The sequence below is a fragment of the Alishewanella tabrizica genome (assembly GCF_014652375.1).
In the GTDB taxonomy this organism is placed as follows: Bacteria; Pseudomonadota; Gammaproteobacteria; order Enterobacterales; family Alteromonadaceae; genus Alishewanella; species Alishewanella tabrizica.
In genome coordinates, this window is sequence record NZ_BMYR01000013.1 from 57672 (window position 1) to 102195 (window position 44524).

The 44524-nt window shown below is 46.3% G+C and carries 39 protein-coding genes, 1 pseudogene and 1 riboswitch (1 of these 41 running past the window's edge); of the genes and pseudogenes, 19 read left to right on the forward strand and 21 right to left on the reverse strand.

Annotation, left to right across the window (positions count from 1 at the left end; genetic code table 11):
- Together IE070_RS14635 and IE070_RS14640 are read left to right on the forward strand one after the other, a co-directional pair.
- Nucleotides 1-220: the end of an L-lactate permease gene (locus IE070_RS14635; RefSeq protein ID WP_189483942.1), read on the forward strand. The gene continues 1403 nt to the left of window position 1, outside the view; 220 of the gene's 1623 nt are visible here — the last part of the coding sequence; its start codon lies beyond the left edge, outside the window; its stop codon occupies nucleotides 218-220.
- A 25-nt stretch (nucleotides 221-245) separates the two neighbouring features.
- Nucleotides 246-506 (forward strand): putative signal transducing protein, encoded by a 261-nt coding sequence (locus IE070_RS14640; RefSeq protein WP_189483943.1) that lies wholly within the window; start codon nucleotides 246-248, stop codon nucleotides 504-506.
- A gap of 114 nt (nucleotides 507-620) precedes the next feature.
- Here the strand turns inward: IE070_RS14640 and IE070_RS14645 are convergent, their stop codons facing one another.
- The 3 genes from IE070_RS14645 to pabB form a co-directional block, all read right to left on the reverse strand.
- Nucleotides 621-2000, reverse strand: a complete 1380-nt coding sequence (locus IE070_RS14645) for an L-serine ammonia-lyase (protein ID WP_189483983.1) — start codon at nucleotides 1998-2000, stop codon at nucleotides 621-623.
- A 260-nt stretch (nucleotides 2001-2260) separates the two neighbouring features.
- Nucleotides 2261-2830, reverse strand: coding sequence for a CoA pyrophosphatase (locus IE070_RS14650; protein WP_189483944.1), 570 nt, complete (start codon nucleotides 2828-2830; stop codon nucleotides 2261-2263).
- Between the two features lie 151 nt (nucleotides 2831-2981).
- Nucleotides 2982-4358 (reverse strand): aminodeoxychorismate synthase component I, encoded by a 1377-nt coding sequence (gene pabB, locus IE070_RS14655; protein WP_189483945.1) that lies wholly within the window; start codon nucleotides 4356-4358, stop codon nucleotides 2982-2984.
- 99 nt (nucleotides 4359-4457) lie between these two features.
- Here pabB and IE070_RS14660 point away from each other — a divergent pair, with 99 nt between their 5' ends.
- Nucleotides 4458-5990 carry a fumarate hydratase gene (locus tag IE070_RS14660; protein WP_189483946.1) on the forward strand — a complete coding sequence of 511 codons (1533 nt, stop codon included), beginning with the start codon at nucleotides 4458-4460 and terminating at the stop codon, nucleotides 5988-5990.
- 58 nt (nucleotides 5991-6048) lie between these two features.
- Nucleotides 6049-8067, forward strand: a complete 2019-nt coding sequence (locus tag IE070_RS14665) for a S9 family peptidase (RefSeq protein ID WP_189483947.1) — start codon at nucleotides 6049-6051, stop codon at nucleotides 8065-8067.
- A gap of 271 nt (nucleotides 8068-8338) precedes the next feature.
- Here IE070_RS14665 and IE070_RS14670 read toward each other — a convergent pair whose 3' ends face one another.
- Nucleotides 8339-9136, reverse strand: coding sequence for a transporter substrate-binding domain-containing protein (locus IE070_RS14670; protein ID WP_189483948.1), 798 nt, complete (start codon nucleotides 9134-9136; stop codon nucleotides 8339-8341).
- Nucleotides 9137-9484: 348 nt separating this feature from the next.
- Nucleotides 9485-9683: riboswitch (cobalamin riboswitch) on the forward strand.
- Nucleotides 9684-9838: 155 nt separating this feature from the next.
- Between IE070_RS14670 and IE070_RS14675 the strand changes: the two genes are divergently transcribed.
- The 4 genes from IE070_RS14675 to btuF are packed head-to-tail and all read left to right on the forward strand — an operon-like array spanning nucleotide 9839 to nucleotide 13200.
- Nucleotides 9839-10666, forward strand: a complete 828-nt coding sequence (locus IE070_RS14675; RefSeq protein ID WP_229797083.1) for an ABC transporter ATP-binding protein — start codon at nucleotides 9839-9841, stop codon at nucleotides 10664-10666.
- Nucleotides 10663-11661: a FecCD family ABC transporter permease gene (locus IE070_RS14680; RefSeq protein ID WP_189483950.1), complete on the forward strand. Its 999-nt coding sequence runs from the start codon at nucleotides 10663-10665 to the stop codon at nucleotides 11659-11661. Before IE070_RS14675 ends, IE070_RS14680 begins: the two co-directional genes overlap by 4 nt.
- 20 nt (nucleotides 11662-11681) lie before the next feature.
- The gene (gene cobO / locus IE070_RS14685; RefSeq protein ID WP_229797084.1) at nucleotides 11682-12287 is read left to right on the forward strand and encodes a cob(I)yrinic acid a,c-diamide adenosyltransferase; all 606 of its coding nucleotides are present in this window, start codon (nucleotides 11682-11684) and stop codon (nucleotides 12285-12287) included.
- Entirely contained in the window at nucleotides 12241-13200 is a 960-nt protein-coding gene (gene btuF / locus IE070_RS14690) for a vitamin B12 ABC transporter substrate-binding protein BtuF (protein ID WP_229797085.1), read from the forward strand. The genes cobO and btuF overlap by 47 nt, the downstream gene beginning before the upstream one ends.
- Before the next feature lie 52 nt (nucleotides 13201-13252).
- On the opposite strand, the gene IE070_RS14695 is transcribed toward btuF, so the two are convergent.
- Entirely contained in the window at nucleotides 13253-14293 is a 1041-nt protein-coding gene (locus tag IE070_RS14695; RefSeq protein WP_189483952.1) for a patatin-like phospholipase family protein, read from the reverse strand.
- 23 nt (nucleotides 14294-14316) lie between these two features.
- Nucleotides 14317-15600 (reverse strand): anti-phage deoxyguanosine triphosphatase, encoded by a 1284-nt coding sequence (locus IE070_RS14700; protein WP_373297004.1) that lies wholly within the window; start codon nucleotides 15598-15600, stop codon nucleotides 14317-14319.
- Nucleotides 15601-15790: 190 nt separating this feature from the next.
- Between IE070_RS14700 and IE070_RS16685 the strand changes: the two are divergent.
- Nucleotides 15791-16078, forward strand: a pseudogene (locus IE070_RS16685) (YebG family protein); the annotation flags it as partial.
- Nucleotides 16079-16258: 180 nt separating this feature from the next.
- Here IE070_RS16685 and IE070_RS14710 read toward each other — a convergent pair.
- Together IE070_RS14710 and IE070_RS14715 are read right to left on the reverse strand one after the other, a co-directional pair.
- Nucleotides 16259-17662, reverse strand: coding sequence for an alanine/glycine:cation symporter family protein (locus IE070_RS14710; protein WP_189483955.1), 1404 nt, complete (start codon nucleotides 17660-17662; stop codon nucleotides 16259-16261).
- A 104-nt stretch (nucleotides 17663-17766) separates the two neighbouring features.
- Nucleotides 17767-18981 (reverse strand): pyridoxal phosphate-dependent aminotransferase, encoded by a 1215-nt coding sequence (locus IE070_RS14715; protein ID WP_189483956.1) that lies wholly within the window; start codon nucleotides 18979-18981, stop codon nucleotides 17767-17769.
- A 219-nt stretch (nucleotides 18982-19200) separates the two neighbouring features.
- On the opposite strand from IE070_RS14715, the gene IE070_RS14720 reads away from it, so the two are divergent.
- Nucleotides 19201-20070, forward strand: coding sequence for a glucosaminidase domain-containing protein (locus tag IE070_RS14720; protein ID WP_189483957.1), 870 nt, complete (start codon nucleotides 19201-19203; stop codon nucleotides 20068-20070).
- Between the two features lie 258 nt (nucleotides 20071-20328).
- Here IE070_RS14720 and ttcA read toward each other — a convergent pair whose 3' ends face one another.
- The 11 genes from ttcA to ccoN all read right to left on the reverse strand — a co-directional run bounded on the left by ttcA (nucleotide 20329) and on the right by ccoN (nucleotide 30122).
- A complete protein-coding gene (gene ttcA, locus IE070_RS14725) occupies nucleotides 20329-21246 on the reverse strand; it encodes a tRNA 2-thiocytidine(32) synthetase TtcA (RefSeq protein ID WP_189483958.1) in 918 nt (305 codons plus the stop codon).
- Between the two features lie 68 nt (nucleotides 21247-21314).
- A complete protein-coding gene (gene uspE, locus IE070_RS14730; RefSeq protein ID WP_189483959.1) occupies nucleotides 21315-22247 on the reverse strand; it encodes a universal stress protein UspE in 933 nt (310 codons plus the stop codon).
- Nucleotides 22248-22347: 100 nt separating this feature from the next.
- Entirely contained in the window at nucleotides 22348-23052 is a 705-nt protein-coding gene (gene fnr, locus IE070_RS14735; protein WP_189483960.1) for a fumarate/nitrate reduction transcriptional regulator Fnr, read from the reverse strand.
- A gap of 53 nt (nucleotides 23053-23105) precedes the next feature.
- On the reverse strand, nucleotides 23106-23780 hold the full coding sequence (locus IE070_RS14740; protein ID WP_189483961.1) for a sulfite exporter TauE/SafE family protein: 675 nt from the start codon (nucleotides 23778-23780) through the stop codon (nucleotides 23106-23108).
- Nucleotides 23770-23964, reverse strand: coding sequence for a cbb3-type cytochrome oxidase assembly protein CcoS (gene ccoS, locus IE070_RS14745; RefSeq protein WP_189483962.1), 195 nt, complete (start codon nucleotides 23962-23964; stop codon nucleotides 23770-23772). Before ccoS ends, IE070_RS14740 begins: the two co-directional genes overlap by 11 nt.
- The gene (locus IE070_RS14750) at nucleotides 23961-26342 is read right to left on the reverse strand and encodes a heavy metal translocating P-type ATPase (protein WP_189483963.1); all 2382 of its coding nucleotides are present in this window, start codon (nucleotides 26340-26342) and stop codon (nucleotides 23961-23963) included. The genes ccoS and IE070_RS14750 overlap by 4 nt, the downstream gene beginning before the upstream one ends.
- Before the next feature lie 10 nt (nucleotides 26343-26352).
- On the reverse strand, nucleotides 26353-26838 hold the full coding sequence (locus IE070_RS14755; protein ID WP_189483964.1) for a FixH family protein: 486 nt from the start codon (nucleotides 26836-26838) through the stop codon (nucleotides 26353-26355).
- An 81-nt stretch (nucleotides 26839-26919) separates the two neighbouring features.
- Complete coding sequence (ccoP, locus tag IE070_RS14760; protein WP_189483965.1) at nucleotides 26920-27894, reverse strand: cytochrome-c oxidase, cbb3-type subunit III; 975 nt, start codon at nucleotides 27892-27894, stop codon at nucleotides 26920-26922.
- Complete coding sequence (locus tag IE070_RS14765) at nucleotides 27887-28069, reverse strand: cbb3-type cytochrome oxidase subunit 3 (protein WP_189483966.1); 183 nt, start codon at nucleotides 28067-28069, stop codon at nucleotides 27887-27889. The genes ccoP and IE070_RS14765 overlap by 8 nt, the downstream gene beginning before the upstream one ends.
- 5 nt (nucleotides 28070-28074) lie before the next feature.
- A complete protein-coding gene (gene ccoO, locus IE070_RS14770; RefSeq protein WP_189483967.1) occupies nucleotides 28075-28683 on the reverse strand; it encodes a cytochrome-c oxidase, cbb3-type subunit II in 609 nt (202 codons plus the stop codon).
- Between the two features lie 11 nt (nucleotides 28684-28694).
- Complete coding sequence (gene ccoN, locus IE070_RS14775; protein ID WP_189483968.1) at nucleotides 28695-30122, reverse strand: cytochrome-c oxidase, cbb3-type subunit I; 1428 nt, start codon at nucleotides 30120-30122, stop codon at nucleotides 28695-28697.
- Between the two features lie 297 nt (nucleotides 30123-30419).
- Here ccoN and IE070_RS14780 point away from each other — a divergent pair, with 297 nt between their 5' ends.
- Entirely contained in the window at nucleotides 30420-30851 is a 432-nt protein-coding gene (locus IE070_RS14780) for a hypothetical protein (RefSeq protein ID WP_189483969.1), read from the forward strand.
- Here the strand turns inward: IE070_RS14780 and IE070_RS14785 are convergent.
- Together IE070_RS14785 and gap are read right to left on the reverse strand one after the other, a co-directional pair.
- Nucleotides 30848-31738, reverse strand: a complete 891-nt coding sequence (locus IE070_RS14785) for a D-hexose-6-phosphate mutarotase (protein ID WP_189483970.1) — start codon at nucleotides 31736-31738, stop codon at nucleotides 30848-30850. The two genes, IE070_RS14780 and IE070_RS14785, sit on opposite strands and share 4 nt — an antisense overlap.
- A gap of 68 nt (nucleotides 31739-31806) precedes the next feature.
- Nucleotides 31807-32814: a type I glyceraldehyde-3-phosphate dehydrogenase gene (gap, locus tag IE070_RS14790; RefSeq protein WP_189483971.1), complete on the reverse strand. Its 1008-nt coding sequence runs from the start codon at nucleotides 32812-32814 to the stop codon at nucleotides 31807-31809.
- A gap of 246 nt (nucleotides 32815-33060) precedes the next feature.
- Here gap and malQ point away from each other — a divergent pair, with 246 nt between their 5' ends.
- From malQ to IE070_RS14830, 8 genes are all read left to right on the forward strand, one after another.
- Nucleotides 33061-35247 (forward strand): 4-alpha-glucanotransferase, encoded by a 2187-nt coding sequence (malQ, locus tag IE070_RS14795; RefSeq protein WP_189483972.1) that lies wholly within the window; start codon nucleotides 33061-33063, stop codon nucleotides 35245-35247.
- 86 nt (nucleotides 35248-35333) lie between these two features.
- On the forward strand, nucleotides 35334-37523 hold the full coding sequence (glgB, locus tag IE070_RS14800; RefSeq protein WP_189483973.1) for a 1,4-alpha-glucan branching protein GlgB: 2190 nt from the start codon (nucleotides 35334-35336) through the stop codon (nucleotides 37521-37523).
- Nucleotides 37524-37532: 9 nt separating this feature from the next.
- Nucleotides 37533-39581: a glycogen debranching protein GlgX gene (glgX, locus tag IE070_RS14805; protein WP_189483974.1), complete on the forward strand. Its 2049-nt coding sequence runs from the start codon at nucleotides 37533-37535 to the stop codon at nucleotides 39579-39581.
- 185 nt (nucleotides 39582-39766) lie between these two features.
- Nucleotides 39767-41296 (forward strand): NADP-dependent phosphogluconate dehydrogenase, encoded by a 1530-nt coding sequence (gnd, locus tag IE070_RS14810; protein ID WP_189483975.1) that lies wholly within the window; start codon nucleotides 39767-39769, stop codon nucleotides 41294-41296.
- On the forward strand, nucleotides 41293-42480 hold the full coding sequence (purT, locus tag IE070_RS14815) for a formate-dependent phosphoribosylglycinamide formyltransferase (RefSeq protein ID WP_189483976.1): 1188 nt from the start codon (nucleotides 41293-41295) through the stop codon (nucleotides 42478-42480). The genes gnd and purT overlap by 4 nt, the downstream gene beginning before the upstream one ends.
- Nucleotides 42481-42835: 355 nt before the next feature.
- Entirely contained in the window at nucleotides 42836-43120 is a 285-nt protein-coding gene (locus tag IE070_RS14820; RefSeq protein ID WP_189483977.1) for a hypothetical protein, read from the forward strand.
- 104 nt (nucleotides 43121-43224) lie between these two features.
- Nucleotides 43225-43581 carry a hypothetical protein gene (locus tag IE070_RS14825; RefSeq protein ID WP_189483978.1) on the forward strand — a complete coding sequence of 119 codons (357 nt, stop codon included), beginning with the start codon at nucleotides 43225-43227 and terminating at the stop codon, nucleotides 43579-43581.
- Between the two features lie 105 nt (nucleotides 43582-43686).
- A complete protein-coding gene (locus IE070_RS14830) occupies nucleotides 43687-44037 on the forward strand; it encodes a hypothetical protein (protein WP_229797086.1) in 351 nt (116 codons plus the stop codon).
- Nucleotides 44038-44524 lie beyond the last annotated feature (487 nt).

The window sequence follows — 44524 nt, forward strand, 5'->3', positions numbered from 1 at the left end:
AGCCATGGCACTGCAAGCAGAATTGCCACAAACCTTAGTGCTGGCGCTCCAAATGCTGGGGGCAAATGCGGGAAATATGATTTGTGTGGTGAACGTGGTAGCCGCAGCCAGTGTTGTAAACCTAAATGGTCGTGAAGGTGAGATTATTCGCTATACGCTTTGGCCAATGTTATTTTATTGCAGTGGCGCGGCGCTGGTGGCTTTTTGGTTTTTCAGCTAAGCTTTGAAAAAACAGTGAGTTCACTATGAAAATTATTTTTCGCGCTAATGATATTCTTGAAGCCCACATTGTTGCTGGTATGTTGAACAGCCAAGGCGTAGAAACCTATGTGGGCGGGCATTACTTGCAAGGGGCCGTGGGCGATTTATCTGCCATGGGATTTGCCAATGTGTTTGTTGCGGATGAGTTTGGTGCGTTAGCTGAGCAATTGTTAGAGGCGTATCAGCAAGCGGAATTTATTGATTTTCCACTTGCTGATGAGGAAGGACTTGCTCCTGCTGGCTAAGGCAGTGCAATGGAATGCAATGGCATAGTAGCGTTTTCTGCGAGTGCGGTTACGCTAAGACCGCAGGATAGGTTTTAGCGTAACACTCGGTGTTAGCCTAATACTAAAAGAGCATTAACACTCAATAATATTGACCGCCAAACCACCGCGTGACGTTTCCTTATACTTTGTTTGCATATCCTTGCCCGTATCCCACATGGTTTTGATGACTTTATCTAAAGACACCTTTTGATCACCGCTGCCACGCAGCGCTAATCGGGAAGCATTAATGGCTTTAATTGAACCCATTGCATTGCGTTCAATACAGGGCACTTGCACCAAGCCACCAACAGGATCACAGGTTAAACCTAAGTTGTGTTCCATGCCAATTTCAGCGGCATTTTCGACATGTTGCGGGCTGCCGCCTAAAATTTCAGTTAAGGCCGCTGCGGCCATAGAACACGCCACACCCACTTCACCTTGGCAGCCTACTTCTGCACCAGAAATAGACGCATTTTTTTTGTATAAAATACCGATGGCAGCGCCGGCTAATAAATACCGTGCGGCAATTTCAGGTGTAACAGGTTGGATAAATTTGTCGTAATACATTAATACGGCAGGAATAATACCCGCAGCGCCATTGGTCGGTGCTGTAACCACACGTCCACCAGCGGCATTTTCTTCATTAACCGCTAAGGCAAACAAATTAACCCAATCCATCACCTGGAGTGGATCTGAACTTTTTTCAGAAATGAGTTTTTTATACAGGGCAGGCGCGCGGCGACGCACTTTTAAGCCGCCGGGTAAAATACCTTCGGTGCGAATACCACGCTCAATGCAGGCACGCATCGTTAACCAAATATTATTGAGCTCGCTTTCAATTTGTGTGCTGCTACGTAACACTTTCTCATTTTCCAGCATCAGCCCAGAGATGGATAAACCATGCTCTTTACACAATGCGAGCAATTGCGCACCGGATTCAAAAGGAAACGGCGGAGGGTTATTCGCCGCAAATTGGCTGGCTGCCTCTTTTTCTTTGGCAAAGTCTTCGGCTTTTACAATAAAGCCGCCGCCAATGGAAAAGTAAACCTCGCTCAGTAACACATTTTTCTCAGCATCAAAGGCAATCAGTTCCATGCCATTGGAATGCTCTTTTAAGGTTTTACGGCGATGAAAGACGATAGCGCCGTCTCGTGCAAAACTGACGGCTTGTTGCTGCGCTAATTGCAGGCGTTGGCTTTCATGAACTTGTTTTAAAATGCCGTCAACGGCATCAGGATCAATGGTTTCAGGTAAGTACCCCGACAGCCCCAGAATGACGGCTTTTCCGGTACCATGGCCAACACCGGTTTGCCCTAAGGAGCCAAAGAGTTCTACTTTTACGCTGGCTACATTTGCCAATACGTTGTTGTGTTGTAATTGTTCAGTAAATTTTTTGGCCGCCCGCATGGGGCCGACGGTATGCGAGCTGGAAGGCCCGATGCCAATACTAAACATGTCAAATGCACTGATAATCATAATAATGTGGCTTCTGTATTGTTATTGTATCGCTGTTGTTTTGAGTGGCTTTGCGCGTTTTGCCGTTTAGGGACATATCCTTTACCAGACTATGCTAAGCCTTTGTTATTTTGTAGGGTGTTAATGGCCGATATTGTAGCGTATGGCAAGATTTACTGTAAGCAGGCTAGAAAGCCAATTGCCATGAAGGGCAAGACATTACCTTGTTTTTTTAGTGGTTGTGTTAACAAAAGTTTACGGAAGGTCTTTTTGAATAATCAGGCAATTTGGCACATTAATTGGTCGATAATGGCAGCAGTCGCCCCCCAAATCATTTTATCTTGATAGGGCATAAAGTGCAGTTGGCGTGGCATGCCTTTCCAAGGTAACGATAATTGATGGCGATTGTCGGGAGATAAAAAAAACGTGAGAGGTACCGTAAACACGGCGCTAACTTCTTGGGGATCAATAATAATTGTAGCAGATGCGGGCAGTAAGCCAACCCATGGACTGATAGTAAAACCGGTAAGGGTGTTGTATGCGTGCAATTGACCAAGCAGTTCAACCGTGTTTGCATTCACCCCAATTTCCTCTTCCGTTTCCCGTAACGCGGCGGCGGCCGGGGTTTCATTACCCTCAATTTTGCCGCCCGGAAAGCTAATTTGCCCAGGATGATGCTGTAAATGTAATGCGCGCTGGGTAAATAGTACGCGAAGGTGATCACCATAATCGACAATAGGCACTAACACGGCACTTTGCCGTGGCCTCATACCAGGCGGTAAATGGATAACGGTCGCCGGCGTAATAGGCTGTAATAAAAAACGGCTTTTAAACTGGCTGGCTTGCATCGCGCTTTGTGTACTCTATGTTGAAGTAAATACCATTGATAAATATAACAGTGATGTAAATACCAGCTACCTAAATACCAGTTACTAAAATACTCGTTAATTAAATAATATTAAAGTAAACATCAGTTAGGCAAACAATCTGTTGTCCTTTTTACGTTGCTGACAGAACCGGTAAAATTTTTGCGACTTTATCCAGGGTTTCTTGATACTCACTGCGCGCATCCGAATCAGCAACGACACCGCCGCCAGCCCAACAATATATATGTTGTTCTTCGCAGACTAAGGTACGAATGGTGATATTCGTATCCATATCGCCTTTACTATTAATATACCCGATAGCACCACAATATACATGGCGCCGATGCGGCTCAAGCTGCTCAATGATCTGCATGGCGCTGATTTTGGGCGCCCCCGTAATAGAGCCACCAGGGAAAGCGCCACGCAGTAAATCACAGGCGCGATAAGGTGCCGCCAAGGTTCCCGTGATCGTGCTGACCAAATGATGCACCGCTGGAAAGCTTTCTATGGCAAATAATGCCGGTACTTTTACCGAACCGGGTTCACTCACTTTACCAATGTCGTTGCGGAGTAAGTCAACAATCATGACATTTTCGGCACGATCTTTATCCGACAACTGTAAAGCATCCGCTTCGGCTTGATCGGTAGCCGGGCACGTGCCTCGGGGTTTAGTACCTTTGATTGGTTTAGTTTCAATGGCGCCCGCGTGTAACTGTAAAAAACGTTCTGGCGAAATGCTGATCACCGCTGCGTGTGGCAGGCGGATAAACGCCGAAAAAGGTGCCGTATTTTTTTCTCGAAGAAGCCGATAAGCATGCCATTCATCACCTGCATACTTTGCATGAAAACGCTGTGCTAAATTAATTTGATAGCAATTACCGCTTTTAAGCTCAGCTTGTACCCGATCAAATTTTTCATGGTATTCTGCTTGGCTCATATTCGCTTGCCACGCAGAGGTGAGGGTAAATGGCTGCATGCTGGGCGCATTAGGGCTTAAACGCTGTTGCAACTTGTACCAGTTTTGCTCAGCGTGACCACTATAATCACTAAACCAAAGCTGTTTTGTGTGCTGATCAAAAATCAGTGCCCATTGGTATAAACCAACCGCCATATCAGGCAGTTTTAATTCGGCTTTGGCAATAGAAGGCATTTTTTCAATATAACGCCCCAAATCATACCCAAAATAACCTAAGGCCCCGCCACAAAACGGTAAAAAACTTTCACTGACCTTGGGGAAATAGCGCTTTAGCGCACAGTCTAATACCTTAAAGGGATCAAGTGTGTAATGATGACTACCGTGTTCATCCGTGAGAGTGGTCGTGCCATGTTGGCTAACTAAGGTTACCGCAGGTTCTGCCACCATAATTTGATAGCGACTGTTAGGATGATTGGCCTCGGCTGAGTCAAGCAACATGGACCACGGCTGAGCTGCAAATTGCTCAAACAGCTCCAGTAAAGAGAAAGCCTGCTCAGGTTGGTTTTTTGCGTCGTAAATTAGGTACTGCTGCATGATTTGGGCTAGCCGCTGTTTTCGATGCGCGCTATCATACCAGTACCTACACTAATAGTTAAATGTCTCGCCAGTATAGGCGACCGAGGAAGGGCCAGCATGACCGTTATTCGCCAGCAAGATTTTATTGATAGTATTGAAGATGCTTTACAGTACATTTCGTATTATCACCCCTTGGATTTTATTCAAGCATTAGAAGTGGCTTACCACAAAGAGCAGAACCAAGCGGCTAAAGATGCCATTGCCCAAATTCTAATAAATTCTAGGATGTCTGCGGAAGGGCATCGGCCGATTTGTCAGGACACCGGTATTGTGACCTGTTTTGTGAAGATTGGTATGGACGTAAAATGGGATAAAACCGATTTAACCGTGCAGCAAATGGTAGATGAAGGTACCCGTCGTGCCTATTTAAATCCTGATAATCCATTACGTGCGTCTATTGTGGCTGATCCGGCAGGTTTACGTAAAAACACCAAAGACAATACCCCCGCCGTCGTGCATATTGATCTAGTGCCTGGCCATCATGTTGAAGTGATGATTGCTGCGAAAGGCGGTGGTTCAGAGAATAAAACCAAGATGGCCATGCTTAATCCGTCAGACTCTATTGTCGATTGGGTATTAGAAACTATACCGAAAATGGGGGCGGGTTGGTGTCCTCCAGGCATGTTAGGCATTGGTATTGGCGGTACAGCAGAAAAAGCGGCGGTATTGGCGAAAGAATCCTTGATGGACCCGGTTGATATTCAAGAATTATTGGATCGCGGTGCTGAAAATGCAGAAGAAAAACTGCGTTTGGAGCTGTATGAAAAAGTGAACAAACTGGGCATCGGTGCTCAGGGCTTAGGTGGTTTAACCACGGTTGTCGATGTAAAAATTAAATCGGTCCCTACGCATGCGGCATCATTGCCCGTGGTGATGATCCCTAACTGTGCCGCGACGCGCCATGTGCATTTTCACTTAGATGGATCAGGTCCCGCGGATATTACACCGCCTAAACTGGAAGATTGGCCACAAGTGACGTGGGAGCTGGGGGCTAATGTTCGCCGTGTAAACTTAAATACGGTGACACCAGCAGAAGTGCAAGAGTGGAAAGCCGGCGAAACCGTGCTGTTAAGTGGCAAAATGCTTACTGGCCGTGATGCCGCACATAAGCGTATTGCCGATATGCTGAACAAAGGTGAAGGTTTACCGGCTGGGGTAGACTTTAAAAACAAATTTATTTATTACGTAGGGCCGGTTGATGCGGTTGGCGATGAAGTGGTCGGCCCAGCAGGCCCAACCACCGCAACCCGTATGGATAAATTCACCGATATGATGCTAACGCAAACCGGTTTATTGGGCATGATTGGTAAGTCAGAGCGCGGTGATAAAACGGTTGCTAGCATTAAAGAACATAAAGCGGTCTATTTAATGGCCGTAGGTGGTGCAGCCTATTTAGTGTCTAAAGCCATTAAAAAAGCCCGTGTTGTGGCTTTCGCCGATTTAGGGATGGAAGCCATTTACGAGTTTGATGTCGAAGATATGCCGGTCACGGTTGCTGTCGATAGCCATGGCAATAATGTGCATAAACAAGGGCCGATATTGTGGAAAGCCAATATCGCCGAACTGGACGCTAAACTAAGCCAAGCATAACGAAAATAAAAATAGGCCGCAGCACTGACTGCGGCCTTTTGCTAACCAAGGGGAACTGATGAAAAAACTCACCTTACTTGCTGCCAGCCTCTTTAGCTGCGCTGCGCTGGCCAAAGGCCCACTCACAGTCGAACACTTAAATCAGCATAATAAAATAGGTAATGTGGCGGTATCACCCGATGGCCGCTCGGTGGTGTATAGCCAAACCAATGGCGGTTTTGCGCCAACCGACAAGTCGCATGATTTGTATTTAATGACATTGGGCGAAAATCGAAGCACCAAACGCTTAACCCATCATACAAGTCGGGAGAGTGCGGTTCAGTGGCATCCCGATGGTCGCAGTATTTTCTTTATCGCCAATCGCAGCGGCAGCAATCAAATTTGGCAATTATCGTTAGAGGGCGGTGAGGCCAGACAAGTGACCCAGTTACCGCTGCCGGTAAATGGGTTTTTGCTGGCTGCCGATGGCAAAACGTTGGCGCTGGCGTTAACGGTTAAGCCGGGCTGTCAAACATTGCAATGCACGTTGGATGCGCAGGCTAAAGATGCCGATAAAAAAGATAGCGCCTTAGCTTATGATCAGCTTATGGTGCGGCATTGGGATCATTGGTTAGATCAATACCGTGAGCATTTACATGTTGCGGTGATAACTGATAAACCGATCACAGATGCCAAGAATCTGATGGCCGATTGGAATACTAATATTGCGGGTATGAGCGATGTTGCTTTTACACCAGATAGCCAGCAAGTGGTATTTAGCGCAAAAATTCCAGCGGCTGATCAAGCATGGCACACTAACTTTGATATTTTTCAGGTGCCGTTAACCGGTGGTGAAAAAGTCAATTTGACGGCAGATAATCCAGCCTGGGATGCCAAGCCAACGTTTTCTAATGATGGCCGTTTTATGGCCTATCTGGCTATGAAAAAGCCCGGTGCTGAGGCTGATCGGTTTGGCTTAATGTTACTCGATTTAGTCACCGGCGAGAAAAAAGAGCTCGCGGCCAATTGGGATCGTTCGATTTCAAATTATCAATTCGGCTCAGACAATCGGACGGTTTACGTGACAACCCAAGATGTGGGTCAGTATAGTATTTATGCCATCAATACCAGTTTTGGTGATGTGGTGAAAGTGTATGGAGATGGTTACGCTGGGAACCTGCATGTGGCCAGTGATAAGCTGATTTTTACCAATCACCGACTAAATATGCCGGCCGAAATTTTTCAAGCTGGATTGGATGGCTCACAAGTGCAGCAATTAACCGATGCCAATGGCGAGTGGCGTGCGGCAGTGCAATTTGGTGAGTTTGAGCAATTTAGTTTCAAAGGTGCCGAAGACGCAACCGTGTATGGCTATTTGGTTAAACCTTGGAACTTTGATGCCAGCAAAAAATATCCGATGGCCTTTTTAGTCCATGGCGGTCCGCAAGGTAGTTTCGGCAATATGTTTAATGAACGTTGGAATGCGCAAATGTATGCCGCTAAAGGGTATGCGGTGGTGATGATCGATTTTCATGGTTCAACGGGATATGGCCAAGCGTTTACCGATTCAATTAGCCGTGATTGGGGCGGGAAACCGTTAGTGGATTTACAAAAAGGCTTCGCCCATATCCTGCAAACACAACCTTGGATTGACGGTGATCGCGCCTGTGCCTTAGGGGCATCTTATGGCGGCTTTATGATGAATTGGATTGCTGGGAATTGGCCAGACGCCTTTAAATGTTTGGTAAATCATGCGGGTTTGTATGATATGCCTAGCTTTTATGGCAGCACTGAAGAATTGTGGTTCCCAGAGTTTGACTTAGGCGGGCCGGTATGGAATCCAACGTCTGATTACCAAAAATTTAACCCCGCAGCCCATGCCGATAAGTGGCAAACACCGATGCTGGTGATTCATGGTTTAAAGGATTATCGCGTTCCTTATGCACAAGGATTAGGCGCCTTTACCAATTTACAACGTAAAGGGATCGATTCGCGTTTGGTGATTTTTCCAGATGAAAACCATTGGATCCTAAACCCAGATAATCGGGTACGGTGGTATAACGAAGTTTTTCAGTGGTTAGATAAATATACTCAATAAGTTCACCACGTAAGTATTGGTAACAAGTACACCCAATAACGGCCAAGAGTGTTGTTAACACCACGGACTTACGCCGTATTTTTAACATGACAAGTGTGTAGCGAAAGCCCTGTAATGTGGATGCCTTACAGGGCTTTTTTAATGTGTCTTAATATAATAAACATGGCGAACTAACGTGACGTATCGATTGTCGCTGCAGCGCGCGTTGAACCCACGCCCCCTGATACCCTATGCTTAATCTCGGCGAAGCCACCCAATAATACGTGTTGTGTTAGTACTGCGCGAAAGGGGATTCACCCTGCTGTAGTTGACGTCGCGGTGCCGCAACGCCATATTGCTGCCTTAAGCGGGCAGAAAAGCCTTCTTGTTCTAATTGAAAGAGCATAGTGGCTAAAGGGGATACTACTTGTTGATGTTGCCGATGTAATAAATGGTAATCCGGCAAGCTCATAATATGCTGTTCATCAATGGTAAAACTGGCGTTATCTTGCAAGCGATATGCTGCAAAAATGACGGCGTCTACTTTTCCACTTAAAAATAAGGCTTTCGCACTTTCAATTGTTCCCGAACTAATCACGGGTTTAGAGGCGGGTAGTTTTTTTAACAGCTCTTCTACAATAATTGAACCGCGGACATAGGTAATACTTGGGACTTGGGCTAGCGTGCAATTACGGCAACGCCCGGAGTTGATATACAAATACACTTGGGTATCAAAAAGCACATAAGGTACGGCAAGTAAATTGGGATACTGCGAAGTAACGCGCAATACGCGAGCGATTTCGCCATCTAAAGTGCCTTTGTTTGACTCTACTAAGCTGCGGCCAAAAGGTACATCAACAAAACGTGTTTCGATACCCAGGCGTCGGTAAGCTTCGCTAAGTAACGCTTGGCTGTACTGCGCGGCAGGGGAGCGTATCGCTTGGCGAAATTGCAATGATGCAGGTAATGGCTGCAAGTCTACTGTAGTAGGCGCAGCAGTGTTTGCGTGGTTTAGCCATGGCCAGAGCACGGTTAGCGTTAACACAAAAAGGGTTAACATTGAGTGTAAAGTAGGGGTTCGTGTGTTCACTTAAAATCCATTTATAATGCACTTAGCCTGTTGAGGCGTTCACGTCATCCACGGTGATGGTTTCTTAGTGTAATAGTATAACGCGCCCTACGCAATTTCTTTACATTCGTGTTCTTTGCCTAAATTGCCACGTTAGATAAAACAATATAACGATAAGTATGATTTGTAACGGCACAGGTAAGCGTTTTAACCAAGCCATCGTTTTAGATTGTTTGGGCAATGTCGGAATTTTTTGCATAGCTTACTCCCTGCTCTTTTTCGGCTCGTTAAGTTTTGCGTGAGCTGTTAAATTTCGCTAAACTAGCCGAAATTTCAGTAATGCTTTGTAGACTATAGCATTATACTAATACCAATTATTTCTGCATTGGTGTGTTTTTATGCCGAGTAAACACTTAAGCATAAAAGCCAATAATAGGGAATCAGGTGTAAAACCTGAACTGTACCCGCAACTGTAAACAGCGCAACGTTTCAATACCACTGGAAACGGGAAGGTGAAACCGAGGTTATCGCTGTGAGTCAGGAAACCTGCCAATGTAAGTTTTTCGTCGAATCGCGGTGTTATGGAACTGTTTTCCCATACATCCTCGTTTGCGTAGAGACGATTTTTTATGCCCCCGTGCGGGACTACACGGTAGTGGTTAGCTTCCTGTGATGAGCTCATGGGCCGTTTGCTGCTACCTGTTATTAATACAGGACGCCCTATTGTCAGCCGCAATTTACCATTTGGAGCAGCTATCACTATCTTATGCGGCTTCGGCAAGCAGGCCGTTGCACGCGGCGTTGGCGGAGATCTCGCTAACGTTAGCAGCAAATGATTTTGTTGGCATTATCGGCCCTAATGGCGCGGGGAAAAGCTCGCTATTACATCTCCTTAGTGGCCAAGTGATGCCGACTGTCGGTCATGTGTTATTAGCTGGCCGGCCACTTCATCGGTTTAGTGCTACGCAATTAGCACAACGTATTGCCAGTGTGGCGCAAATCAATGTGCCTGCGCTAGGACTAACCTGTTGGCAGGTTGCTGCGATGGGGTTGTTACCACATAAAAAGTGGTTTGAACACGAAACCGATAGAGATCGTCAGCAGATTGCCATGGCACTAGAGCATGTTGGCTTGTTTGATAAACAACAGGCGACCACCGATACCTTATCAGGGGGGGAATTACAACGCTTGTATATTGCCCGTGCGTTAGTGCAACAGGCCAGTATTTTATTGCTAGATGAGCCCACGAATCATTTAGATGTTCAATATCAACACCAAGTGCTGCAATTACTGCAACAGTTGGGTAAAACCGTTATTTGCAGCATGCATGATTTAAATTTAGCAGCGCGTTACTGCAATAAGTTGTTGTTATTGCATGAAGGGCGGGTTCAAGCTTTTGGTACACCAGAGCAGGTGTTACAACCGGATTTACTGCAGCAAGTGTTTGCTTTACCTTGTGAAGTCACGGTTCATCCTACTTTTCATTGGCGCCAGGTGACCTTTTTAGCCAAAGATATGTTTTATACCAAAGCGAAACAGGCGGTGCTATGAAGACGGCACACGTCATCCATCTGCCGGTAAAACTGATGTTACTGGTCTTTCTGCTCGTAATAAGTGTCCTATTAAGCCTCACTATAGGCAGTGTGGACGTCAGTATTACACAGGTGTTTCAGGTGCTTAGCGGCCAAGTTAGTGAGCCGTTAATCGATACCATTATTTGGCAAATACGCTTGCCTCGGCTTATCACCGCGATATTCGTTGGCGCGGGATTGTCTCTTGCCGGAGCGGTACTGCAAAACGTCAGTCGTAACCCACTTGCCGATCCTTATTTATTTGGTTTAATGGCAGGCGCTGGTTTGGGTGCCACCTTAGTCAGTATTGTCTTTCCTGATCATGTGATTAGTTTAGCCTTAGCCGCCTTTTTAGGGGCATTACTGGCTGTAGCGTTAGTGTTTATGGCTTGTGTTGGGAGTGGCTTTAGAAAAATGGAGATGACATTGTTAGCCGGTGTGGCCGTGTCATTTATGCTAAGTGCCATAAGCAGTTTTATTTTATATTTTGCCGAACCTTTTGCCGCAAATCGCGTTATTTTTTGGTTGATGGGCAGCTTAAGCCGAACCGATTGGACCAGTGTAGGATTGATTGCCCCCGCGGTATTTGTACTGCTGTTGGTGGCCTTAGCGGTGCGCCGACAATTAGATGCCATTTTATTATCAGATGAGAGTGCGCGTAGCCTTGGTGTGAATGTGCAACGTTTACGCTTGGTTTTGTTGCTTCTTACCGCCTTGGTAACCGCGTGTATTGTGGCGCAGTGTGGCGGTATTGCCTTTGTTGGGCTAATGGTGCCTCATATGGTGCGCTATTTTATGGGCGTGACTGCAGTCCCTTTATTACTCGGTTCAGCGTTATTTGGTGCCATTTTTATGCTCTGGGTTGATAATCTGGCGCGTAGTGTATTAAGTATGCAAGAGGTGCCGCTGGGGGTTATCACCTCGGTTATCGGCAGTATATTCTTTTTACTCATGTTGCGGCGGCAACTGCGCTAGCACGATTACTTGGAAATAAGATGATCACAGAACACGAAAAACAGCAACGTCATCAAGCACGACAGCAACGTTTAAAAGCGCAAGTTGACGCTGCAGTGGCCAGAGCCAGTATCGAAAAAGGCTTATTATTAGTCATTACCGGCAATGGTAAGGGAAAATCCACCGCGGGGTTTGGTACAGTCGCCCGGGCGGTAGGTCATGGTTTAACGGCGGCGGTAGTGCAGTTTATTAAAGGTGGATGGGAGTGCGGTGAGCGCAACCTTCTGCAACAGCATGGTGTAGAGTTTTCGGTGATGGCAACCGGTTTTACCTGGGACACCCAAGATAAAGCAGCCGATATTGCGGCAGCAGAGCGAGTATGGCAAGACGCAGAACGCTTTTTAGCCGACGATTCTATCGATGTGGTACTGCTAGATGAGCTAACCTATATGCTCAGTTACCATTATTTACCCCTTGAACGGATAGAACAGGCCTTAGTCAATCGACCTGCCAAGCAGCATGTAGTCATTACTGGACGTGCCTGCCATCGACGTATTCTGGAACTTGCCGATACCGTAAGTGAAATTGCCGCAGTAAAGCATGCGTTTGATCAGGGTGTTAAAGCTCAGCGAGGCCTCGATTGGTAATGTCTATCCAGCGCAGAGGCAGAAAATAATGGCGGCACTGCGTTATTTTGCGCATCTTCGTTGCCTCTTCAGCTTGCTTTATACGGGCTCGCTTTATTCGGGCGCGATACTTATATGCGGTCTGCTGCTGGGGCAGGTTTACGCCGCCGAAGCCGCACCGCAGCGGGTGATTAGTTTAGCGCCGCACATTACTGAGCTGGTATATGCCGTGGGGGCGGGCGATAAGCTTATCGCGGTCAGCGATTACAGTGATTATCCAGAAGCGGCTCAACGTTTACCGCGGGTAAATAGCTTTGCTGCGTTAAATATTGAGGCTATTCTGGCGTTAAAACCCGATTTGGTCTTGGCGTGGCGAAGTGGCAATCCACCCCATGATTTAGCCCGTTTACGCGATTTTGGGATCAGAGTGGAATATTCTGATCCCAAGACATTGGATGATATTGCCGATGAGCTTACACAAATTGGTCAGTGGCTTGGCCACGCTACGCAGGGGGCAGACGCTGCCATGCGCACACAGCAACATTTACAGGCACTGCGCGCTAACTATCAGCAACAAAAATCGGTTAAGGTGTTTTATGCGATGAGCACGGAGCCGCTTAGCACCGTGGCGAACCAGGCCTGGCCAGCGCAATTACTGCGCGGCTGTGGCGCAGAGAATATCTTTGCCGATGCACAAAATGATTATCCACAGCCGCAAGTCGAGCAAATTTTAGTGCGCCAACCAGACGTCATTGTTCATGCCAGTAAACGCGGGTCGGCAGATCCTATGCTGTTTTGGCAACGTTACCCCAGTATACCTGCGGTGCGTAAGCAGGCGTTTATTACGCTCGAACCAGATTGGGTGTATCGGCCAACACCGCGGATGATTGCGGCAATGCAGCAATTGTGTGAGCAACTAGCGCTATATCGTTAATGCTAATGTTGTTGCCAAGGGTAAAAAAGATCTGTTGGCCGTTAAGCCAAGTTTATAGCGGTTCTATTTCATACTGCCCCGACGCCAAGGCGTTAGCCAATTCATGTGAACGTTGTAATACCGTTTGCCAATAGCGAATGCGCTCATGATCGTTCAGTTTAAAGTCTTTTCGGTCGGGGATCTTGCCATAAGGCAAACTGGCTACCCACGCATCTGACGGACACAACACGATCACATTATGCAAAAAGGCTTTGTTGGCTCGGCGCCAGCGTAGGCTTTTATCAAACCAGCCCGGGATCAATTCAGGGGTGAAATGCGGATACAGCACCAGGCCTTCTTCCGTAAACGGCTGATTAAAATGATAGTCAGTGATACCACCATCAACATATCGGCCACGGCCAGCACCAGCAATATCGATTACCGGCTCCAATACCATTGGAATAGACCCACTGGCAATAACGGCAGCTTTGAGATTTTGATGTGTTAATGCCACATGCTGGGTAGGCAGATCCGCGCTGTGTTTAAACGGTGCCGCCTCACCTGCAACATAAAAATGGATCCGCTGATAAAAGTATTTGAGTAAGCGACGATTGAGTAAGTTTGCGCCCGCTGTTAAAAATAACCCCGAGCCTTGCACCCATTTGCTGGCGCTATTATTAATACCACGCGCACGGTCGACAATTAAATTGAGTTTCATCACAGGATGGGTTAACACCTGATCGATACATGCCGGTGCGATAAAAATATCATCAATAATGGCTTGTGAAATGTGGGTAATACGTTTTATGTCGGCGTTTTTAGGAAAAGTGATTTCAGAATACGCTTTGGCAAAGCGCGCGGATGTGCCAGCGCCATCTTGCTGCGCATAACACGCAAAGCGCCACGCCCCAGCGGAGCTGCCTAGAAGATGCAGCGGTAAGGTGCGATCTTTAAAAAAATGCTGCAATAAATATTGATCAATCCCATACAGACAAAACCATTTGGGCCCGCCACTGGCACCTACCAGCACATTAATGTCGTTTGCACGTAAGCCATGTTGCCGAATATGGGCCAGTGCAGTACTCCCTGCTAACACACGAAGAGGTGAAGACAAAACAGCTCCTTTAATTACCAAACTTAATTACCAAACAACGTTAAATACATGCGCTCGGCATAATCATCGGTCATCCCTGAAATATAATCGCAAATAACCCGCTGCTGTGCCGTTTCATCGGCGGCCTGTTGCCAGCGCTGTTGGGTATTTAAGGGTAATAAGCGCTGCGGATCTGATGCGAAGGCATCAAAAAGTTTTAACAACATATTTTGACTTCGAAACCGCGATTGCTGAATACTTGGCTGCTGAATAACACAGCGATACACCAATTGCTTCAGTGTATGTAAAATATGCTGCTCAGTTTGGGCTAACTGCGCGTTATAACGAATTAAGGCAGTGGGACAATCTGGAAGGCTCTCATACAGGCTAACAGAGGTAATTAATTGATTAACCAATGAGCCTATTGCATCTTTGCGTAAGTGATGTGCTTTGGCGAACAGTTTATCGGCCACTACTGCCAAGCGTTGTTGATCGGCCGTCGGCAGCTCGGCAAAAGGCGCTGCAGTAAAGGCGTGCCACTGCGCGGCAGTAATATTGCCAAGCACGATGGCGTCTTCTAAATCATGTACGCCGTACGCAATATCATCAGCGAGTTCCATAATGGAGGCATCTAATGATTTGTGCTGTGACTTTATCCAAGGAGACTTTGCCAGTTCAGTGGTCTGCTGGAAGGCCTGCCGCTCTTCAGCGGATAATGGCGCTAAGATCCAACTTAAAATAGCTGCATCGGCTGCAAAAATCGCTTTGGCAGGATGCCAAGGGGCTAAGCTTAATGGGTTTTCAGAGAGGGTAGGGACGGATAGCGCGGGCTGTAAAACCGGATATTTTAATAAGCCTAGTAAGGTACGGCGTGTTAAGTCCATGCCATGGTATTCGGTGTAAGGTTCCAGTTTTGATACAATGCGTAACGTTTGGCCATTGCCTTCGAAACCACCATACGCCAGCATTTTAAAGTTTAAGGCCGTTTCGCCACCATGACCAAAAGGCGGATGACCCAAATCGTGGGCCAAACAGAGCGCTTCCATTAAACTGTCATCCGGTAACATGGCGTGTAATGCCGCAGGCACTTTTAAGCGTAATTGACTTAATAAGCCCGTACCAATTTGCGCCGCTTCGAGCGAATGGGTTAAGCGGGTACGATAAAAATCGTTTTGCCCAATCCCTAAAATTTGTGTCTTAGATTGCAGGCGGCGAAATGCGGCAGAGTGTAGTACCCTAGCACGATCTCGCTGCCAAGGCGTACGATGATCCTGAGGGCGCTCGCCTGGCGAGCTTGAACGTCGTTCTGACCAGATATTCGCCATAATCACTCCTGTAACCTGTCTGATTTCAAGTGTTTATACTAAAGCAATTACTTAGAAGATGCGATAGATCATCGATGTCAATCGGCGGGTACAGGCTGATTACAGTAGGCGCGGCCAAAAGCCGAAAAGACATGCTAGACGCGGCACATTTTATACTGTATAAATAAACAGTTTTTTAGCAGAGGATAACACCATGGCTGTAATTACCCGATATGTTGTAGAGCGAAATGGAGTAGAAAAAATGACGTTTACCTCTAAAGCAGAGGCAGATGCCTATGACAAAATGCTTGATATGGCAGATGCGTTACAAACCTTATTGCAAGCAAGTACCTTAATGGCCACTGAGCAGCAAGCGGAAAGTTTGGCATTGTACTTAGCTCAGCAAAAAGATGAATTACTGGTCGCGCTGGGTGCTAAAAAAGCCCCAACTAAGGGCGCACAGAAAGGGTCTGAGCAAACGGCCACGTTATCCGTGGACGAGATGACTGATCAGGTGACTGAGCTTGTCGCGAGTGACGATTCTGTTGATGCGCCGATTGAACCAACGATAAAAAGCCTTAAGAAATCAGGCAAGACAGAAGCCGCTTAAAGCAAAGCGGCTCTATCCCCAAAGCGATTAGCATGCTCTGTAGTAAGAGCATGCATGCGTTAACGCGGCCGCTTAAGGTTTCTGCTGCAAAGTCCGTTTTGCCCAGTAGCGGGTCAAATCTGCTTTTACCTCAGGTAACAGCAGATACAGCGCCAAAATATTGGGAATGGCCATTAAGAAAATCATCGAATCGATAAAATCGAATACCGCCATAATACTGGGTACAGCACCCATCGAGACCATACAACAAAATAACACCTTATACAGCGTGGTCAGTTGAGGGCGTGTGCCAACAATATAGCGCCAACCGGTTAAACCATAATAAGACCAGCTAAGCACTGTAGAAAAACCAAATAATAACAGTGCTACCATTAGCACAATAGGAAACCAATCAATAACGGAGGCGAAAGCTCCAGACGTGATTTGTACCCCATCCAATCCCTGTACCTGATAAGCGCCTGTGACAATAATCACCAGCGCCGTAATAGTACAAATCACTACGGTATCAATAAACGGTTCTAATAAGCCGACAAAGCCTTGTGAGATAGGTTCTTTCGTTTTGGCGGCAGCATGCGCGATCGGCGATGAACCAATGCCGGCCTCATTCGAGTACGCCGCGCGTCGAAACCCTTGGATCAGGACGCCAATAAAACCACCATAAGCCGCATCTGGCGCAAAAGCGCTTTGCACGATCAACAACATGGCAGCAGGCACTTCAGTAATATGATAACCAATAACAATAAACGCCGCCGTTAAGTAAATGGCGCACATTGCAGGGACTAATTTACTGGTCACATTGGCAATACTTTGAATACCACCAATAATGACGGCACCAATCAAAGCGGCATAGATGATGCCAAACAACCAGGCATTATCAAACCCCGTAACACTTTTTACCTGCACAAACCCTTGGTTAACATGAACAAAACCTGCGGAACCAAAGATAACGGCAACAGAGAAAAATAACGCCAAAAAGGTCCCCGTTTTGGGCAGGTGATATTTATCTAAGGCCGCTTTGATGTAATACATTGGGCCACCAGATACCGTACCATCAGCATGCTGTTGGCGATATTTTACAGCCAGCGTACACTCAACAAACTTGGTGGACATCCCCAGCAAACCCGCCATGATCATCCAAAATGTTGCACCCGGCCCCCCTAAACTGATAGCTACGGCAACACCCGCAATATTCCCCGTTCCCACGGTGCCAGAAAGGGCAGTGGTCAGCGCTTTATAAGGTGAAATTTCACCGCGGCTATCCGCATCCGGTTTGGCAAAGAGCCGTTTTACCGCATAGCTAAAGCCACGAATGTTAATAAAGCCAAGATACAAAGTAAAAATGATGGCGCCACTTATCAGCCAAATCATCACTAATGGAATATCTACACCGTTAAAGGTAAACGCATAAAATACCACGGCGGCGAGCTGCGTGGTAAAGGCCTCAAATAAGGTTTGAAAAGAAAACTCTGCAGACATGTTGCAATCTCATTAAGGAAAATAAGGCTAACGTCAGGCCGGTCTCACGCACAACGCATAGCGTCGGAGGCATGAGACGTTCAGCCGGATGTTACCGCCATAATTTACTGGCTATAGTTAGGTAAAAACTGCGCTAATTTGCTGATAGCTTGGGTAAGTTGTTCTTTATGTGGCAAGGTTACAATACGGAAATGATCCGGCTCTGGCCAATTAAACGCTCTGCCGTGCACCAATAAAACCTTATGTTGACGTAAAAAATCTAATACAAATAATTCATCATCTTTAATACGGTATTTTTTTAGATCGATTTTAGGAAATAAATACATGGCCCCTTTAGGGCGCATACAGGTAATGCCATCAATGTCTGTCACCAGCTTGTGGGCCAGATCCATTTGATCATACAGACGGCCACCGGGAACAACTAGGGCATTGATACTTTGATATCCCCCCAGTGCCGTTTGTACGGCATGTTGGCAAGGCACATTAGCACAGAGGCGCATCGACGCTAGAATATTTAATCCTTCAATGTACTGTCGTGCCAGTTGTTTTGCACCGGAAATAAATAGCCATCCTATGCGAAACCCTGCAATACGGTAATTCTTCGACAAACCGCTAAAGGTTAGCATCACTAAATCGTCTGCTAAGGCTGCGGTACTTACATGTTCAGTACCATCGTATAGCACTTTATCGTAAATCTCATCGCTCATCACAACCAGTTTGTGGGCACGCGCTATGGCTAATAACTCAAGTAAAAAGGCTTTCGGATATACCGCGCCAGTAGGATTATTCGGATTGATTAATACGATAGCGCGCGTTTTTTTACTGATCTTCGCTTTAATATCCTCTAGCGCCGGAAACCAATCCTGTTGTTCATCACATAAATAGTGAACCGCTTTGCCGCCGGCTAAATTTACTGCGGCGGTCCAGAGGGGATAATCTGGCATGGGCACTAATACTTCATCGCCGTTATTAAGCAATGCCTGCAGCGACATTAAGATAAGCTCAGAAACGCCATTACCAATGTAGACATCATCGGCATCGGCACCCAAAATGCCGCGTTGTTGATAATACTGTGCCACAGCAACGCGCGCTGGATAGATACCTTGAGAATCTGAATAGCCTTGCGCGGTGGGCAAATTATGAATCACATGTTTTAAAATTTCATCGGGTGCTTCAAAGCCAAAGGGGGCAGGATTACCAATATTGAGCTTGAGGATACGGTGGCCTTCCTCTTCCATTCGACGAGCTTCACGCGCCACAGGGCCGCGAATGTCGTAACACACACCATCTAATTTTGAAGAGCGCTCAATTGGTTTCATACTGTGGCCTGTTAACCTTATCCATCCAGACTGCTAAATGTAGTCTGTAGTTTTTCTCAGTCAGCAAAAATTTGCAATGATTTCAGCACGAAAAGCTAAAAAAAACTGTCTTTATATTTTTTGGTCGAATCTCTGCACCAAAAACGGTAGAATAGGCGTTTAAATTATCGTCTATTACGCTGTTGTGCTTAATTTGGGTATACATTTTAAAGGTGGTTGATGCTCTTTATTCGTAAGGTATTCTTGGTTGCAGCATGGATGCTGGTGTTGTTTGCCATGCTCCAGCCTTTTAGTCGGTTAGAACCGCTAAAAGCACCCGAGTCGCTGGAAGAGTGGCAGATCCCAACCCGGCTATCGGCGTTATCGGACGCTGATCAAAAAAAATTGCTATTACGCTTGGCCTATCCTCGCGTGGATATTCCAAAGCAACCGCTGCCTGATTTTAACGCGATTACCGATGTAAATGCGAAAAAACAGGCGTTTTTTGCTTATTTACGTCCCTATGTTCGGCAAGAAAATGAGCGATTATTGCTGTTGCGTGAGCAGTTGTTAGATATTGCGGAAAAAAAGCAAAAAAATGTGCGGTTAAGTATCGAAGAATATGCTTTTTTATACAGTTTGTATGATGAATTCCGGCTGGATGTTGCCGAAACAAACCCTGCCACCTTAGAAGATTTATTGTTAAGAGTGGATGTGATCCCGGAGAGTTTGGTGCTGATGCAAGCAGCAAACGAGTCGGCATGGGGCACCAGCCGTTTTGCTGTTGAAGGCTATAATTTTTTTGGACAATGGTGCTTCCGTGAAGGATGTGGCATGGTGCCTTTGAATCGGCCTGAAGATCAGTTTCATGAAGTCGCTCGCTTTGAAAGCCCGGCCTTGGCTATTCGTAGCTATTTTTATAACTTAAATACCTTTCATACCTACGAACCATTACGGCAAATTCGGGCAGAATTACGTGCCGAAAATCGCCCCTTACACGCCGAGCATATTGCACACGGTTTAATTGCGTATTCTGAGCGGGGGAGCGAATATATTGCCGAGATCACCGCGATGATCCGGTTCAATCGTCGCTTATTGGAAGATGGTTAAAGCAACAGGCTAGCGGTGGTCGCCATCGTTAGCCATTATGAACCTTAGCTTTTGTGATGCGAAATAACAGATCTGTTTAGACTATGCCTCAAGTTACTTCTTGAGGCGATAGTTTGTTGAGGCGATAGATTGCTGAGGCGATAGTTTGTTAAGGCGATAGATTGTCTATATGATTAATTGTCAAAGCAATAAAGCAGTACTTGCATGCTAACGTGGCGCCAAGACAGAGCAGGATTGGTAAAGAGCCTGCTAAATCAATTACACCAACTCTACTGCTTGCTGCGGTATCATCGTTTCATCATCGCTTTCAAAGCCCACCGGTACGCTGGGCACCGCCGGTTTATCAAAGGCGGTATCGCCTTCAAACGCCAAGGCGCTGTCTTTGCTAATGCCGGCAAAATCAAATAAGGTTTTATCTACCATATGCGAGGGCACAATATTTTGCATGGCCTGAAACATGGTTTCAATTCTGCCTGGGAAGCGTTTATCCCAATCTTGCAGCATGTCTTTTACCACTTGCCGTTGTAAACCGTCTTGTGAGCCGCACAGATTACAAGGAATAATGGGGAAGCCTTTGGCGACAGCATATTTTTCAATATCTTTTTCTTTGCAGTAAGCCAATGGACGGATCACGATATGTTCACCATTATCGCTGATCAGTTTTGGTGGCATTGATTTCATTTTACCGCCATAAAACATGTTTAAAAACAGTGTTTCGAGCATATCATCGCGGTGATGGCCGAGCGCGATTTTCGTTGCGCCCAGTTCTTTGGCCGTGCGATATAAAATTCCGCGGCGCAAACGCGAACACAATGAGCAGGTGGTTTTACCCTCAGGAATTTTCTCTTTGACGATAGAATAGGTGTCTTCGGTTACAATTTTAAACGCTACGCCGAGTTGGCTTAAATAGTTAGGTAACACTTCGGCAGGAAAGCCCGGTTGTTTTTGATCTAAATTCACCGCGATCAGACTGAAATTAATTGGAGCAGATTGTTGTAGGTTTAACAAAATATCCAGCATGGTGTAGGAGTCTTTGCCACCCGACAAGCACACCATAATTTTATCGCCTTCTTCAATCATGCCAAAGTCAGTGATAGCTTGACCTACGCCCCTGCGCAGTCGTTTATGGAGTTTGTTCAGATTATATTGCGCTTTGGCTTGAGCTGCGTGTGACATTATCAACTACCCGATGGAAAAAAGGCCGACATTATAACCAACACGGCCCCGTTACCAAAGGCTATACGCTAGCTTTTTTCAAGTGGACAAATAAAGTTAGCCGGTTTTAACGCTAAAACATCACAATCTAGCCTATCAATCACATGTTCAGCCGTATTGCCAATAATAGCGGCTGATAAACCGGTACGACCTATGGTACCGATAATCACCATTTCGGCATCAAGCGTTTGCGCCAGTTTGGGGATCACATCTTCAGGCATACCTTCTAGTACATGGCTACACTCAACAGGAATATGATGTGCTTGCGCTAATGCCATCACCGCATCTTTATGATGACGTTGCATGGTACTGTTATATTCTTGCGGGTTAAATTCTGGGATTTCAATAGCAATGTTGACTGGGCTGCCCGGATAGGCGTTAACCAAATGTACCTGCGCATTGAGTAGGCTCGCCATCTGTTGTGCCGTCTCTATAACGCGTTGATTAAGCGATTTATGATGTGTTTGCTCACTGCCGGCATTAACGGCGGCAATGATGTTACCTTGCTCAGGCCAAGCATGATCTTTGACTAACATTACAGGGCAGGGGCATTTGCGCAGAATATGCCAATCTGTAGGGGTAAAAATCATCGACTTCAGCACATCATGATCATGTGTGCCTTTAATCACTAAATCATAGTGATCTTCTAATACCGCTTTGACGACAGCCTCAAAAGGGCGGTTATGCCAAACCACTTTTATATCGATCTGAATACCCTGGGCACGTGGTTGTTTTAGGTATTCATTTACCCAGAGTTCGCGATCTTTAATCACTGCGTGTTTCATTGACTCACGTTCTTCACCAGAGAGCAGCGTAGTCATTTCATAAGAGAATTCGTAAACAGATAAAAAAGCGGTTAGCTTACCGCCTTGACGTTGTATCAAGGCTAATGCTCGCTCTAAGGCTTTTTGCGCTGAACTGGTGGGATCCAATACTACTAACACATGATTAAACACTGTCATGGCATATTCTCTACTTTGTTAACCTACATAAGCTAAGTGTAGACAACATCTATAGATATGGGAAATCACCGGTTTGCGCTAAATCAAGTATACTGCAGAATTAACATTGCCCCGCTAACTGTGCTAAGCCGTCAGCATCCACAATCGTGATAAGCTTGCCATCGACCTCAATGATCTGCTCTTTGTGAAAACGGCTGAGTAATCGGCTAATGGTTTCTACCGTTAAGCCCAGGTAATTACCAATATCGCTGCGTGTCATGCTAAGACGAAAGGCTTTATTCGAAAACCCGCGGCTAGCAAAGCGAGACGCTAAATGGCTAATAAAGGTCGCTAATTTCTGCTCTGCGGTTTTTCGGTTTAATAACAACAGCATTTGTTGATCCGCTTGAATATCTTGGCTCATTAATCGCATCATTTGCTGACGTAATTTGGGCAACTGACCTAAAAGGAGTTCAAGATTGTTATAGGGGATCTCGCAGATCATGCCTGTTTCCAGTGCCTCGGCATAGCTAGCATGATGTTCGTTGTTAATGGCATCAAAGCCTATTACATCACCTGGTAAATGAAACCCTGTTATTTGCTGCTCGCCTTGTTCGGTTAAGGTAAAGGTTTTAAAGGAACCGGTACGAATAGCAAACAACGATTTTAACGGCATACCCGTTTCAAATAGCATATCGCCTTTGTGTAAAGGCCGCTTACGTTGAATTATATCGTCTAACTTGCTCATTTCCTGATCGCTTAACGAAAACGGTAAGCAAAGCTGACTAAAACCACAATCTTGGCAATTTATCGCAGAACGTTGCATAGGGTATTCCTGTTATCCTTAAAACCCAGTTTTACATGGCAGAAGTTGTTAGCTTAGAAAACTAACCTTGGCAAAGCAAGCCATATTGTGTAACCACCATAAAGTGCTAACAATAACGCGGCGATATAACGAAAACTAGGTTGGTTTTTTAAGGTGGTTAACGCATTCGCGGCGGCGCCAAAGCTCAGTAACGCCGGTAAGGTTCCAAGGCCAAACATAAACATTAGTAAGGCTCCGGCTGCCGCACTGCCACTGGCTAAACTCCAGCTTAAGGTTGAATACACCAAGCCGCAAGGCAAAAACCCCCATAACACACCATAGCGATAGGCTTTACTGGGGCTATTGAGCGGAAGCAGCGCTTTGGTATAAGGCTGTACATGGCGCCATAAGCGCTGACCAAGCCGCTCTAATTGCGTTAAACCAAACCAGAGGCGGGCAATGTACAATGCCATAGCGATAAGGAGTAAACCGGCCACAAGTCGCAACCACAACAACGAAATACCCGCTAGGCTCATGGCGCTGGCGCCAAAGTAGCCTACCAAGCCACCAAATACAGCATAGGTTGTTAGCCTGCCTAAACTTAGAAACAGCTGTAAGCGGAATTTTTCGGCACGATCTGTTGCAGGCATGGCCATTTGCAATGCTGCCACAATGCCGCCACACATCACAAGGCAGTGGCTGCTGCCCAGAAAACCAATGAGCAGGGCAGCAGAATAATCAATGATCATTAGGCTTAGTGGATTCTTTGACGGGGTGTTTTGCAGCAGGCTTATTATCTTCATCAAATAAGATGCTAAAACCTTCTTTCTCTAGATCGTCAAATTGCTTGGTGCGTACCGCCCAAAAAAAGATACAAAGTCCTATTGCTACAAACAAAATGGCAATCGGGATCAAGACGTAGATGATGCTCATTTTTTTAATAACCTAAGTGAATTTGATACAACTAGCAAAGAGCTAAAAGACATACCTATCACTGCGATATAGGGTGAAACAAAACCGGCAACAGCCAGGGGTATGATGATAAGATTATACCCTACTGACCAGCCTAAATTCTGTTTAATTACTCGCGCAGTGGTGTTTCCACCCTGTAAAAGTTGCGCCACTAAGCCGATATCGGGTTGCAGCAACACCACATCAGCTTGGTTTTTAGACAGATCGGTTCCAGAGTGAACCGCTACTGATACATGTGAGGCGTTAAAGCCTGGGCTGTCATTAATACCATCTCCCAGCATTAATACCTTAGCACCTTTAGCGATAAAACTTTGAATTTCTGCCACTTTTTGTTCTGGGCTGCAGCCTTTTACCATAAAGTTAAGGTGCAGTTGATTACTCACATATTCAGCTTGCGAGGAATGATCGCCAGTAAGCATACCTAATTGATAGCCTTGTTGTTGCAAGGTTTTAATGAGTAAAGGGACTTCAGGCCGCAGCTTATCTTCTAATTGAATAGCGGCCATAGGCTGCTCTCCAATTCGTAAATAGACCATGGCTTCGCTAACCGGTGTTATTTCACAAAACGCTGCACTGCCAACGCGAATATGTTGTCCTTGCCAATACGCACTGATCCCCGCACCAATCTTCACTTGAATGCTGTCAAGTGCTAACGCTTGCGTAAAGTAAGGCAAAAACGCTCGAGCAATAGGATGCTCTGAGTAGCGCTCGAGGTTAGCAATAAGATTAAGCATTGCGGCGTCATCTTGTGTTTCATGCAAAGGGATCACGCGGCTTACACTGAATTTTCCCTCAGTAAGCGTCCCTGTTTTATCAAAAATAATATGGCTAATGTCTGGCAGCGTTTCAAGCGCTTGGGCGTTTTTGATTAAAATACCACGGCGATTAAGGCGCGCGAGAGCACAGGTAATGGCAGTGGGTGTCGCTAAACTCAGGGCACAAGGGCAGGTTGCCACTAACACAGATAAGGTTACCCAAAAAGCACGATCGGGGTTCCACCAGAAATACCATAATAAAAAGGTTAATACGGCAATAACCAGTAAGCGTTCAACAAAGTATTTGGCTAATTTATCCGTTTTCTCAACCAGCTTGGGTTTTTGACTAAGGGTTTGTTGTTGTAACTGAATGATCTGGCCTAAGCGTGAGTGTGCCAGCGGAGCCGTTACGTTAATCGTCAACAAACCATCATGGTTCACACTGCCTGCTAGCACCGTATCACCCAGCGTTTTCGTGATAGGACGATACTCGCCAGTTAACATCGATTCGTCCACCGAGCTGGTTCCTTCGTGCACAACGCCATCTGCCGCGAGGGTTTCACCGGCTTTTACCAAAATCAAATCACCCGCTTGTAAGCGGCGCGCTGAGGTGGATTGCGGTCCTTGTTCAGTCACTAATGTGGCAGTTACCGGCATGATTTTTAACAGATTGCTCGTGGCTTCGCGTGCTTGGGCGCGGGCCCGGAACTCAAAAAACTTACCTAATTGCAGTAAAAAGGTAAACATACATACCGATTCAAAATACACTTCACCGGTTTGAAATACGGTGGCGTAGCTTGAGGCAAAGAAGGTGTAATATAAGGCCAGAGTTACTGGCACATCCATATTCATTTGGCGGGCTTTGGTGCTGCGCCACGCACTGATCACAAAAGGTTTAGCGGCATAGACCACAACCGGTATGGTTAACAGCATACTGATCCAACGCAAGTAACCTTCGTGTGATGTGTCGATACCCGTGTACTCGCCAAAGTATAAAGCAAAGGCTAGCATCATCACTTGCATGGTAAGAATACCCGAAACGGCCAAGCGTTTCAGGTAACGGTTTAACTCTTGTTTAAAAACATGCTCTTCGTTGTCAGCCACAAAGGGGCTGGCTTGATAGCCTAAGGTATTTATCAGTTTGAGTATGTGGCTTAAGGGCAGCGTTTGGCTGTCAAAGCGTATCAAGGCTCGTTGGGTCGAAGCATTAATATTGGCGCTGCTGATGTGTGGTTGTTGTTTTAGTTTTTTTTCAATTAACCATGCGCACGCCGCACAACTCATGCCGCTAATAGAAAGCTCAATCTCGGTAAGCTGCTCATGTTGTCGACTGATATCGGCCAATACGTCGGGATGATCATAACTGGCTAGCTCGGCCAGCAGATGTTCGGGCATGGCGCTAACTTTTACCGCCGACTCTGTCCTAAATTGATAATAGTCGCTGAGCCCATTTTCAAAAATGGTTTCAGCGACGGCTTGGCAACCAGCACAACAAAAATGCTGTGTCTGTTCGGCTAACACTGCGGTAAAACGCGAACCTGTTAATACGGGCTCATGGCAATGAAAACAGGGTACTGCAGTCAAGATGATGTCCTTAGTAGCCCAGTTTTATTTCTTGCTCTGCAGGCAGCGTTAAATTTGCCCGTAATCGCCATTCTTGTGAATCATCAGAAACGGTTAAGCGCCAGCGTCCATTCGGCGTTGAGGGTAGGGTAGCGACATAGAGTAATTCACCACTGCGCTCTGCATCGACGGCAAAGTCATGTTCACCGAGGGTAGGGTGATAAAAATCTAAATGAATACGCTCACCCAGTACGGCGTTTTCGGCAAAACGGATAACCGCACGATTACCAGCAACCAAGATGTTTGCATCTAAGTTACGTAAGGCCGCTTCGCGGTATTTCGCCAATTGCAAGTTGATGGTTCTACCGGCTTGATAGTAATCATCAATCACGAGCTCTGGCTTATGCTGCTGCATCACCACTACGGTATGAACGGCTTTAAGTGCGGTAACCACCGGGATAGCAATAAGTACCCACGGCCAGACATATTTGTACCAGGGTTTTGTATCTAGCTGCATGTATTACCTCGTCTATATAACTAAGCCCCATTACGGGGCTTATTCGCGAACAGTTTGCTAATCAGGATGTAAGCCTAGGTATTAGCGTAAATCTTCTGGGTTAGCTAACCGGTAAACATACGCTGTTAACAAATGCACTTTGTCTTCTCCCAGCGTTTGTTTAAAGGCCGGCATTACACCATAACGGCCATTACGTAAGGTTTCTTCAATTGCAGCAGAAGAGCCACCATATAACCAAATGTTATCAGTTAGGTTAGGCGCACCAAACGGCAGATTGTGCGCAATACTGCCACGACCATCGGCGCCGTGACACGCCGCACACATACCAAATTTTGCTTTACCGGCTTCAGCATCTTTTTCGTTTACGGCACGGCCAGAAAGCTGTAGTACGTATGCGGTCATTTCTTTAATGCCTTGATCTCCCAATGCAGCTTCCCAACCTGGCATCGCAGCTTTACGGCCGTATAACAAGGTTTCTTTAATCTTGTCAGGTGTACCGCCATACAGCCAGTCATTATCCGTTAAATTGGGGAAACCACGCTGACCACGGGCATCTGAGCCATGACACAGCGCACAGTTTTGCAAATACAAACGTTGGCCAATTTTTAACGCTTCAGTGTCGTAAGCCAAATCGAGCACTTCGCGCTGTGCAAATTGTTGAAACACCGGCCCATACACTTCATCTGCTTTGATGTTTTCCAAATCTAATTGCACACGACGGCCTTCAGCTAACGCTAATTGCGTTGCTTGACGCGATTCCTCTAGCGATTTTATGCCTTGATTTGAACTGGACCAGCCTAAAAAGCCTTTATAATTACCCAGGCCTGGATAGGCAGCCAGATAAAAAATCGACCAAATTAACGTGGCAAAGAACATATAGGTCCACCATTTTGGTAGCGGATTATTTAATTCTTTTAAGCCATCAACTTCATGATCTGTCGTTTCATCTTCAGGAACCCCAACATAATTTTTCAGGTTCCACAGAATTAACACTAAGCATAGTACCAATACCGGTAGGGTAAAAACCCAAATCCAAAGACTCCAGAAGCTACTCATGCTCCGACTCCCGTTTAGAATGTTGTTTTTTTGGATCCGGCTCGTCGTCAAAAACTAAGTTTGCTGCTTCGTCAAAATCGGGCTTACGTTTTTTACTGTAAGCCCAAATCACGAATGCGACAAACGACACGAACAGGATCAATGTCAAAATGCTGTGAAGTGTTGCAAATTCCATGGTCATTACTTCAAGGCTGTACCCAATGATTGCAGGTACGCAATCAGGGCTTCCATTTCAGTTTTACCTTGCACAGCGGCCGCAGCACCCGCGATATCTTCATCGGTATACGGCACACCAAAGCGACGGAATACCTCTAGTTTTCTCGCAGTATATTTGCCATCCAGCACATTCGTATCAAGCCAAGGATACGCCGGCATATTCGATTGTGGCACCACCGAACGCGGATCCATTAAGTGGGCATAATGCCAATCGTCACTATAGCGCTCACCTACACGAGCCAAGTCTGGACCTGTGCGCTTCGAGCCCCATAAAAACGGGTGTTCCCACACGCTTTCACCGGCAACGGAGTAATGGCCATAACGCTCTACTTCAGCCCGAAACGGCCGAATCATTTGGCTATGGCAATTGGTACAGCCTTCACGGATAAAAATATCACGGCCTTCCATTTGCAACGCGGTATAGGGTTTTAAGCCATCTATCGGTTGCGTGGTTTCTTCCATAAACATTAATGGCGTAATTTGCACTAAGGTACCAAAACTGATGGCTACGATGGTCAAAATACCGAGCAAACCAACGCTTTTTTCGACTTTTTCATGATGGTTCTTTTGCATCTTAAGTCTCCTTACGCTGCCGCTGCGACAGGCTGTGCCGCAGTGTGTTTGCTGCTAACTGTTTTGTAAACGTTGTAGGCCATAATCAGCATACCCGCTACAACGAACACGCCACCAATAAAGCGCATTAAATAGAATGGCATAGAGGCTTCTAAACTTTGTACAAAGCTGTAAGTTAAGGTGCCGTCAGTATTCACTGCACGCCACATCATGCCTTGGGTAATACCACTAATCCACATCGCTACAATGTAAAGCACTACGCCAATGGTATGTAACCAGAAGTGGGTATTAATCAGCTTAAGGCTGTACATGCCATCTTTGTTGTACACGGCCGGGATCAAGTGATACATGGCACCAATAGAGATCATCGCCACCCAACCTAAGGCACCAGAATGCACGTGACCAATGGTCCAGTCGGTGTAGTGAGATAGGGCATTAACTGACTTGATTGCCATCATAGGGCCTTCGAACGTCGACATACCATAGAATGACAGCGAAACAATTAAGAACCGTAAGATAGGATCGGTTTTTAACTTGTGCCAAGCGCCTGATAAGGTCATAACACCGTTAATCATACCGCCCCAGCTAGGGACAAACAGAATGACTGACATAACCATACCTAACGACTGCGTCCAATCAGGTAATGCAGTGTAGTGCAAGTGGTGTGGGCCGGCCCAAATATACAGCGCAATCAGTGCCCAAAAGTGCACGATAGACAAACGATAAGAATAAACCGGACGGCCAGACTGTTTCGGTACAAAGTAATACATCATACCTAAGAAGCCCGCAGTTAATAAAAAGCCCACTGCGTTGTGACCATACCACCACTGCACCATTGCATCTACCGCACCCGCATAAATCGAATACGATTTGCCTAAATGCACTGGGATAACCATGCTATTAACGATGTGCAAAGCGGCTACGGTGATAATAAAGCCGCCGTAGAACCAGTTAGCAACATAAATATGGCTGGTTTTACGTTTGGCCAAGGTGCCAAAAAACACGATAGCAAAGCTGATCCAAACTACTGCAATTAAAATGTCGATAGGCCATTCCAGTTCAGCATATTCTTTGCTCTGGCTCAGGCCCATTGGCAAGGTGATGACTGCAGCGATAATCACTGTTTGCCAACCCCAAAATGTAAACATTGCCAGCTTTTCTGCAAACAGTCTAACCTGACAGGTACGCTGCACCACGTAATAACATGTAGCAAACAAGGCGCTGGTACCAAAAGCGAAGATCACCGCATTGGTGTGTAAAGGACGAAGACGGCTGTAGGTTAGCCATGGAGTATCAAAGTTAAGCGCTGGCCAGTATAACTGGGCTGCAAGTAACACACCCACCACCATACCAACAATACCCCATAATACGGTAGTGATGGCAAAGAGGCGGACAACGCTATAGTTGTATTCAACATTTAACGGTTTGGTCTGGCTCATGTTGAGTTCCGCTGCAGTTTTTGCTGGTTACTAAAAATCCACCGTATGGTGGCCCTTCTTGTTATAAGTAGGTGCTGTAATCCGCGAGCAAATCAGTCGATTTGTCACGTCAGAGCACATACTATATTTGGCTCAAATGATACGAGTTTTACCCCACAAAAGATAGGTAAAGCCGCCTATTTTATGATGTAGAACAAAGTCGATGGTTAATTTGTAACCAATTAGGCCAAGACCTAGTCTTTTTTGCCTAATTCAGGATAAACTCCCGTATCAATTTAAATAAATGAACACGCACAGATGAATTTACGAATAAAACCGTTAAGACGATTAGTCTTGTTGTTGGGCTTACTCGTTGCTGTATCAGGCTGTCAACCTAGGCAAAAGGACATTACCCAAGCCATTTTGCTGCAAACCGCAGAGTTCATTTTGCAGATCAGTCCAGGGACGATCCCGGTAGAGACCGCGTTAACATTGAGCTTAGCAACGCAAGAGCCGTTAGTGCAGGTGAGTGCAGAGATACAAGGGGTATCAATGTATATGGGTCGTATTCCTTTACAGTGGCGTCAGGCCGACACTACAGCAGAGGCAAAAAACACGGCGTGGACGGCTGAATTTTTTTTAGGGGCCTGTAGCGATCCACAGATGCAATGGCAGTTGCAACTGTGGTTAGAATACCCAGATGGTCGAAAAGTGCCGTACCTCGTGCCCTTTCAATCCCGTTGGCGTTAGCTTTTTTGCTGACTGACCTGTTGGCCGATTTTCTGGCTTAGCGCAAGCGGTGCCGCATGATCAAGCTGTAAGCGCGCTGTTTCAACACACACAAACGCGTTGTAGTTGTCATCGGCTAAATCGGCAATAGCTGCACAGCGTGATACGAAGGGATTCCATACCACAGTACTATCAAAACCCGTTTGCGCGATAGCAAGACGGTGTTGCCCCGTATCTAGGTGCAGCACTGGCGCCGGCGCGGTATAAACGCGATCGATTTCTTGCGAAAACGTTACTGGCGTAGACTCACGTATTAATTGATTGGCTAACACTTTGTCCAAGTATGATTGACCAATACCCGCTACGTGTACTTGCTCTAATGCCGTTACCGCAAAATAACTGTGCAGTGCCGCTTGTTGCAATAGTGGTGACGAACAACTGAGTGCCATCGTCAGATCGGTTGCGGTTAACGTAACGGTAAGAGAAAGTTCAGCGGCAGCAGAGTGCACATTGGCGATGCCAGAGGGTAAATCGGCTACCGAAATACTCAGCGTGAGTTGGGTAAACTCTGCCGTGACGGTTTGCTGTTGCACCGACCACATCCGTGTTCTAACCAGTCCATGATTCGGTAAGCTTTGTTGTTCTGGATTTAGCACGGTGGACACCGGGCCAAACCAGGGCCAACAAACAGGCACGCCGCCACGGATCGGATAACCATCATGCCATCTTGCTAACGGCGACACCCAAAGCACGTCTTGCCCAGGGCGGGGCTGATAAGATAAAACATGACCGCCGTACAACGACACTATTACCCGCGCCTGTGCGCATTGTAGCTCATAACAGGGTAAGTCAGTTAAATGGGCAAAACCGGTAACGGCGTTAATAGCAGACTGGGGAGACGGCTTCATAAATGTCCTCTTATGAAAACAGCCAGCAAAGGCTGGCTGTTTTTAGCGATAATGTAGCAATAATGCCCTTAGAACTTCATCAGTTCAACGGTATTATCTAACATGCGGTTACTAAAGCCCCATTCGTTATCGTACCAGCTCATCACTTTAACTAAACGGCCCAAGACGCGGGTTTCTGTGGCATCAAAAATGGATGACATGGGATTATGGTTAAAATCAATTGATACCAGCGGTAAATCATTTACGGCCAACACTTGATTCATCGGGCTGGTGGCTGCGGCTTGACGAATAATATTGTTGACTTCATCGGCTGACGTTTCGCGACCGGCAATAAAGGTTAAATCGACTAACGATACATTGATGGTCGGTACGCGTACCGCTAAACCATCAAACTTACCTTTAAGTTCTGGCACCACCAAGCCAACAGCGGCGGCGGCACCGGTCTTGGTTGGGATCATTGACATAGCTGCTGCACGCGCACGACGTAGATCGGTGTGATACACATCGCTTAACCGTTGATCGTTGGTATAAGCATGAATTGTGGTCATTAAACCTGATTCAATCCCTAACGCTTCGTACAGCGGCTTAGCAATAGGCGCTAAGCAGTTGGTGGTACAAGAAGCATTAGAAATAATATTCATTTCTGGCGTTAAAATCTGATGATTTACACCATATACAACGGTCGCATCAACATCTTTACCCGGCGCAGAGATAATCACTTTTTTAGCGCCCGCAGTTAAGTGTGCGCCAGCCGTTTTACGATCAGTAAATAAGCCAGTACATTCTAACACCACATCGATGTTCATCTCGCCCCAAGGTAATTCGGCGGGATTGCGTACGCTTAGTGTACGAATTTCATCGTTATTAACATAGATGGCTTTGTCATCGTGATTCACGTTGGCCGAAAAAATACCATGCGCGGTATCGTACTTTAATAAGTGCGCATTAATGGCCGCGTCGCCTAAGTCATTAATGGCAACCACTTTGATATCGTAATTTTTGCTGCTTTCATAAAGTGCACGCAGAACATTACGACCGATACGGCCGAAACCGTTAATAGCAACACGAATTGACATAAGAACCCCGTTGTTAAGTGCTAGACTGATTAAAGTGTATAGTAAATACGGCGCGCGATGAGCAGCTTATCACGCCTATTGCCTTACAAGTGTGTAGTAAAATTACATTATTTATCGAAATATTCAAGTCTCAAAGCGATTTTGTTGGTTTTTTTGTAATTTTATGACATAAATTACTCATGACATCTAACCCTTAGCCGCATAGAATGCATAGTGAATAAAGCTTATTTTAGTAAAGGAACCCAAATGGACGCAGCGCTACGCTCAGAACTGATTGCTTTTAATGGTATCGAAACGGATTACAACGATGCCTGGGGTAAGCCAACCACGGTAGCTGAAGCAGATCAAATGGCCTTACTAGCCGCTATGGGATACCCCGTAGCAGACGACACAGCGACGCGGCAAGAATTACTAGAACGGCAACTGGATTTTTGGCAACAGGTCATTGCCCCTGTTTCTGTGCAAAATGTGGCAGAACAATGGCAGTTAGACATTCAGGTGCCATTGGCACTGGCTAATCTGACCTTTGAGCTCTCGTTACAGACTGAACAAGGTGAACAACATCATTGGCAGGTGATCCCAGTTGAAGGCGAGCTGACGCAAGTGGCAGTGTTAGATGGCGAAGAATATCATCAATATCAGCATCAGTTTACGACAGCCTTAGCCGCAGGTTACCACCACGTTACAGTGAATTTGCAAGATACCGAGCTCAGTGTGCAACAGCAACTAATCATCAGCCCTGGCAAATGCTTCCAACCTGCCGCCTTCGCGCAGCATAAACAGTGGGGCAGTGCGATTCAATTATACGCACTGCGTTCGCAGCGCAGTTGGGGCATTGGTGATTTTACCGATTTAGCGACTTTAGTGCGTTATCTGGCGAAACAGGGGGCAGATTTTGTAGGGCTTAATCCAATACATGCGCTTTATCCTGCACTACCTGACAATGCCAGCCCCTATAGTCCCTCCTCGCGTCGTTGGTTAAACATTATTTATATTGATGTGACTGCCGTGCCCGGTTACCGCGAGTGTGCTGAAGTACAGCAACAGATAGCCGCGCCAGATTTTGTGCAAACGTTAGCGGCACAACGCGCAGCAGATTGGGTGGATTATCCGGCGGTTATGGCGTTAAAACTGCCCATACTTAACACACTGTATAAGTGGTTTTTGCGCCATGCCGACACGGCACAACAGGAAGCCTTTGATAATTTTAAACAGCTAGGCGGCGCCAGTTTACACCAATTGGCATTATACGATGCGCTACACAGCTGGTTATATCAGCAAGATCAGCAGTATTGGGGCTGGCCAAATTGGCCAGAGCAGTATCGCGATATTGAGCATGAGGCGGTGCAGCAATTTGCAGCAGCGCAAAAAGAAGCGTTGGATTTTTATTGTTATCTGCAGTTTTTAGCACAGCAACAACTTGCCCAAGTACAACAACTTGCTAAAGCAGAAGGCATGTTGCTGGGATTGTATCGCGATTTAGCCGTGGGGGTGAGTGACGCCTCTACCGAGATATGGGCGAATCCTGAGTTATATTGTCGTGATGCCAGTGTAGGCGCTCCGCCTGATCCGCTGGGGCCAGCTGGGCAAAATTGGGGCTTACCGCCCATGAAACCTTATCAGTTATATCAGCAGGCTTATGCGCCGATGATTGAGTTGTTTCGCAGTAATATGCAACATGCAGGCGCCCTGCGTATTGATCATGTTATGGCTCTCTTGCGCCTTTGGTGGGTGCCTAAATCGGCTAAAAATGCCGGTGGTGGCGCCTATGTGTATTATCCCATCATGGATTTACTCGGCATTCTGGCCTTGGAGAGTCAGCGGCAACAAGCGGTGATCATTGGTGAAGATTTGGGCACGGTGCCCGACGGGATCCGTGATTTGCTGCAACAGTTTGGCATTTATTCCTATCGCGTGTTCTTCTTTGAAACGGCGGCTGATGGCGGTTATATTTCGCCGGCGCATTATCCCGAGCAAGCGATGGCAACATTAAGTACCCACGATTTACCCACCTTGATAGGCTTTTGGCACTGTGAAGATTTAAAGCTAGGGCAACAACTGGGGTTATATCAAGACGAGGCCATGTTGCAACAGTTATATCAGCAACGGCATACCAACAAACAACGCATACTTGATTCATTGCATGGCCACAATCGTTTGCCCTTGGACTATCCGCGCAGTGTTGATCATCTGGGCATGGATCAGCAGCTTAATTTTGCGCTACAGCAGCATTTAGCCGCAGGTTCACAGCAATTGCTTTGTTTACAAATTGAGGATTGGCTAGAAATGACGCAACCTGTCAATGTGCCAGGCACCAGTAACGAGTATCCAAATTGGCGGCGTAAATTGAGTCAAAATTTAGAAGATTGGACGCAAAATCCGACGATTACGCAGTTATTACAGCGTTTAAGCCAATTGAGAAAGCCGCAGTAAAGCGCGATATCAAAGTAAAGTGCGATTTTTCGCAACGTGCAACGCATCACTGAGTGAACAGACAAAAATAAAAGAAGGACAAGGTAATGAATGTGAGTTTTTTAGCTGAAGCGCGCTGCGCGAATCCCTTTCAGGTGTTGGGCTGGCAAGAACATCGCCTAGACAAAAAAAAAGCGGGGCTGGTACTCAGAGCCTATTTACCGCATGCATCTGCCGTCGCGGCGTTTGATGCTAAAACCGATACCTGTTTAGGACAGATGATCGAAGATGCCACCACGCCCGGTGTGTTTGAATTGGTGCAGCTAAAAAAACGTAAACCGGTCCCTTATTATTTTGTCGTTACGCAGGATCAGCAACAAAGCAAACGTATTGATCCCTATCAGTTTACGGCTGACGCCTTTTATGCGGTGCATTTTGTGCACACCCATCCAGAAAACCTGTATCGGCAGTTGGGTGCACAATTAATTGAGGTTGAATGGGCCAATAAGCGGGTGCCTGCTACCCGCTTTGCGGTGTATGCACCCAATGCCAGCAGTGTCAGTTTAGTGGGTGATATGAATAGATGGGATGGTCGTTGTCATCCTATGGAGCGCACGGCATGTGGCCATTGGGTACTGGTTGTGCCAGAGATTGTTGCCGGTGAGCGCTATAAATTTGAAATTAAAGATCAGCATGGGCACTTATTGCCGCATAAGGCCGATCCATTGGCGTTTTATGCCGAGCAATACCCGTCACATGCTTCGCTGGTGTACGATCACGGTAACTATCAATGGCAAGATAGTGCCTGGCAACAGCGCGTAAGCCCTGCGGCGTACTCACAGCCGATGAGTATTTACGAAGTGCATCCTGGCTCGTGGCGGCGCACGGCGGATAACCAGCCACTGAGCTACACCGAGCTGGCAGCGCAATTAATCCCCTATGTATTGGATATGGGCTATACCCACATTGAATTAATGCCGATTATGGAGCATCCGTTCGATGGTTCTTGGGGCTACCAACCGCTAGGATTATTTGCACCAACCTCACGTTTTGGTCATCCCGATGATTTTAAAGCTTTTGTTGATGCCTGCCATCAGGCGGGTATTGGCGTTATTCTCGATTGGGTTCCAGCGCATTTCCCTGAAGATGGCCATGGTTTAGCGCGATTTGATGGCAGTCATTTATATGAATATGCCGATCCACGCCGCGGCTGGCACCCAGATTGGAATTCCTGCATTTACGATTTTGGTAAAGATTACGTTAGGCAATTTTTGGTCGCCAGTGCCTTGTACTGGTTAGAGCATTTCCACGTTGATGGCATTCGAGTTGATGCCGTAGCGTCGATGTTGTATTGGGATTACTCACGCAAGGCCGGTGAATGGATCCCGAATATCGATGGCGGTAATCATAATTATGAGGCCATCAGTTTATTTCAGTGGTTAAACCGCGAAGTGTACAGTAAGTTCCCGCATGCGATGACCATTGCTGAAGAATCCACGTCGTTCCCGCAAGTCTCTAGACCCACCGACAGTGGCGGTCTGGGCTTTGGCTTTAAATGGAACATGGGCTGGATGAACGATAGCCTGAGGTATATCAGTAAAGATCCTGCTTACCGGCAATATCACCATGGTGATTTAACCTTCTCAATGGTGTATGCCTACAATGAAAATTTTGTATTGCCGTTGTCACATGATGAAGTTGTGCATGGCAAAGGCAGTTTATTGCAAAAAATGCCAGGCGATGAATGGCAACAAGCCGCCAATATGCGGGCGTTTTTAGCCTTTATGTTTGCCCATCCGGGTAAAAAAATGAATTTTATGGGCATTGAGTTTGCGCAAAGCGCCGAGTGGAATCATACCAAAAGCTTAGATTGGCACTTATTAGCTTTCGAAAAGCACCATGGTATGCAGCAGCTATTCCGTGATTTGAATCATTGCTACAAGCAGCAAGCCCCCTTGTATCAACTTGATTACGATACCAAAGGCTTTGGCTGGCTTGATCATCAAGATGCGACACACAGTACGTTGAGCTTCTATCGTGAAGATGCCCAAGGCGAGCGCGTGTATATTTTAAGTAACTTTACCCCCGTACCACGCACCCGTTTCCACTTTGGCGTGGCGGAGCTGGCTGAATATGAAGTTATTTTAAATACCGACAGCGTACATTATTGGGGCAGTAATTTCCCTGTGCAGCAAGGTGCATTACATAGCACCGAGCATGCTTACCAAGGACAACCCTACAGTGCGGTGATCGACTTACCGCCTTTAGCGACGCTTTATTTACGCAAAAAAGTATAAGGATTAATCATGACACCGGGCATGGGATTATTAAAGATGTCAGTCGGTCAGCCTGCACCTTTAGGGGCAACAAAGCTGGCAATGCATGATTGGAATTTTGCCGTATATGCACCGGATGCCACCGCATTAATCCTGTGTTTATATCGTCCAGACACGGAAGAATTATTGGGTGAAATGCCTTTTACCGGTCGAACCGGCGATATTTGGCATCTGGCCGTAAGTGGGATTGCCGAAGGCTCCTTGTATGCGTTAAAAGCACAAGGGCCCAACGTGCCCGATGCCGGGTTACGTTTTGATCACGAGCGGGTATTACTGGATCCCTATTGTCGACGTTTAAACCGGCCACAAATTTGGCAAGAGCGGCAATACCTGAATCGAAGCCATTATGCATTGGCCAAAGGGGTATTAGAGGATACGCCATTTGATTGGCAAGCAACGGCTAAACCGGCGATTCCCCGAGAGAAAACCGTCATTTATGAAGCCCATGTGAAAGGCTTAACCATGCAGCACCCTGAAGTGCCTACGCATTTACGTGGTACTTACTTGGGCTTATGTCATCCGGCGATTATTGCGCATTTAAAAGCGTTAGGCATTACCACTGTGCAATTATTACCAGTAACCGCATTTATGGCTGAGCCTCGGTTAAGTGCACTGCGCCTAACTAATTATTGGGGTTACAATCCTATCGGTTTTTTTGCCCCCGAGCCGCGTTATCAGTATGAAGATGCGGTGTCGGAATTTAAAACGATGGTAAGAACGCTGCATCAACATGGCTTAGAAGTGATCCTGGATGTCGTGTTCAACCATACCGCCGAAGCGGGGGAGGATGGCCCCGTGTTAAGTTTTCGAGGCTTAGCGAATCGGCAGTATTATTTGTTCCATAGTCATGGCGAAATGACGGATTATCAAAATTACTGCAATTTTACCGGCTGCGGTAACACCCTGAATGTATCACACCCGATGATGCAAAAAATGGTGTTAGATGCGCTGCGGTATTGGTTAACTGAGATGCAAGTGGATGGGTTTCGGTTTGATCTCGCGGTCACCCTTGGCCGTGAATTTAAGCGTTTTAACCCCTATGCGGCTTTTTTTCAAATCATTGCTCAAGATCCGGTGATTTCAAAAGCCAAACTGATTGCCGAGCCTTGGGATGTTGGCCCTTTTGGCTATCATTTGGGGCAGTTCCCAGCGCATTGGTCTGAATTAAACGACAAAAGCCGTGATACGTTTCGGGGCTTTTGGCGCGGCGATCGCGGCATGTTGCCGGAATTTGCCACCCGATTACTGGGGTCGCGCGATATTTTTCAAAAGCACCATAAACCAGCCAGTTGCAGCGTAAATTACCTTAGTTACCATGACGGTTTTACCTTACATGATATGGTGAGTTATAACCAAAAACATAATTGGCTTAATGGTGAAGAAAACCGAGATGGCCATGGCCATAATTTAAGCTCAAATCATGGCATTGAAGGCCCCAGTTCAGAGCCTGCCATTTTAGCGGCGCGTTATCAGCACAAACGTAATTTGGTTGCGACGCTATTGCTTAGCCAAGGCATGATCCATTGGCTGGGGGGCGATGAATTAAGCCACACGCAGCACGGTAACAATAATGCGTATTGTCAGGATAATCCGATTTCATGGTTAAATTGGCAGTTAGACGGCCATGCCAATAAATTTTTGCAATTTGTGAAGCAATTAATGGCACTGCGCCAACAATTTGCCTGTTTGCAGCAACTCAGCTTACTTGATGACAATTACCAACTGCATGGTGATAAGCATCAGGTGCATTGGTTTTTAACTGATGGCACCCCGATGACCGAGCAGCACTGGCATCAAAGTGAATTAGCCAGTTGCATGGTAGAAATTGAAAATCGTAATAACGGCAAAACACTGCTATGCGTGTTAAATGCATCCAGCAAAAATCAACCGGTGGTATTACCGCAAGCCGTCACGCAGTTGGTGTTTGATACGGCCTTAAACGAGGGACTGATGCCAGCCACCACTGTACCCCGGCAAGATTGGCTGCAGTCGGCGCAGAGTTTATCTGTTTGGCATTAAGACTAGGATAATGAAGCCCAGAGCAAACTCGCATCTTTGGGCTATTTGAGTATATAATGCTGGCCATTTTACGAGCCGTGCTGTGTCGCTGAATGTTAAGGGTTTTTACGGAACAAGTTTGCTTATTTCGTAATGCCTAGAGATCAAGGGGCGCAGCGCTTATTAAACGCTGAAAGGATCGTCAGATGACAGATAACACACCCTTGTGTGATATAGGCTTTGTTGGGGCCGGAGTAATGGGTAAAAACCTTATTCTTAACCTAGCTGATAATGGTTACCGCGTAGCGGCTTTTGATCTCGACCACCAGAAACTGCAAGCTGTAATAGCGCAAGATGATGCCGAACGCGGCGAACAAGCACCACGTGTTATAGGGTGTAGTTCTTATACTGAATTGTTGTCACGTTTGTCTGCTCCCCACCTTATTGTGTTGTCTGTACCTGCTGGTAAACCCGTTGATGATGTCTGTCATAAATTGATTGATGCCGGTATTCAGGCCGATGATATTATTGTCGATACGGGTAACAGCCTGTGGACAGATACTGTTGCGCGCGAAAAATCCTATGAAGGCAAGTTTATTTTCTTCTCAACGGCGGTATCCGGTGGTGAAGTGGGTGCGCGCTTTGGTCCTTCCTTAATGCCAAGTGGCGATCCTTACGCGTGGACACGCATTAAACCCATGTGGCAAGCCATTGCGGCAAAAGTCGATCCAGCAACTGGTAAACCCATTGAGCGCTTTGAACCAGGTAATCCGGTGACAGAAGGCGAGCCATGTGCCGCGTATATTGGCCCCAGTGGTTCAGGCCATTATGTCAAAATGGTACACAACGGCATTGAATATGCCGATATGCAGCTAATTTGTGAAGCCTATCAGGTTATGCGCGATGTATTAGGGATGACCGCCACCGCCATCGCTGACATTTTTAAAACTTGGAATGATGGGCCTTTGCACAGCTATTTAATTGGCATCAGTGCCGAAGTCCTCGCGACCAAAGACAGTGAAACCGGTTTACCGCTGGTCGATGTTATTATGGACAAAGCCGGTCAAAAAGGCACGGGCTTGTGGACAGCCGTAAGTAGCTTGCAGTTGGGCAGCCCTGCGCCCACCATCGCAGAAGCCGTTTATGCGCGTTCAATTTCAGCTCTAAAAGCCGAGCGCGTAAAAGCCGCCACCGTGCTCGCGGGCCCAGCTCAAAACTTATACAGTGAAACCCAGCAAGCTGAGATCATTCAAGCGCTGCATGATGCGCTGTACTGCGCCAAAATTTGTGTGTACGCCCAAGGTTTCCATTTAATGAAAACGGCGGCCGATGAGCATGGTTGGCAATTAAACTTTGCCGAAATCGCCAAAATTTGGCGGGCCGGCTGTATTATCCGTGCGGTGTTTTTACAATCTATTACCGAAGCTTACGAGCGTAACGACGAACTGGAAAACCTGCTGCTCGATCCGTTCTTTTCTAAACAAATTTCGGTGTATCAACAAAACTGGCGTAAAGCCGTGGCCAATGCGTCTTTAGCTGGTATTCCGGTAGCGGCCTTAAGCTCAGCGCTCAGTTATTACGATGCGTATCGTACGGCAGTATTACCCGCTAATTTACTGCAAGGTCAGCGCGATTATTTTGGTGCACATACCTTTGAACGTACCGACAAAGCCAAAGGCAAAACCTATCATGTTGACTGGAGTCGCAGTGAGCGGCCAATGGTGAAAGTAAAATGAGTACGATCATTGGAACACCGGGCACCCCAAGCAGCACCAAGGTCTTACTGCTTGGGGCTGGCGAGTTGGGAAAAGAGCTCTGTATCGAGTTGAAACGCTATGGTTGCGAGGTCATTGCGGTAGATCGTTATCCTAACGCGCCGGCGATGCAAGTGGCTGACAAAGCTGTGGTAATGTCGATGTTGGATAACGCCGCGCTGCGCCAGCTCGTGATAAGTGAAAAACCCGCGTTAATCGTGCCAGAATTAGAAGCCATTGCCACCTCGGTATTAATTGAGTTGGAAGAGGCGGGTTTTACGGTTGTGCCCAGTGCCAAAGCCGTTAATTTAACCATGAACCGCGAAGGCATTCGCCGTTTAGCGGCGGAGACGCTGCAGCTAAAAACCTCACCCTATCAATTTGCTGAAGATAAAGCCGGCTTTTTAGCTGCCGTTACCGCCATTGGTTATCCTTGTGTGGTAAAACCCATTATGTCGTCATCGGGTAAAGGGCAAAGCGTTTTGCGCTCAGATGCCGATTTAGAAGCGGCCTGGGCGTATGCTCAAGAGGGTGGTCGCGCAGGTAAAGGCCGGGTGATCGTAGAAGGCTTTATCGACTTTGACTATGAAATTACCTTGCTTACCGTTAATTCGGTGTCCGGTATTCAATATTGTGCACCTATCGGTCATCGCCAAGAAAAAGGTGATTACCGCGAAAGCTGGCAGCCACAAGCTATGTCAGTCCAAGCGCAGCAGCAAGCCGAAGCCTATGCCAAGGCTGTGGTAACCGCGCTAGGCGGCAAAGGCTTGTTTGGCGTAGAGTTGTTTATTAAAGGCGATGAGGTGTGGTTTAGCGAAGTCTCTCCCAGACCTCACGACACCGGCATGGTCACCTTAATATCGCAACAATTAAGTGAGTTTGCCTTGCATGCTCGCGCTATTTTAGGCCTGCCTATTCCACATATTAAACAATACGGCGCTGCTGCTTCCGCAGTATTGCTGGTACCAGGCCATAGCCAAAATATTCAATACGCTGGGTTAGCCGAAGCCTTAGCCAACCCCGATACCGAGTTTCGTATTTTTGGCAAACCCGAAGTACAAGGCGAACGCCGCATGGGCGTTGCTTTAGCGCTTGCCGACACGGTAGACGCCGCCACCGAAAAAGCCTTAGCGGTAGTGAGCAAAATACAGGTGAGCTTACGCTAAAACATCACGCCTTATGTAATATGCAATTTGTAACTACACCCTCTATTTAAGAACGGGGCGAAGCCCCGTTTTTCTTACCTGATGTTTACTGCAACCGCCCATTACACCGCCTTCATCGAAAATAAATTTATATGTATTTATATACAGCCATTAGTAACATTTTTGTTAGCATGCAAATCGCAAGATTTAACCACGCTATCTTCATTGTATTTTAATTGCACAATTAAAAATCTGTTGATTTACGGTATGTTATTAGATAGGGTGATTTCATTTACAAAAGATAGAAGGGCGTTTACATGGCTGGAAAGCGTGGGCGTTCCAAACTATTAAGCTGTTATGTACTTAGAGGTTCGCAATGAAATATCAGGTTTTACTTCGCGGTGAAAACTTTGAATTAAACTGGGAAGGTAAAATCAAAAATCTTGGCTTTTTCACCACAAGATGGGTGAAAGCTGACTCAGTAGAAGAGGCTGAAAATAAAGCCGTTCAGCTTATTCAAAATGACAAATGGCTGCAAAGTGCTTTAATCGAAAAATCTGAATATTCTCCAATGGTTTATATGGAAGAAATATCCCAAGCCAAATGGTGGAAGCGTGTAGGTGGTAAAGGATTCACATTCTGGGAAATGGGCAATGAATGAGCACGTACATAACAAACAAATATTATCGCCAGCAAAAAGCGCTGGCTGCGACGTCAACCCGCTGCGCGGCTTTCCGCGCTAAATTTGGGCGTTAGGTAAGTATAGTGCAGACATCTAGTAAAAAAGAATTCATCCAAACGATTGATTATTCACCGTGGTTTTTGGCGATATTTACATTCATGTTTTTGGTTTTGAGCTTTTTTGAGAGGCCAATTTACTTCTTACTATTTTTAAGTATTCCTTATGGTCTTTATACCGCTCTTGTATTACCGTTTTTTTGGCGCAGGAATATTGATTGGTTAGGTGGTTTTTTGACGGTGATGCCTATTGTGTTTTTCATAAGCTCGTATGGCAACCACTTTATGGCAGTTCAGGCCGTCTGTGCCGCTGCGGCGTTCACTTGCCTTATATGGCTATTGTTCAAAAATAAGTTTATTGGCTATGTTTCAAACAATACCTAACAAGTTACTAAATTTCGTACCGGCCACAAAAAGCGTGGCCTCCACGGGACTGCCTACACTGCGCTGCGGCAGCCCATTAGTAATGCGTTATGTGGGCACATCATCATGACTAAGTCCGAAGCAATAAATAAAATTAAATCTTCCATTGCTGAGGGTGCGCAACTAATTACTCCAGAGGGAAAAAATTACGAGGAGCATCTTGCTGAAGTTTCTCAAGTTCTTTTAGCGCATGTTATAGAGCCGATACCTGTGATTGTTACATCTGCATGCTTTCCTGAGCACGATTATGAAAAGTATAGAAAATCAAATGTGCTGGCAATCGCAAAAAAAGGTAACAGCTGGTTGCTTACACTAGCGTCGGAAAATGAATTTGCATTAGGGTTCGGAGAAAATCCTGACAACATTATGATGCATGGTTTTTCTTCGCCAGATGCAATAGGTGAGTGGTGTGCGTAGTCACCACATAACAAACAAATATTATCGCCAGCAAAAAGCGCTGGCTGCGACGTCAACCCGCTGCGCGGCTTTCCGCGCTAAATTTGGGCGTTATGTGGCAAATATGATATGAGCCCAGCTGAAATATTTTTAATATTAATACCTGCATCTTTACTTTTTGTTCTGTGGTTATGGTTTCGCACTAAAGAAAAGCCCCCAATTACTTTTCTTTATTTGTGGGGAGTCTTAATTTTCTTCCTTATTATTATCGGGGCGTTTATCTGGGAGCCTAAAAATGAGTGTACCCAATTTGTATGTGCTTTGGCCCCATCATCCTATATTTGGTTTGTTGGCCCTGTATTAGCCTTAGCGCTAAAACTGAAATGGAATCCATTAATTATGGCTATTTTAGTTATGCTATTGCCTTGGGTTGGTATCTATTTGCATATTTTCACGCATGGCGATCACTCTATAACATTCAAGCCGATCAGTTAATAACATCCATGCC

What these genes read in the sequence shown, in the direction of transcription:
- IE070_RS14755 (WP_189483964.1), bottom strand. Translation starts at nt 26,838, where the DNA reads ATGCAGCTAGATACAAAACCCTGGTACAAATATGTCTGGCCGTGGGTA.
- IE070_RS14650 (WP_189483944.1), bottom strand. Translation starts at nt 2,830, where the DNA reads ATGCAAGCCAGCCAGTTTAAAAGCCGTTTTTTATTACAGCCTATTACG.
- btuF (WP_229797085.1), top strand. Translation starts at nt 12,241, where the DNA reads ATGCGTTTGATCAGGGTGTTAAAGCTCAGCGAGGCCTCGATTGGTAAT.
- IE070_RS14665 (WP_189483947.1), top strand. Translation starts at nt 6,049, where the DNA reads ATGAAAAAACTCACCTTACTTGCTGCCAGCCTCTTTAGCTGCGCTGCG.
- IE070_RS14680 (WP_189483950.1), top strand. Translation starts at nt 10,663, where the DNA reads ATGAAGACGGCACACGTCATCCATCTGCCGGTAAAACTGATGTTACTG.
- ccoO (WP_189483967.1), bottom strand. Translation starts at nt 28,683, where the DNA reads ATGCAAAAGAACCATCATGAAAAAGTCGAAAAAAGCGTTGGTTTGCTC.
- IE070_RS14820 (WP_189483977.1), top strand. Translation starts at nt 42,836, where the DNA reads ATGAAATATCAGGTTTTACTTCGCGGTGAAAACTTTGAATTAAACTGG.
- IE070_RS14710 (WP_189483955.1), bottom strand. Translation starts at nt 17,662, where the DNA reads ATGTCTGCAGAGTTTTCTTTTCAAACCTTATTTGAGGCCTTTACCACG.
- IE070_RS14785 (WP_189483970.1), bottom strand. Translation starts at nt 31,738, where the DNA reads ATGAAGCCGTCTCCCCAGTCTGCTATTAACGCCGTTACCGGTTTTGCC.
- IE070_RS14830 (WP_229797086.1), top strand. Translation starts at nt 43,687, where the DNA reads ATGACTAAGTCCGAAGCAATAAATAAAATTAAATCTTCCATTGCTGAG.
- gnd (WP_189483975.1), top strand. Translation starts at nt 39,767, where the DNA reads ATGACAGATAACACACCCTTGTGTGATATAGGCTTTGTTGGGGCCGGA.
- gap (WP_189483971.1), bottom strand. Translation starts at nt 32,814, where the DNA reads ATGTCAATTCGTGTTGCTATTAACGGTTTCGGCCGTATCGGTCGTAAT.
- glgX (WP_189483974.1), top strand. Translation starts at nt 37,533, where the DNA reads ATGACACCGGGCATGGGATTATTAAAGATGTCAGTCGGTCAGCCTGCA.
- IE070_RS14740 (WP_189483961.1), bottom strand. Translation starts at nt 23,780, where the DNA reads ATGATCATTGATTATTCTGCTGCCCTGCTCATTGGTTTTCTGGGCAGC.
- IE070_RS14720 (WP_189483957.1), top strand. Translation starts at nt 19,201, where the DNA reads ATGCTCTTTATTCGTAAGGTATTCTTGGTTGCAGCATGGATGCTGGTG.
- IE070_RS14715 (WP_189483956.1), bottom strand. Translation starts at nt 18,981, where the DNA reads ATGAAACCAATTGAGCGCTCTTCAAAATTAGATGGTGTGTGTTACGAC.
- ttcA (WP_189483958.1), bottom strand. Translation starts at nt 21,246, where the DNA reads ATGTCACACGCAGCTCAAGCCAAAGCGCAATATAATCTGAACAAACTC.
- pabB (WP_189483945.1), bottom strand. Translation starts at nt 4,358, where the DNA reads ATGCAGCAGTACCTAATTTACGACGCAAAAAACCAACCTGAGCAGGCT.
- IE070_RS14765 (WP_189483966.1), bottom strand. Translation starts at nt 28,069, where the DNA reads ATGGAATTTGCAACACTTCACAGCATTTTGACATTGATCCTGTTCGTG.
- glgB (WP_189483973.1), top strand. Translation starts at nt 35,334, where the DNA reads ATGAATGTGAGTTTTTTAGCTGAAGCGCGCTGCGCGAATCCCTTTCAG.
- uspE (WP_189483959.1), bottom strand. Translation starts at nt 22,247, where the DNA reads ATGACAGTGTTTAATCATGTGTTAGTAGTATTGGATCCCACCAGTTCA.
- IE070_RS14660 (WP_189483946.1), top strand. Translation starts at nt 4,458, where the DNA reads ATGACCGTTATTCGCCAGCAAGATTTTATTGATAGTATTGAAGATGCT.
- malQ (WP_189483972.1), top strand. Translation starts at nt 33,061, where the DNA reads ATGGACGCAGCGCTACGCTCAGAACTGATTGCTTTTAATGGTATCGAA.
- ccoP (WP_189483965.1), bottom strand. Translation starts at nt 27,894, where the DNA reads ATGAGTAGCTTCTGGAGTCTTTGGATTTGGGTTTTTACCCTACCGGTA.
- purT (WP_189483976.1), top strand. Translation starts at nt 41,293, where the DNA reads ATGAGTACGATCATTGGAACACCGGGCACCCCAAGCAGCACCAAGGTC.
- ccoN (WP_189483968.1), bottom strand. Translation starts at nt 30,122, where the DNA reads ATGAGCCAGACCAAACCGTTAAATGTTGAATACAACTATAGCGTTGTC.
- ccoS (WP_189483962.1), bottom strand. Translation starts at nt 23,964, where the DNA reads ATGAGCATCATCTACGTCTTGATCCCGATTGCCATTTTGTTTGTAGCA.
- IE070_RS14640 (WP_189483943.1), top strand. Translation starts at nt 246, where the DNA reads ATGAAAATTATTTTTCGCGCTAATGATATTCTTGAAGCCCACATTGTT.
- cobO (WP_229797084.1), top strand. Translation starts at nt 11,682, where the DNA reads ATGATCACAGAACACGAAAAACAGCAACGTCATCAAGCACGACAGCAA.
- fnr (WP_189483960.1), bottom strand. Translation starts at nt 23,052, where the DNA reads ATGCAACGTTCTGCGATAAATTGCCAAGATTGTGGTTTTAGTCAGCTT.
- IE070_RS14780 (WP_189483969.1), top strand. Translation starts at nt 30,420, where the DNA reads ATGAATTTACGAATAAAACCGTTAAGACGATTAGTCTTGTTGTTGGGC.